This window comes from Pseudomonas sp. D8002 (genome assembly GCF_013385695.1).
GTDB lineage: Bacteria > Pseudomonadota > Gammaproteobacteria > Pseudomonadales > Pseudomonadaceae > Aquipseudomonas.
Genome location: NZ_JACAPM010000044.1, coordinates 1 through 57,671 on the forward strand (window position 1 = coordinate 1; position 57,671 = coordinate 57,671).

At 61.1% G+C, this 57,671-nt stretch carries 48 protein-coding genes and 1 pseudogene (1 of these 49 running past the window's edge); 22 read left to right on the plus strand and 27 right to left on the minus strand.

The annotated features are described in order from the left end of the window. A pseudogene (locus HX807_RS25230) lies at positions 1–1,151 on the minus strand (type IV secretion protein Rhs); the annotation flags it as partial. 365 nt (positions 1,152–1,516) lie between these two features. Between HX807_RS25230 and HX807_RS25235 the strand changes: the two are divergent. The 7 genes from HX807_RS25235 (at position 1,517) to HX807_RS25265 (ending at position 8,960) form a co-directional block, all read left to right on the plus strand. Next, entirely contained in the window at positions 1,517–2,920 is a 1,404-nt protein-coding gene (locus HX807_RS25235; RefSeq protein ID WP_043224881.1) for an amidase, read from the plus strand. A gap of 212 nt (positions 2,921–3,132) precedes the next feature. Continuing rightward, on the plus strand, positions 3,133–3,891 hold the full coding sequence (locus HX807_RS25240) for a DeoR/GlpR family DNA-binding transcription regulator (RefSeq protein ID WP_177051426.1): 759 nt from the start codon (positions 3,133–3,135) through the stop codon (positions 3,889–3,891). Beyond that, a complete protein-coding gene (locus HX807_RS25245; RefSeq protein WP_177051428.1) occupies positions 3,869–5,149 on the plus strand; it encodes a Zn-dependent hydrolase in 1,281 nt (426 codons plus the stop codon). Before HX807_RS25240 ends, HX807_RS25245 begins: the two co-directional genes overlap by 23 nt. Positions 5,150–5,157: 8 nt before the next feature. Continuing rightward, a complete protein-coding gene (locus tag HX807_RS25250; RefSeq protein WP_177051430.1) occupies positions 5,158–6,114 on the plus strand; it encodes an aminoglycoside phosphotransferase family protein in 957 nt (318 codons plus the stop codon). Beyond that, on the plus strand, positions 6,111–7,046 hold the full coding sequence (locus HX807_RS25255; RefSeq protein ID WP_003218516.1) for a choline kinase family protein: 936 nt from the start codon (positions 6,111–6,113) through the stop codon (positions 7,044–7,046). Before HX807_RS25250 ends, HX807_RS25255 begins: the two co-directional genes overlap by 4 nt. Before the next feature lie 130 nt (positions 7,047–7,176). Continuing rightward, positions 7,177–7,431 (plus strand): hypothetical protein, encoded by a 255-nt coding sequence (locus tag HX807_RS25260; protein ID WP_003218518.1) that lies wholly within the window; start codon positions 7,177–7,179, stop codon positions 7,429–7,431. Further along, positions 7,428–8,960: a sodium:solute symporter gene (locus HX807_RS25265; protein WP_177051432.1), complete on the plus strand. Its 1,533-nt coding sequence runs from the start codon at positions 7,428–7,430 to the stop codon at positions 8,958–8,960. The genes HX807_RS25260 and HX807_RS25265 overlap by 4 nt, the downstream gene beginning before the upstream one ends. Before the next feature lie 134 nt (positions 8,961–9,094). On the opposite strand, the gene HX807_RS25270 is transcribed toward HX807_RS25265, so the two are convergent. Further along, positions 9,095–10,921 carry a sigma-54-dependent Fis family transcriptional regulator gene (locus HX807_RS25270; RefSeq protein WP_008433053.1) on the minus strand — a complete coding sequence of 609 codons (1,827 nt, stop codon included), beginning with the start codon at positions 10,919–10,921 and terminating at the stop codon, positions 9,095–9,097. A gap of 259 nt (positions 10,922–11,180) precedes the next feature. Here HX807_RS25270 and HX807_RS25275 point away from each other — a divergent pair, with 259 nt between their 5' ends. Genes HX807_RS25275 through HX807_RS25300 form a run of 6 tightly spaced genes read left to right on the plus strand, consistent with a single transcriptional unit; the run spans position 11,181 to position 17,107 of the window. Then, positions 11,181–12,275, plus strand: coding sequence for an ABC transporter ATP-binding protein (locus HX807_RS25275; RefSeq protein WP_003218524.1), 1,095 nt, complete (start codon positions 11,181–11,183; stop codon positions 12,273–12,275). Further along, positions 12,275–13,372 carry an ABC transporter ATP-binding protein gene (locus HX807_RS25280; protein ID WP_102369282.1) on the plus strand — a complete coding sequence of 366 codons (1,098 nt, stop codon included), beginning with the start codon at positions 12,275–12,277 and terminating at the stop codon, positions 13,370–13,372. The genes HX807_RS25275 and HX807_RS25280 overlap by 1 nt, the downstream gene beginning before the upstream one ends. Further along, positions 13,369–14,235 carry a carbohydrate ABC transporter permease gene (locus tag HX807_RS25285; protein ID WP_003218527.1) on the plus strand — a complete coding sequence of 289 codons (867 nt, stop codon included), beginning with the start codon at positions 13,369–13,371 and terminating at the stop codon, positions 14,233–14,235. Before HX807_RS25280 ends, HX807_RS25285 begins: the two co-directional genes overlap by 4 nt. Positions 14,236–14,245: 10 nt before the next feature. Further along, the gene (locus HX807_RS25290; protein WP_008433050.1) at positions 14,246–15,046 is read left to right on the plus strand and encodes a carbohydrate ABC transporter permease; all 801 of its coding nucleotides are present in this window, start codon (positions 14,246–14,248) and stop codon (positions 15,044–15,046) included. Between the two features lie 10 nt (positions 15,047–15,056). Next, positions 15,057–15,329 (plus strand): DUF2160 domain-containing protein, encoded by a 273-nt coding sequence (locus tag HX807_RS25295; RefSeq protein WP_003218532.1) that lies wholly within the window; start codon positions 15,057–15,059, stop codon positions 15,327–15,329. 35 nt (positions 15,330–15,364) lie between these two features. After that, positions 15,365–17,107 (plus strand): ABC transporter substrate-binding protein, encoded by a 1,743-nt coding sequence (locus tag HX807_RS25300; RefSeq protein ID WP_003218534.1) that lies wholly within the window; start codon positions 15,365–15,367, stop codon positions 17,105–17,107. 139 nt (positions 17,108–17,246) lie between these two features. On the opposite strand, the gene HX807_RS25305 is transcribed toward HX807_RS25300, so the two are convergent. The 9 genes from HX807_RS25305 to HX807_RS25345 all read right to left on the minus strand — a co-directional run bounded on the left by HX807_RS25305 (position 17,247) and on the right by HX807_RS25345 (position 27,788). Further along, complete coding sequence (locus HX807_RS25305) at positions 17,247–18,887, minus strand: BatD family protein (protein ID WP_177051435.1); 1,641 nt, start codon at positions 18,885–18,887, stop codon at positions 17,247–17,249. Then, positions 18,884–20,626 carry a tetratricopeptide repeat protein gene (locus tag HX807_RS25310; RefSeq protein WP_177008209.1) on the minus strand — a complete coding sequence of 581 codons (1,743 nt, stop codon included), beginning with the start codon at positions 20,624–20,626 and terminating at the stop codon, positions 18,884–18,886. Before HX807_RS25310 ends, HX807_RS25305 begins: the two co-directional genes overlap by 4 nt. After that, positions 20,623–21,711: a VWA domain-containing protein gene (locus tag HX807_RS25315; RefSeq protein WP_008433043.1), complete on the minus strand. Its 1,089-nt coding sequence runs from the start codon at positions 21,709–21,711 to the stop codon at positions 20,623–20,625. The genes HX807_RS25310 and HX807_RS25315 overlap by 4 nt, the downstream gene beginning before the upstream one ends. Continuing rightward, positions 21,704–22,198: a DUF4381 domain-containing protein gene (locus HX807_RS25320; protein WP_003218539.1), complete on the minus strand. Its 495-nt coding sequence runs from the start codon at positions 22,196–22,198 to the stop codon at positions 21,704–21,706. The genes HX807_RS25315 and HX807_RS25320 overlap by 8 nt, the downstream gene beginning before the upstream one ends. Beyond that, the gene (locus HX807_RS25325) at positions 22,195–23,127 is read right to left on the minus strand and encodes a DUF58 domain-containing protein (protein ID WP_003218540.1); all 933 of its coding nucleotides are present in this window, start codon (positions 23,125–23,127) and stop codon (positions 22,195–22,197) included. The genes HX807_RS25320 and HX807_RS25325 overlap by 4 nt, the downstream gene beginning before the upstream one ends. A 5-nt stretch (positions 23,128–23,132) precedes the next feature. Then, positions 23,133–24,092 (minus strand): MoxR family ATPase, encoded by a 960-nt coding sequence (locus HX807_RS25330; protein ID WP_003218556.1) that lies wholly within the window; start codon positions 24,090–24,092, stop codon positions 23,133–23,135. A 310-nt stretch (positions 24,093–24,402) separates the two neighbouring features. Then, entirely contained in the window at positions 24,403–24,759 is a 357-nt protein-coding gene (locus HX807_RS25335; protein ID WP_003212949.1) for a hypothetical protein, read from the minus strand. A gap of 83 nt (positions 24,760–24,842) precedes the next feature. After that, on the minus strand, positions 24,843–26,561 hold the full coding sequence (locus HX807_RS25340) for an ATP-binding cassette domain-containing protein (RefSeq protein ID WP_256349585.1): 1,719 nt from the start codon (positions 26,559–26,561) through the stop codon (positions 24,843–24,845). 36 nt (positions 26,562–26,597) lie between these two features. Next, complete coding sequence (locus HX807_RS25345; RefSeq protein ID WP_256344656.1) at positions 26,598–27,788, minus strand: YcaO-like family protein; 1,191 nt, start codon at positions 27,786–27,788, stop codon at positions 26,598–26,600. A gap of 1,020 nt (positions 27,789–28,808) precedes the next feature. On the opposite strand from HX807_RS25345, the gene HX807_RS25350 reads away from it, so the two are divergent. Next, positions 28,809–33,668, plus strand: coding sequence for an NAD-glutamate dehydrogenase (locus tag HX807_RS25350; RefSeq protein WP_003212956.1), 4,860 nt, complete (start codon positions 28,809–28,811; stop codon positions 33,666–33,668). Positions 33,669–33,864: 196 nt separating this feature from the next. On the opposite strand, the gene HX807_RS25355 is transcribed toward HX807_RS25350, so the two are convergent. The 3 genes from HX807_RS25355 to HX807_RS25365 all read right to left on the minus strand — a co-directional run bounded on the left by HX807_RS25355 (position 33,865) and on the right by HX807_RS25365 (position 36,729). Next, positions 33,865–34,551 carry a GntR family transcriptional regulator gene (locus tag HX807_RS25355; protein WP_102369279.1) on the minus strand — a complete coding sequence of 229 codons (687 nt, stop codon included), beginning with the start codon at positions 34,549–34,551 and terminating at the stop codon, positions 33,865–33,867. 17 nt (positions 34,552–34,568) lie between these two features. Next, a complete protein-coding gene (locus tag HX807_RS25360) occupies positions 34,569–35,273 on the minus strand; it encodes a FadR/GntR family transcriptional regulator (protein ID WP_003212959.1) in 705 nt (234 codons plus the stop codon). 145 nt (positions 35,274–35,418) lie between these two features. Continuing rightward, on the minus strand, positions 35,419–36,729 hold the full coding sequence (locus HX807_RS25365; RefSeq protein WP_008433031.1) for a C4-dicarboxylate transporter DctA: 1,311 nt from the start codon (positions 36,727–36,729) through the stop codon (positions 35,419–35,421). A 232-nt stretch (positions 36,730–36,961) separates the two neighbouring features. On the opposite strand from HX807_RS25365, the gene HX807_RS25370 reads away from it, so the two are divergent. Further along, positions 36,962–37,591, plus strand: a complete 630-nt coding sequence (locus HX807_RS25370; RefSeq protein ID WP_177051447.1) for a DNA-3-methyladenine glycosylase I — start codon at positions 36,962–36,964, stop codon at positions 37,589–37,591. 134 nt (positions 37,592–37,725) lie between these two features. Here the strand turns inward: HX807_RS25370 and HX807_RS25375 are convergent, their stop codons facing one another. The 6 genes from HX807_RS25375 to HX807_RS25400 form a co-directional block, all read right to left on the minus strand. Continuing rightward, a complete protein-coding gene (locus HX807_RS25375) occupies positions 37,726–38,127 on the minus strand; it encodes a cupin domain-containing protein (RefSeq protein ID WP_003210770.1) in 402 nt (133 codons plus the stop codon). Between the two features lie 83 nt (positions 38,128–38,210). Further along, entirely contained in the window at positions 38,211–39,644 is a 1,434-nt protein-coding gene (locus tag HX807_RS25380; protein ID WP_003210772.1) for a PLP-dependent aminotransferase family protein, read from the minus strand. A 59-nt stretch (positions 39,645–39,703) separates the two neighbouring features. Beyond that, a complete protein-coding gene (locus HX807_RS25385; protein ID WP_003210776.1) occupies positions 39,704–40,471 on the minus strand; it encodes an SDR family oxidoreductase in 768 nt (255 codons plus the stop codon). Between the two features lie 19 nt (positions 40,472–40,490). Next, positions 40,491–41,558 (minus strand): phosphotransferase family protein, encoded by a 1,068-nt coding sequence (locus HX807_RS25390; protein WP_177051449.1) that lies wholly within the window; start codon positions 41,556–41,558, stop codon positions 40,491–40,493. A 130-nt stretch (positions 41,559–41,688) separates the two neighbouring features. Then, entirely contained in the window at positions 41,689–43,545 is a 1,857-nt protein-coding gene (locus HX807_RS25395) for a pilus assembly protein TadG-related protein (RefSeq protein ID WP_102604665.1), read from the minus strand. A 90-nt stretch (positions 43,546–43,635) separates the two neighbouring features. Further along, a complete protein-coding gene (locus HX807_RS25400) occupies positions 43,636–44,586 on the minus strand; it encodes a 2-hydroxyacid dehydrogenase (protein WP_087692887.1) in 951 nt (316 codons plus the stop codon). Positions 44,587–44,615: 29 nt separating this feature from the next. On the opposite strand from HX807_RS25400, the gene HX807_RS25405 reads away from it, so the two are divergent. After that, a complete protein-coding gene (locus HX807_RS25405) occupies positions 44,616–45,101 on the plus strand; it encodes a hypothetical protein (protein WP_157222831.1) in 486 nt (161 codons plus the stop codon). Beyond that, positions 45,098–45,424, plus strand: coding sequence for a hypothetical protein (locus HX807_RS25410; RefSeq protein WP_177040642.1), 327 nt, complete (start codon positions 45,098–45,100; stop codon positions 45,422–45,424). Before HX807_RS25405 ends, HX807_RS25410 begins: the two co-directional genes overlap by 4 nt. 15 nt (positions 45,425–45,439) lie before the next feature. On the opposite strand, the gene HX807_RS25415 is transcribed toward HX807_RS25410, so the two are convergent. From HX807_RS25415 to HX807_RS25425, 3 genes are all read right to left on the minus strand, one after another. Further along, the gene (locus tag HX807_RS25415) at positions 45,440–45,976 is read right to left on the minus strand and encodes a cysteine hydrolase family protein (RefSeq protein WP_177051451.1); all 537 of its coding nucleotides are present in this window, start codon (positions 45,974–45,976) and stop codon (positions 45,440–45,442) included. Positions 45,977–46,193: 217 nt separating this feature from the next. Then, the gene (locus HX807_RS25420) at positions 46,194–46,790 is read right to left on the minus strand and encodes a TetR/AcrR family transcriptional regulator (RefSeq protein ID WP_102369272.1); all 597 of its coding nucleotides are present in this window, start codon (positions 46,788–46,790) and stop codon (positions 46,194–46,196) included. A 52-nt stretch (positions 46,791–46,842) separates the two neighbouring features. Next, positions 46,843–47,226, minus strand: a complete 384-nt coding sequence (locus tag HX807_RS25425) for a tautomerase family protein (protein WP_003210790.1) — start codon at positions 47,224–47,226, stop codon at positions 46,843–46,845. 252 nt (positions 47,227–47,478) lie between these two features. Here HX807_RS25425 and HX807_RS25430 point away from each other — a divergent pair, with 252 nt between their 5' ends. Next, positions 47,479–48,756: a serine/threonine transporter gene (locus HX807_RS25430; protein ID WP_102604662.1), complete on the plus strand. Its 1,278-nt coding sequence runs from the start codon at positions 47,479–47,481 to the stop codon at positions 48,754–48,756. Positions 48,757–48,836: 80 nt separating this feature from the next. Next, positions 48,837–50,483 (plus strand): SulP family inorganic anion transporter, encoded by a 1,647-nt coding sequence (locus HX807_RS25435; RefSeq protein ID WP_177051453.1) that lies wholly within the window; start codon positions 48,837–48,839, stop codon positions 50,481–50,483. A gap of 8 nt (positions 50,484–50,491) precedes the next feature. Here the strand turns inward: HX807_RS25435 and HX807_RS25440 are convergent, their stop codons facing one another. Continuing rightward, entirely contained in the window at positions 50,492–51,991 is a 1,500-nt protein-coding gene (locus tag HX807_RS25440; RefSeq protein WP_008433008.1) for an FAD-dependent oxidoreductase, read from the minus strand. A gap of 52 nt (positions 51,992–52,043) precedes the next feature. Here HX807_RS25440 and HX807_RS25445 point away from each other — a divergent pair, with 52 nt between their 5' ends. Further along, positions 52,044–52,544: a MarR family winged helix-turn-helix transcriptional regulator gene (locus tag HX807_RS25445; RefSeq protein WP_032899084.1), complete on the plus strand. Its 501-nt coding sequence runs from the start codon at positions 52,044–52,046 to the stop codon at positions 52,542–52,544. A gap of 58 nt (positions 52,545–52,602) precedes the next feature. Here HX807_RS25445 and HX807_RS25450 read toward each other — a convergent pair whose 3' ends face one another. Further along, positions 52,603–53,097 carry a DUF934 domain-containing protein gene (locus HX807_RS25450; protein WP_003210798.1) on the minus strand — a complete coding sequence of 165 codons (495 nt, stop codon included), beginning with the start codon at positions 53,095–53,097 and terminating at the stop codon, positions 52,603–52,605. Then, positions 53,081–54,739 carry a nitrite/sulfite reductase gene (locus HX807_RS25455; RefSeq protein ID WP_003210800.1) on the minus strand — a complete coding sequence of 553 codons (1,659 nt, stop codon included), beginning with the start codon at positions 54,737–54,739 and terminating at the stop codon, positions 53,081–53,083. The genes HX807_RS25450 and HX807_RS25455 overlap by 17 nt, the downstream gene beginning before the upstream one ends. Before the next feature lie 449 nt (positions 54,740–55,188). Between HX807_RS25455 and HX807_RS25460 the strand changes: the two genes are divergently transcribed. Next, a complete protein-coding gene (locus HX807_RS25460; RefSeq protein WP_177051455.1) occupies positions 55,189–56,268 on the plus strand; it encodes an ABC transporter substrate-binding protein in 1,080 nt (359 codons plus the stop codon). A 6-nt stretch (positions 56,269–56,274) separates the two neighbouring features. Here the strand turns inward: HX807_RS25460 and HX807_RS25465 are convergent, their stop codons facing one another. Next, on the minus strand, positions 56,275–56,490 hold the full coding sequence (locus HX807_RS25465) for a DUF2970 domain-containing protein (RefSeq protein ID WP_008432997.1): 216 nt from the start codon (positions 56,488–56,490) through the stop codon (positions 56,275–56,277). Between the two features lie 141 nt (positions 56,491–56,631). On the opposite strand from HX807_RS25465, the gene HX807_RS25470 reads away from it, so the two are divergent. Further along, positions 56,632–57,671, plus strand: partial view of an NEL-type E3 ubiquitin ligase domain-containing protein gene (locus HX807_RS25470; RefSeq protein ID WP_256349586.1) — the beginning only. It continues 5,593 nt past the right edge of the window; 1,040 of the gene's 6,633 nt are visible here — the first part of the coding sequence; the start codon lies at positions 56,632–56,634; its stop codon lies beyond the right edge, outside the window.

Consider the following 57,671-nt stretch of genomic DNA (forward strand, 5'->3'; position numbering starts at 1 on the left):
TTCACCAGCGCCGTGCGCGCCGCTTTAGGCTTTCGGACCAGCGCTGCCGGATTCGAAACCTCGTTTACACCGGCCTTCAACGGCACGGCCGCTGCCTTGATCGACACTGGATCATTTTTAAGCGACACCGGCTTAAGCACACTGGGGTGCCAGTCCAGCCGTGGTGCCTCGCCCAACTTGGCCATCTGCTCGAGTAACACCCGTGCCCGGCCGGACCTGACCTTGCCCAGCACCTGCGGGCCCAAACGCACCGCCACACCCATGCCGCCGGTGGCCAACAGCAACAGCAGGTTGAGCAGTACCTCGGAAGTCATTTCCCCCAGCAGCTCGTTCATGTCCGGCGGCGGAAGCAATTGCGCCCAACTGAACATCGCCGACAGATAGATGAACAGCAGCGGTTCATCGCTCAGCACCAGAAGACCGTTGGCAATGGCCTCATTGCTGAGCTTCAACAGCTCTTCAAGCTCGCCTTGGGAGAGGTACTGCAGCAACTTTTCGCTATTGGGTTTGATGTCCGCCAGCCAGTCGTACAGGTTTGGAATACCGTCCCAAAGGCTGTACAGCGTGTTCGTAATCCCTCGCACAAACGCGGCGTCCATCAACTTGCGACGGTCGAGGGCGCTGGCGTTTGAGTACTGTTTCCACTGCTCTTCGAAGGTGCTCGTCCATTCACTGCGCAAGCTGCTTTCCAGCGAGCTGATCACCGACTGATAGGAGGCGTAGAGCGCCTTGACGTGATCCTTGGAAACATCGGGGTAGAAGCTGACCCGATACTGCTGGTCGCGCGTGCAGTCGGTGATTTCGAGGATGCCGCTGGGGCCGATGGTTTTATGAATGGGGGGACCGATCAGGCTGCCGTCCTCGGCGATGGCCTGGAGCATGACCGGCGTGTTGCCGATCGGCACAAACCGCTTGCTCTCAAACATATGCACCAGGGTCAGCGCACCATTGGGTTTGCACATTGCAACGGTGGTACTGGGGGCTTTAGAGGAAACAGGCGCGACCAGCGCGACCTCATCCCCAACCTTGAACACCTGCTCGACTTCCAGCGACGAAAAGCTCCAGAAGCTCTCAGCCCAATCGTCAAACGAGTTAAGGCACTCCCTGAAATTACGAAAGACCGCTTCAACGTCCTTCGTCTCCACATCCATGGGAGCCAGGGCCAACCTGCCTAGGGCGGGATTCAAGAGGCAGCCCCATCGGGCAGAGCATTAATCAAAAAAAACATCGGCGTTCCCTCGCGCTGTGTGATCAGGCGAGGGACTTTGCAGAGGTTTGTAAGAGAAAGAAGTCAGAGCTATCCACTGCTACTGATAGGACGTTTCGCCAAATCCCCGGCTAAACCGACCCGTTTTCGTAAGCCAAATCTCCGACAAAAATAAATCCCACAAAACCCACATACGCAACAAATCCAACTTGACAGCTTCCATTCCCTTGGCGTCTATTGACGTACCCGCTGGATCATTTCGCAGATGTCCCAGGATGCTCAATGAAGACTGATACCTCACTGACCCACATGCCCAGCGTCCTGCACGCAGCCGAAAGCATCCGCCAAGGCACACTGACCCCTGTGCAACTGGTCGAGCAAAGCCTCGAAGCCATCAAAACCCACAATCCCACACTGAATGCCTTCGGCGACGTCTACACCGAATCCGCGCGGGAGCAGGCTGAAATCCTGACCGCAGAAGCGCAGGCCAACCAATTTCGTGGCCCGCTCCACGGCATCCCCTTCGGCATCAAAGACCTGTTCTCCACCGCCAATCTGCGCACCACCCGCGGTTCGCTGACCGGCCTGGACAACGTCCCCACCCAGGACGCCCCGATCATCCGCCGCCTCAAGGAGGCCGGCGCGATCATCCTCGGCAAGACCGCCACCACCGAATTCGGCTGGACCGGCGCCAGCACCTCCCGGGTTTTCGGCAATGGCCGCAACCCCTGGAACCCCCAGCTCACCAGCGGAGGATCCAGTTCCGGCTCGGCCATTGCGGTGGCAGCACGCATGGTCCCGGCCACGCTGGGTTCCGACGGCGGCGGTTCGGTGCGCATTCCCGGCGCCTTTTGCGGTGCATTCGCTCTTAAAGGCTCTCTGGGGCGCATCCCCACCTGGCCCTGGTCCGCCACTGAAATGCTCAGCCACGCCGGCCCGATCACCCGTACCGTGCGCGACAGCGCGTTGCTCTTCGATATCCTCTCCGGGCCCGATCCGCTGGATCACCAGGCCTTGCCCGCGCCCACCGAGTCCTACCTGGCGCGCTGCGACCAACCGCTGGGCCCTGTGCGTGTGGCGTATTGCCCGACCTTGTTCGATACGCCGGTGGACCCGGTCATCGCCGCCACCGTCGAAGCGGCGGTGCATTACCTTGCGGATGAGCTGCCGGTCACCGTCACCACCCTGGCCCTGGACTGGCAAGACCCGCTGGCCACCTTCGAAACCCTGTGGGTCGGCGGGCGCGGTATCGCCTATGGCAAATCCCTGGCCGATCGCCTCGACCAACTGGACCCGGGTTTCGCTGCGCTGATCAAGCGCTCCGCCGATTACGATCTGGCGGCCTACCTCAAGGCTGTGCAGCAACGTGCACTGTTCGCCAATCAGGTACACGCGCTGTTTAATGACTACGACGTACTGCTGATGCCGACGATGCCGATCCTGCCGTTCGCCGCCGACCGGGTTGCCCCCGAGGGCTGGCCGGGCGAGGAGGGCGCGGTGCCCTGGGCCCGCTGGACGCCGTTTACCTATCCGTTCAATATCACCGGCAACCCCGCTGCCAGCCTGCCCTGCGGCTTCAGCCCGAGCGGTTTGCCGATTGGCCTGCAGGTGATCGGCCCACGTTTTGCCGACGCCCAGGTGCTGCAATTCTGCGCGGCCGTCGAAGCCATCGCCCCCTGGGATCAGCACCTCCCCCCGATGCTGATGCCTTGATTGATTGCACCCGGAGTGGGCTCAAAAGAAGCCCGCCCGTGATAAACGCTTTGTGTTGTCCTGCCCTTTCACACCCTGATGAGTGAGAGGTACCCGTGACCCTGTCCATGGCTGTATTACGTTCTATGCTCCCCGCTGGACCGGCTCGCGCCGCGTTTCGCCGTGGGGCGCGCAATACCGGCCGCCTGAACCTGCCCTGGAATACCTCTTTTATGCTCAACCAGCCACGTCTCGACGAAATCATGCTCCTGCTCACTCAACACCAGCGCGTCAAGGCGTCGGACCTGGCGCAGGTACTGTTCGTCTCCGAAGAAACCATCCGTCGCGACTTCAAGTACCTGGAAGAAGCCGGCAAGCTGCGGCGCATCCACGGCGGCGCGATCCTGCCGCGACTCAACGAAGAACAGCCGCTGCAGGTGCGCAGCCGCATCAAGCCCCAGGCCAAGACGCGTATCGCGGTATGTGCAGCGAAGCTGGTGAGCGAAGGCATGGTGCTGTTCCTCGACACCGGCACCTCGACCCTGGCCCTGGCCCAGCAACTGACCGCGTTCAGCCAGTTGCGCATCATCACCAACTCCCTGGACATCGCCCGCCTGATCACCGAGCAAAGCGCCAACCAGGTGCTGGTGGTGCCCGGCGATGTGCGCCGCAACGACAACGCGCTGATTGGCGCCCACACCCTGGAATTCGTCCGACAGTTCCACTACGACATTGCCTTCATGGGCATCGGCGCTGTCGACCTTGAGCTGGGGTTCATGGACTACCAGGAGCCCGAGGCGCTGCTGCGCCGGGAACTGACCAAACACAGCCTGCGCAGCGTGATCCTGGCCGATGACGCCAAGTTCGGCCACCGCACCTTTATCAATACGCTGCCGTTCAGCGCCATCACGACCCTGGTCACCAATCGTGCGCCGTCCAACGACTTTGCGACCCGCCTGGAGCAAGCCCATGTCGATATCCTTTACCCCTGAGTTGCTGGTGCCCAGTGAACAGGACCTTGAAACCTTCGAGGCGCTGTTCCGCGACACCTCGGCCATCGGCGCGACCAAGGCCGGTGGGCTGCATCGCCTCGCCGCCTCGGCCGAAGACGGCGCCGTGCGCGACCTGTTCGCGGCCTGGCTGACTGAACGCGGTTTTGACGTGCGTGTGGATGCAGTGGGTAACATGTTCGGTTTGATCACCTTTAATCCAGAAGCGCCCTACGTGCTGTGTGGTTCGCATCTGGACAGCCAGCCGAGTGCCGGGCGTTTCGATGGGGTCTATGGCGTACTGGCCGGCGCAGTCGCGGTGGCCAGCCTGGCTCGCCAACTGCGCGAGCGCGGCGAAGTACCGGCGTGCAACCTGGCGGTGGTGAACTGGACCAACGAGGAGGGCGCGCGTTTCCAGCCCAGCCTGATCGGCAGCAGCGTGTTCACCGGTGACCTGCCACTGCAGGACGCCTGGGCCTGCCGCGATGGCGATGGCATCAGCCTCAAGCATGCGCTGCAGCAGATTGGTTATCTGGGGGAGGGCCGCGTCGAGCTGGACATCGCCGGTTATGTGGAAATCCACGTCGAACAAGGTGATGGCCTTGAGCGCGACGGGCTGGCCATCGGTGTGGTGCGCGACACCTGGGCCGCCCTCAAGCAACGGATTCGGTTCATCGGTGAACAGAACCACACCGGTCCTACACCCATGGCTGCACGCAAGGACGCCTTGCTGGCCGCCGCCCACGCGATCACTGCGGTGCGGGCCGAGGCCGACCTGCACGGCGTGCAACTGCACAGCTCGGTGGGGCGCCTGGAGATCTATCCCAATTCCCCCAACGTTGTGCCTTCCAGCGTGACGTTGCATGTCGAGTACCGCTCGCCCGACACCGAATTACTGGCCGCAGCCGGTGCGCGCCTGGACGCCAGCCTCAAGGCCACCGCCAGCGCCACGTCGACCGACTACAGCATCGAAAGCCGCGCCCTGCGTGAGCCGACCCACCTGCACCACGGTTTTGCCGAGTTGGCCTACGGCGTCGGCCAGCAACTGGGCTTGCCCATCGGCAACAGCGTCACCGTGTCAGGCCACGACGCCATCAGCCTGAGCCGGCATTACCCGGTGTGCCTGCTGTTTATCCCGAGCAGCAATGGCGTGTCCCACAACGAAGCGGAATTCACCAGCGAACAGGACATGCGCAACGGCCTGCACATGCTGACCGCGTTGCTGCACCGCGCCTGTTGCACCCCCAACGCCTACCGATGAGGTCTGCCATGTCGAGTCGTTTGCAAGCAAAGTCACGGCTGCTGGGCGCCCTGGAGGCCGCCGGCTTGTCCGCCCATGTGGTGGTCGAAGAGGGCACCGCCGGGATTGCCTCGCCGGTACGCCTGGCCACCGAGTGGGCCGGTTTTACCGTCAGCGCACCGTGGGGCCAGTGTTACGCCAAAGTCTTGCATGACGACATGCGCGCGTTGATCGACATTGAACGCACTGCCCGCGCCACCCAACTGGCAGCTGATTGCGACGTGACGCCGGGTGTGCGCCTGGTGGATGCCACGGCCGGCGTGTTGCTGCTGGATGCGTTGCCCACCAGCGAGTGGCGTTGGGCCCGCCTCGACGAATTGATGCAGCCCCAGCGCCTGCAAGCGCTCTGGGCCCTGAAGAAACAGTTGCACCAAGGCACCTCGCCGGGCTTCGCCCGCTCGCCGCTGCAAGACATCCAGCACCTGCGCGAATTATGCGTGCGCTACAGCGTGGCCTTGCCCATCGACCACGCCTGGATCAGCACCTGCATTGACCTGGCCTGGACCTCGCTGCAACTGAACGCCAGCGACTCGGTGCCACTGCACGGCGACGGCGTGGCGAGCAACGTGATGATCGGCCCGGACGGCGCCTTGCAACTGATCGACTTCGATTACGCCGGCAGTGGTGATCCCTGGTACGACGTGGCCATCAGCCTTAACGAGTTGTACGTCTTCGAAAACGACTGGCGCGAAGGCATCCATGCCTGGGCCGGCGACTGCCGTGAAAGCGACTATGCGCGCTGCCGCTTGTACGCCTTGATCAACGATTGGTACTGGACGCTCTGGGGCCTGTGGGTCGGCGCTACCTCGGCGCGGCCGCTGGAGTTTTCCAAGGTCGGGCAGTGGACGCTGTTGCGCTGCCGCCAAAGTCTGCAAGACCCGCGGTTTGAAGGTTGGCTACGTCAGGTACAGGAGGGGCAGGCATGAAAGCGTTAGGTGAGGCGTGTACGCCACAAGAGTGTCAGCTGGAAGCGGCGGTGCGCGGGGTTGCCAGTTGGGGCGGCACCGGCATTCGTTATGAACCGGTCAGCGGCGGGATTTCCAACACCAACTGGCGGGTGGAAGTGGCCGGGATCGACACTGCGTATTTCTTCAAGGTGCCGGGCGTGGGCACCGAGATGTTCATCGACCGCCGCACGGCCCACGACGCCAGCCTCAAGGCGGCGCAAACCGGCTATGGCGCGCCGGTGTTCGCATTCCTTGAAGAGTTCGGCGTGGAAGTCTTCGAGTTCATGGAGGGCTGGCGCGCCTCCTCCAACCACGACTTCCTCGACCGCGACGTGCGCCACAACGCGCTGCACGCCCTCAAGGCGTTCAACGACCAGCCGCCACTGGTGCAGACCAAGACCGTGTTCGACATGATTGCCGAGCACCAGCGGCAGGTGGAGCAACTCAACGGCTGCAAGCCCGCCGACGACGCCTGGCTGCGCCGCCAATGCGACCGCGCCCGGGGCGTGCTGCAAGCTTCCGGCATCGACCTGGCTCCCTGCATGAATGACACCCTGGCGGGTAATTTCATGCTCAACGACCGTCGGCAAATTCGTCTGGTGGACTTCGAATACGCTTCCAACAACGACCGGCATTACGAACTGGCGCTGTGGTTCGGCGAGATGTTTTTCACTGATGAAATGGAACTGGCCCTGATCGAGGATTACTTCGGCCAGGTCACCCCGCAGAACCTCGCGCGCATCAAGTTGCACAAGGCCCTGGCGGACATCAAATGGTCGACCTGGGCGATGGTGCAGCACGCGGTGTCGCAGCTGGATTTCGACTTCTACAAATACGGCACCTGGAAGCACATGCGTGCCCGCAGCATCATCAACGATTCGCAATGGGAAACCTGGCTAAGACAGGCTTGAGCCTGCGCCAGACAACAATAATGCATTGAATGAAGTCACTTGGGCGCTGATTGGTGCCTGCGTTTTCACTGCTTGATTTTTGTTTGATCACACAAAAAAACGATCCACAAATTCAAGGAGCACCCGACTCATGAAATCTGATAGTGCACCACCCGGACGCCTGAAAAGCCAACTCTTTGGCGTGTACTTTTTCCTGTTGCTGATGCTCGCCTTATTCCCGCCGTTCTATTTGAGCGTGAGCGGCAGTACCGCGTTGGTACTGGGCATACCGTTGCCGATCTTCTACTGGATCGCCATTGCCGTCCTCGCAGGCCTGGGCCTGTGGGCGTTGTACGTCGCCGAATTGAAGGCCGGCGAAATACCCGAAGAGGGGGATGCGCAATGATCAGCACCGCCAGCGATGCCAACCTCTTTATCACCTTCGGCATCATCGGCCTGTTCCTGGCCGGGATGATCGCCGTGCTGTACGCCACCAACCGCGAGAGCACGAGTTTTTCCGATTACGCCGTAGGCGGGCGCTCCTATGGGCCGTGGTACATCGCCATGTGTTACACCAACTCGTGGTGGCCGGGCTCGACCTTTACCGCGTTTTTCGCCCTGACCATCGGCGGCGCCCTGGGCTTCTACGGCATGGTCTACGCCACCCTTGGCGTGACGGCAATGTACCTGATGGCCCGCCGCGCGTGGACCTGGGGCCAGCGTTTCAACCTGCGCACCCAGCCGGACTTGCTCGGCATGCGCTTCAACAGCCCGGTGGTCAAGCGCGTGGCCTCGATCATCGGCATCATCTCGGTATTCCCGTGGGTGGTGATGGGCATCCAGGCGTTGGCGATGTTGTTCCAGTTCGCCAGCTTCGGCCGCTGGGGCGTCACCACCTGCCTGGTCGCCGGCGTGGTGGTGGTTCTGGTGCGCCAGTACTGGACCGTGAGCATGGGCATGCGCGGGCTGATCATGACCGACATGTTCCAGGGCCTGATCGCCTATGTCGTGTGTGCGGCGCTGTGTGTGTTCCTGCTGTTCGGTGACCAGGCGTCGTTCTCCAACCTGGCGCACCTGCCGGCGAAAATGTTGCTGATTCCCGGCGCCAGCGGCACCGGTTACGGCCCGCTGTACATGTTCAGCCTGATCTTCACCGGCGTGATCGGCTCGATGTGCTGGCCCATGAGCTTCCAGCGCATCTACACCGCCAGCGGCGTCAAGGCGGTGAAGAAAGGCACGCTGTACACGATCCTGTTGGTGGGTGGTTTCTACGGGATTCTGATGCTGTTTGCCGCGGCCATCAGCCAGGACCCGAACGTCATCGCGCACCCGCAACAAGGCTGGTTCCTCTCGCTGTTCGACATCGGCGGGCCGTGGATGCTGGCGCTGGCTATCGTCATCGTACTGGCGGCGAGCATCGGCCACGTCGACGGCTGCGTGCAGGTCTGCGGCACCCAGTTCGCCAACGACCTGGCTACCTGGAACACCCCGCGTACCGATCGGCAACTGACGCTGTTGGCCAAGTCCGGGATGGTGGTGTTTATCGTTGCCGCCTCGGTGCTGGCGTACCTGACCTTTGATTACGCGCGACTGCAATTGCTGGCGCAGATTTCCTACCAGGGGATTATCCAGTTGGCGGTGCCGCTGTTCTTCGGGATCTTCAGCCGCCGCGGCAACAAGGAAGGCGCGATTGCCGGGATGCTGGCGGGGATTGTGGTGGCGATTGTGCTGACGACGATGTATCCGGACGACATTCCCGGGCTGGGGTCGTTGACCAGCGGGATTGTGGGGCTGGTGGTCAATGCGGGGATTTTTGTGGCGTGTGCATTGGTGATCAAGCCGAGTGCGCAGGAGAGTGCTCGGGTGGAGCAGTTGTTTGAGATGGCGGCGCCGGGGCGCAAAGTGCCAATGGGGGCGACGCCGGTCCTGAACTGAGCCCACCTCTCAAACCCAATGTAGTTCCAATGTGGGAGCGGGCTTGCTCGCGAATGCAGGCTGTCAGTTAAAGCATCAGCGACTGATACAGCGCATTCGCGAGCAAGCCCGCTCCCACATTTTTGATTGTGTTTCTACACAGAATTCCCGTTTTGTCGCAGGCGTTTGTAGAGGGTATTGCGGCTGACGCCAAGTTCTCTGGCCAGGTGAGAGATATTCCCGCCCACCGCCTTCAGTCGCTCATTCAGGTCCAGACTGTCATCCACTGCATCACACACCGGCACCACCCCATTCAAATCCACAAAAAAATCATCCGGCAAATGTTCCGCCCGAATCGGCTGCTCTTCCGCCATGGCCAGTGCCACCTGCAACACGCTGCTCACCTGGCGTAGATTGCCCGGCCACGGATGCTGTTCAAACAAGGCCAGCACCTCGTTACTCAACCCGGCCCACTGCGTCGGCTCGCGATGCTGTTGCCACAGCTGCTTGAACAGCGCCTGTTTATCCGTGCGCTCCCGTAGCGGGGGGAGCTCCAGGGTCAGGCCGCCGATGCGGTAATACAGGTCTTCGCGAAAACGCCCGAGCTGTACCTGTTCGCGCAGCGAGCGGTTGGTGGCGGAGATGATCCGCAAATCCACCGGGTACAACTCGCTGCTGCCTACAGGCTGCACACAGCGTTCCTGCAATACCCGCAACAGCCGGGCCTGGGTCGGCAGGGGCATGTCGCCGATCTCGTCGAGGAACAGCGTGCCTTTGTCTGCCTTGCGGATCAGCCCGATGCTGCCTTTCTGGTTGGCGCCGGTGAACGCGCCTTTTTCATAGCCGAACAGTTCCGACTCCACCAGTTCGGCGGGGATCGCTGCGCAGTTGACCGCGATAAACGCTTGTTGGCTGCGGGAACTGGCCTGGTGCAGGGCTTTGACGAACACTTCCTTGCCGACACCGGTTTCACCGTGGATCAGCAACGGAATATCCTTTTCCAGCAGGCGCTCGGCCTGACGCACGGCCTTTTCCACGCGGGCATCGCCGAAGTGCAGGGTCTTGAGACTGATGGCCGTGGGGCCAGGTTCGCGGGGCTTTTTCGTTTCCACAAACACGCGAGCCTGCACTGGCGCCTGTTTCGGCCGTTTCAGCAGGCACTGGAAACGGTTGCGTCCGGCGGCTTGCAGCGAGAAGGGCAGGCCTTCGGGCTGGTTGAGCAGTTCCAGCAACGAGACCTTGAACAGGCTGTCGATCAATACCCGCGACAGGCTGATGCCCAGCAGGTTGTCCGCCCGGCGATTGGCTGACAGTACCTGGCCGCTTTCATCAAAAATCAGCAGCCCGGCCCACTGGCTGTCGAGGTTGTTCAGCCCGGTGTTGAACGTCAGCTGGAAATGCTCACCGCGAAACAGGTTGAGGATCAGCCGGTTCTCGACGGTCTGGCTCATCATCTTGACCATGCCGAGGGTGTGGGAGGGCGGCAGGTAGCTGTCGCTGGACACATCCAGCACCGCGATGATTTCCCGCTGCGCATCGAAGATCGGCGCTGCCGAGCCGGTCATGAAACGGTTGGCCTTGAGGAAGTGTTCGTCATGTTCGATATGCACTGCCTGGGCACAGGCCAGGGCGGTGCCGATGGCGTTGGTGCCGCTGGAGCGCTCCATCCAGCTGGCGCCGGCGCTGAAACCACGGGCCAGCTTGGGGTCGATAAAGCGTTGGGTGCCCCACGAAGTCAGCACCTGGCCCTGGTTGTCGGCAAGCATGATCAGGCAGTTGGAATTGCTGAGGATGTTTTCGTAGTAGGGCAGCACTTCCTGGTGGGTGGTCTGCACAAGGGAATGCTGGCTTTCCAGCAACTGGCTGACGCCGTCTGCGGGCAGTTGGTCGAAGCTCGGTGTGCTCTGGTGATCCAGGCCATAGGCCCGGCAGCGGCGCCAGGAGTCCTGGATGATGGCATCGTGCGCCAGCGGTGTGCTCATGGCGGTGACCCTGTCTTATTGTTGTTCTGGGCTCTATCTCTATGCAGGAGCGAGCTTGCTCGCTCCTGCAAAGTGTTGTTCAGAACTGTTCATTGTCAACCCGCCGATTGTTCAGTTGTTCAGCCTGACCTGTTCATTTCTGTTCAGAGGCGAATCGCTGTTTTGCCTAACTCGTTGACCGGCCTGAGGTTTGGGTTGTTGGCACGGAACTCGCTCTGTGCTCCTGCCAGAACCATTCCAATAATAAAAAGGTCGTGTCATGTCATTGACCCTGGAGCACGTCACTCGCGTTGTCGAAGGCCAAACCTGGATCGACGACGCCAACCTGCGTTTCGAAGCCGGTTCCTTCAATGTATTGCTGGGCCGCACGCTCTCCGGCAAGACCAGCCTGATGCGCCTGATGGCCGGCCTGGACAAGCCTGACAGCGGGCGCATCCTGATGAATGGCGTGGACGTCACCCAGAAGCCGGTGCGCCTGCGCAATGTGTCGATGGTCTATCAGCAGTTCATCAACTACCCGACCATGACCGTGTTCGAGAACATCGCCTCGCCGCTGCGCCAGGCCGGAGTCTCTGCCGAGCAGATCCAGAGCAAAGTCCTCGAAACCGCGAAAATGCTGCGTATCGAGAAATTCCTCCAGCGTCACCCCCTGGAACTCTCCGGCGGCCAGCAGCAACGCACCGCCATGGCCCGGGCGCTGGTCAAGGATGCCGAGCTGATTCTGTTCGATGAGCCCCTGGTGAACCTGGACTACAAACTGCGCGAAGAACTGCGCCAGGAAATGCGCGAGCTGTTCAAGGCACGCCATACCATCGCGATCTACGCCACCACCGAACCCAACGAAGCCCTGGCCCTGGGCGGCACCACCACGATTCTCCACGAGGGCCGGGTGATCCAGAGCGGCAAGGCCGCCGAGGTCTATCACCAGCCACAGACCGTGCTGGCGGCCGAGCTGTTTTCCGAGCCGCCGATCAACCTGATGCCCGGGCGCATCAGTGGCAATGAAGTGAGCTTCGCCAACTTCGTGCACTTCCCGCTGAACGTCGACCTGCGGCCCATCGGTGAGGGCGAGTTTCGCTTTGGCGTGCGTCCCAGCCATATCAGCCTGGTGCCGAGCAACGACGATGACCTGGAATTGGCCGTGACCGTGGAGGTCGCCGAGATCAGTGGCTCGGAAACCTTCCTGCATGTGCGCAGCGAACACTTCCTGCTGGTGCTGCATTTGCCCGGCGTGCATGAGTACGACGTCGACGCGCCGATCCGCATCTATATCCCCACCCACAAACTGTTTGTGTTCGATGGCCAGGGACGGCTGGTCCAGGCCCCCGGCCGACGTGTCGCGAGGGTTGCCTGATGGCCGAGATCCATTTGCAGAACCTGGCCCACAGCTACAGCTCAAAGCCAAACGGCCCCGAGGACTACGCGATTCGCGAGATGAACCACGTCTGGGAGCAGGGCGGCGCCTACGCGTTGCTGGGGCCGTCGGGCTGCGGCAAGTCGACCTTGCTCAACATCATCTCCGGCCTGCTCAGCCCATCCGAAGGCCAGGTGCTGTTCGACGCCAAGGTGGTCAACGAACTGACCCCGGAAAAACGCAACATCGCCCAGGTGTTCCAGTTTCCGGTGGTGTACGACACCATGACCGTGTTCGATAACCTGGCTTTTCCCCTGCGAAACCAGGGCATGGCCGAGGCGAAAATTCACAGCAAGGTGCAGGAAATTGCCGAGGTGCTCGACCTGCAAAACCTGCTGGACAAAAAGGCCCGCAACCTCACTGCCGATGAAAAGCAGAAAGTCTCCATGGGCCGCGGCCTGGTGCGGGATGACGTGTCGGCGATCCTGTTCGACGAACCGCTGACGGTGATCGACCCGCACCTGAAATGGAAGCTGCGGCGCAAGCTCAAGCAGATCCACGAGCAGTTCAACATCACCATGGTCTACGTGACCCACGACCAACTGGAAGCCTCGACCTTCGCCGACAAGATCGCGGTGATGTATGGCGGGCAGATCGTGCAGTTCGGCACGCCCCGGGAGTTGTTCGAGCGGCCCAGCCACACCTTTGTCGGCTATTTCATCGGCAGCCCTGGGATGAATCTGATTGAGGTGCAGGCAGAGGCGGGCGGTGTGCGCTTTGCCGGGACACATCTGGCGTTGCCCGAGGCGTTGCAGCAGCGCATTGGCGAAACGCCTTACAAAAGGCTGCAGGTCGGCATCCGCCCGGAATTTATCCATGTGTGGGATGAGCACAATCCCGACGCGCTACAGGCGCAAGTCACCCATGTGGAAGACCTCGGCACCTACAAGATCATGACCCTCAACCTCGATGGTGCACCGTTGAAAGTGCGCCTGGCCGAAGACAAACCGGTGCCCGAGGGCCAGGCGTCCATCAGCTTTCCGGGGCAGTGGCTGATGGTGTATGCCGATGACTACTTGCTGGAGGTGCAGCCATGAACAAGGTGCAGAACAACAAGGCCTGGTGGCTGGTATTGCCGGTGTTCCTGCTGGTGGCCTTCAGCGCGGTGATCCCGATGATGACCGTGGTCAACTACTCGGTGCAGGACATCTTCGACCAATCCAGCCGCTACTTCGTCGGCGCCGACTGGTACAAACAGGTGCTGCTGGACCCGCGCCTGCATGACTCGCTGCTGCGTCAGTTCATCTACTCGGCGTGTGTGCTGTTGATCGAGATTCCGCTGGGCATCGCGATTGCCCTGACGATGCCCACCAAGGGCCGCTGGTCGTCGCTGGTGTTGATCGTGATGGCGATTCCGCTGCTGATTCCGTGGAACGTGGTCGGCACCATCTGGCAGATCTTTGGCCGTGCCGACATTGGCCTGATGGGTTCCACGCTCAATGCGATGGGCATCAGCTACAACTACGCCGCCAACACCATGGACGCCTGGGTCACGGTGCTGGTGATGGACGTGTGGCACTGGACGTCCCTGGTGGCGCTGCTGTGTTTCTCGGGGCTGCGGGCGATCCCGGATGTGTACTACCAGGCGGCGCGGATTGATCGGGCGTCCAGCTGGGCGGTGTTCCGACATATCCAGCTGCCAAAACTGAAGAGCGTGCTGTTGATCGCGGTGATGCTGCGCTTCATGGACAGTTTCATGATCTACACCGAACCGTTTGTGCTGACGGGCGGCGGGCCAGGGAACGCCACCACCTTCCTCAGCCAGACGCTTACCCAGATGGCCGTAGGCCAATTCGACCTGGGCCCGGCGGCGGCGTTTTCGCTGGTGTACTTCCTGATCATCCTGTTGGTGTCCTGGCTGTTCTACACCGCCATGACCCACTCCGACGCCAACCGCTGAGGCCGCCAACATGAGCAAGCGCAAGGTAATCCCGCTGCTGGTCTACATCCTGTTCCTGCTGGTGCCGATCTACTGGCTGCTGAACATGTCCTTCAAGAGCAACACCGAAATCCTCGGCGGCCTGACCCTGTTTCCGCAGGACTTCACCTTCGCCAACTACAAGGTGATCTTCACCGACCCGAGCTGGTACACCGGCTACCTCAACTCGCTCTACTACGTCAGCCTCAACACCGTGATTTCCCTGAGCGTGGCGCTGCCGGCGGCCTACGCGTTCTCGCGCTACCGCTTCCTCGGCGACAAGCACTTGTTCTTCTGGTTGCTGACCAACCGCATGGCGCCGCCGGCGGTGTTTTTGCTGCCGTTCTTCCAGCTGTATTCGTCCATTGGCTTGTTCGATACGCATATCGCGGTGGCCTTGGCCCATTGCCTGTTCAACGTGCCGCTGGCGGTGTGGATTCTCGAAGGTTTCATGTCGGGCGTGCCCAAGGAAATCGACGAAACGGCCTACATCGACGGGTACAGCTTCCCCAAGTTTTTCGTGAAGATTTTCATCCCGCTGATTGGCTCGGGGATCGGCGTCACGGCGTTTTTCTGCTTCATGTTTTCCTGGGTCGAGCTCCTGCTGGCACGCACGCTGACGTCGGTGAACGCCAAACCCATCGCCGCAGTGATGACCCGTACGGTTTCGGCCTCCGGCATCGACTGGGGCGTGCTGGCGGCGGCGGGGGTGTTGACCATTTTGCCGGGCATGCTGGTGATCTGGTTCGTTCGCAACCATGTGGCCAAGGGCTTTGCCCTGGGCCGGGTCTGAGGAGTCGATGATGGAATGGATGGCCTGGACCACCCCGACTGCACTGTTCTTTGCCGCGATCGGCCTGCTGCTGGTGGGTATGACGACCTGGGAATTGCGCTCGCCGAGTATCCCCCGGCGCGGCTTTTTACCGATCAGCACCACCCGTGGTGATCGCTTGTTTATCGGTCTTCTCGGCAGCGCCTACCTGCATTTGTTGGTGATCGGCGTAACCGGCTGGAGCATCTGGGTGGCGTCCGCGCTGTCTCTGGTGTGGCTGTTGTCTGTGATGCGTTGGGGCTAGCTGCCCCTTTTGAACCCCAAAACCAGGAGGTCTCTATGTTCGATAAAAACAATAAGCTGCGACATAGCATTTCATTGGCGGCCGTGCTGGCGCTCAGCGGGCTCAGTGCTGCGGCCTGGGCGGATGCTTATGAAGACGCTGCAAAAAAATGGATCGGCAGTGAGTTCAAACCGTCGACCCTCACCGAAGCCCAGCAGCTTGAAGAGCTGAAGTGGTTTATCAAGGCCGCGGAGCCGTTTCGCGGGATGAAGATCAACGTGGTGTCGGAAACCCTCACCACCCACGAGTATGAATCCAAGGTGCTGGCCAAGGCCTTCAGCGAAATCACCGGGATCAAGCTGACCCACGACTTGCTGCAGGAAGGCGACGTGGTGGAAAAGCTGCAAACCCAGATGCAGTCCGACAAGAATATCTATGACGGCTGGGTCAACGATTCCGACTTGATCGGTACGCACTTTCGCTATGGCAAGACAGAATCCATCACCGACCTGATGGCCAACGAAGGCAAGAACTTCACTTCACCCACCCTGGACATCAAGGACTTCATCGGTATTTCGTTCACCACTGCGCCCGACGGCAAGATCTACCAATTGCCCGACCAGCAGTTCGCCAACCTGTACTGGTTCCGCGCCGACTGGTTCGAACGGGCAGACCTGAAAGCCAAGTTCAAGGAAAAGTACGGCTATGAACTCGGCGTGCCGGTGAACTGGTCGGCCTACGAAGACATCGCCAAATTCTTCAGCGAAGACGTCAAGGAAATCGACGGCAAGCGCGTCTACGGGCACATGGACTACGGCAAGAAAGACCCGTCCCTGGGCTGGCGCTTCACCGATGCCTGGTTCTCCATGGCCGGTGGCGGCGACAAGGGCCTGCCCAACGGTTTGCCGGTGGACGAGTGGGGCATTCGCGTGGAGGACTGCCACCCGGTGGGCTCCAGCGTCACCCGTGGTGGCGACACCAACGGCCCGGCGGCGGTGTATGCCACGCAGAAATACGTGGACTGGATGAAAGCCTATGCACCACCGGAAGCGGCGGGCATGACCTTCTCCGAATCCGGTCCGGTGCCGTCCCAGGGCAACATCGCCCAGCAGATCTTCTGGTACACCGCGTTTACCGCCGACATGACCAAGCCGGGCCTGCCGGTGGTCAACGCCGACGGCACGCCGAAATGGCGCATGGCGCCATCGCCCGTCGGGCCTTACTGGGAAAAGGGCATGAAGAAGGGCTATCAGGACGTAGGTTCCTGGACGTTCCTCAAGTCGACGCCCGAGAAGCAGAAACTGGCGGCCTGGCTGTACGCGCAGTTCGTGACCTCGAAAACCGTATCGCTGAAAAAGACCATCGTTGGCCTGACGCCGATTCGTGAGTCCGACATCAACTCCCAGGCCATGACCGACCTGGCGCCGAAACTCGGCGGGTTGGTGGAGTTCTACCGCAGCCCGGCCCGGGTGGAGTGGACCCCGACCGGCACCAACGTGCCGGACTATCCACGGTTGGCGCAATTGTGGTGGAGCCATATTTCGGAGGCGGCCAGCGGAGAGAAGACGCCGCAGCAGGCGCTGGATGGGTTGGCCAAGGATCAGGACGCGATCATGACGCGCCTGGAACGCTCCAAGGTGCAGCCGATTTGCGGGCCGAAAATGAACGAGGAACGGGACGCGCAATACTGGTTTGACCAGCCGGGTGCGCCGAAACCGAAGCTGGCAAATGAGAAGCCGCAGGGTGAGACGGTCAGTTATAACGAGTTGCTGAAGTCGTGGGAGGCGGCGCGCAAGTAACCCAGACGCCGCAGATCAAAATGTGGGAGCGGGCTTGCTCGCGAAGGCGGTAGATCAGTCAGCAGATATGTGACTGACAGACCGCTTTCGCGAGCAAGCCCGCTCCCACATTGGGTTTGCGGTGTTTCTGCAAGGGGGGCTATTTGGGATACAGCGGCGGCAAGCTGGTGCTGTCCCCCGCAGGGTCCTGCTCGCGCTCCGCCATCGGAATCGCCTTCACCGCCCGCCACAATTCCTCTCCCTGCCAATACTGCCCACTCTCGCTGTACAGCGCGCCGTTCAACCCATCCAGCGCATCCGACAACGGCACAAACCGCGCCGCCATATCCGCCAGGGTCTCCGGCTGCTGTCGCGCCCAGGCATCCAGCGCCTGACGCGTAGCCTGCGGGTCATTCGCCTGGCTCGCCCGCTTGAGGTCGTCCAGCAAGGTACGCGGGCTCGGGCCGGTTTGCGCGGCACGCAAAATCGCCGGCTGCCAGCGTGCACGCCACCACAAACCGAAGCCCAGCAGGGTGGTGCAGGCCAGGATCAGGCTGGTCAGTTGCCAGATCCACAGGCTGTCGTTGTCCGGCGCGGTGATCACGGTCGGGCTGGCCGGCGTGTCCACGATCAGGCTCGGGTTGGTCGCCACTTGCAGGGTGCGCGCCGGCAGGCTGGTGCGTTCCAGATGGTCTTCGTGGGTGTTCCACCACACCACTTCCACCGCCGGCAGTTCAAGCGCGCCAACGCGGTTGGGCACCAGCGCTTCGCGGTCTTCACGGCTGCCGATCAGGCCACGGTCGTTGTTCTGGTTGCTCAGCACCGGCTGGTCCGGGTAGCGGCGCAGGCCGGGGATGTCGCTCAGTGCCAGCGGTGGCAGTTGCGCGCCGGCCAGGCCTTCGGCTTTCAAGGTCAGGCTGCGGGTCAGGGAGTCGCCCACCTGTACATGATCGGGCTCGGGGTTCCAGCTTTCCGTGAGGGTCAGGCTGCGGGCCGGCAGCCAGGGAGCATCCGCCGGGTACAGCGCAGGCTTGGCCTTGACCGTCAACGACAGCTCCGGCGAACTGACGTGAATCAGCTTGCCGGGCTTGGAACCCTGGGGGTTGTTGTCCTGGGCGGGCCGTGGCTCTACCAGGGTGGCGCTGAACGTCTGCGTCGGAATGGTCAGTGTGCCGCTGTGCTGCGGGTAGATGGCATAGCGGGTTTCGATCACACCGTGGCGGATGCCGTTGATGACTTTCTCGTAGGTGCGCGACTCGCCCAACTGCTCGATGCGCGTATCGGCGACCTGCAACGGCGTGAGGCTGCTGTCGTCATACAGCGATACCGAGTGGTAGACGCGCACGGTCAGCAACGCCTGGGCCTGGACGTAGACGCTGTCCTGGTCGAGGTTGGTTTCGATGAACACAGGAGCCAGTTGGGCCTCGGTGTTCTGGCTGACGGTTTCCACCACTTGCAGGGTAATCGGCTGGGTCTTGAGTTCGCCGATCTGCAACGGTGGAATCACCACGGTGCCGTTCTCCTTGGGCAGCAGGGTGATGATCCAGCGGGTGGTGGCGTGGTTGTCGCCGCCCAGGGTGGTGAGCTGGTTGATCTGGCGTGTGCCGCTCACTTCAAACCGAGGGTCCAGCGGCGCCAGGTCCGGTTTGCCGAACAGCGTGACGTCGTTGGATTCCACCGTCAGTTCCACCGTCTCCCCGGAATTGATGCGGCTGCGGTCGACACTGGCCACCAGGCCGGCGGCCTGGGCCTGGCTGGCCCACAACGCGAGGGTGAGAAGAAGGGCGGTGCAGCGGTTCATCGAGTCTTGTCCTGATGTTGTTGCTGTTCGTACCAGAATTTGCGTCGCAGCAACTCGCCGGGGTTGTCCGGGATCTGCCGCAGCCATTGTTCCAGGGCCTGGCGCTGCTCGCCTTCAAGCGTGCCGTCGACCGGGCGCAGGGGCGGGGTGGTGGTTTGTTCATCACCCAACTCGCTGCCGGGTACCTCGTTGCTGCCGGCGTGGGGCGTGGCCCCGGTTTGTGTATCGGTAGCGCCGGGCTGGCCCTGGCCTTGGGACGTCTGCTCGCCACCGGTGGCGGTCTGGCTGCTGGCGCCCGGTTGCGCAGTCTGGCCGGGTTGGGTGGTTTCGTCATCCTCGTTTTTTGCAGGCTTGGCCGGCTCGGTTTTTTCCGGTTCCTGTTGCATCAGGCTTTCCACCAGCGCCTTGTTCTTCAGCGCCGGCTGCAAGTCTGGCTGGGCTTCGAGGGCTTGTTCGTAGGCATCGATCGCCGCTTCCAGCTCGCCGCTTTTGGCCAGGGCATTGCCTCGATTGTAGTGGGAGTAGGCGTCGCTGCCTTCGGCAAACCGCTTGGCGGCTTCGGCATAGTTGCCCGCTTCATACAGTGCGACGCCTTGCCATTGCGGGTCTTCGAAATGTTCGGCTGCTTCGGCCGGGCGTTTTTTCTTCAGCAGCAGTTGGCCCTGTTGGTCGGGGCGCAGCCACAGGTCCTGGAAGTCGAAGGCATAGCTGGGCTGCGGCGCGCCCAACAGCAGCAACGGCAGGAAGAACAGCCAGCCCCGGCGCCCGGCGCAGGCAGCGAGCAGCAGCAGTGGCAAGAGCAACCAATAACCCTGGTCGGCCCAGGTATCGAGGTGCAGCAGTTGGCCGTCATTGCGCAGGCTTTGCGGGCCGTCCAGCATCCCGAGGTGGCGCAGGTCCTTGTCGTCCAGGCGTGCCTGGCGGTAGAGGCCGCCCATTTCGCTGGCGAAGGCCTTGAGGGTCGGGCTGTCGAGACGCGGTACGAGGATTGCGCCTTGGGCGTCCTTGAGGAATTCGCCGCTTTCCTGGGTCACCGGCGTGCCTTCACGGCTGCCGATGCCAAGGATCGACAAGCTCGGCGCCTGGTTGCCTTGCAGCTGCAGGCGGATCCCCTGGCGTTCCTGCTTGGACAGCGACGAGCCGATCAGCAGCAGCCGGCCCTGGCCGAGGCCGCCATGCTTGAGCAGGCTCAGGGCTTTTTCCACCGCCAGGTCTGCGCGGTGGCCGGGCTCGGGCATGATCGAGGGGCGGAGGGCTTCCAGCAGGTTATGGCTGGTGGCCAGGTCGTCGGACAGCGGCACCAGCGTGTGCGCGCTGCCGGCGTAGACCACGATGGCGGTCTGCGCATCGCTGCGGGCCTGAAGCAGGTCGAACAGCTTGCGCCGTGCCTGTTCGAGGCGGCTGGGCGGGCTGTCGGTGGCGAGCATTTCCGGGGTCAGTTCCAGCAGCACCACCAGCGGGTCGGCGGGCTTCTGGCTGGACTGTTCGACGCGTTCCCAGCTCGGGCCCAGCAACGCCAGCACGGCCAGCAGCCAGGCGATGCCGAGCACCACCCATGGCGACTTGCTTTCGCGGCCACTGCCGCCACTGAGCAGCGCGGCATGGAACGCCGGCGGCAGAATCATCTGCCAGCGCCCGGCGCGTTTCTGGCGGTGCCACAACTGCCACAGCAACCAGCCGAGCAGCGGCAGCAGCAACAGCCACCAGGGACGGAACCAGTGCGGCCACAGGGCGATCATCGACGCCTCCGCAAACGCAAGCGTTTGAGGCGTTCACGCCATTCAGGATTGGGTTGCAGGAAACGGCCCTTGCTTGAGAGTTTGCTGAACAGGCGTTGCAGGGCGTTATCCGGCCAGCGTTCCTGGATCACCAGCAGCATGCTGAGGATCAGCGCCAACGCCAGCGGCGCGCTGTACAGCGCCTGGGCGGGGCGGGCCTGGGTGGGTTGCTGGGCCACGGGTTCGAGCTGGTCGAGGGTTTCCTTGATCTTCAGCAGTTCGTTGCCGTCGCGGGCGCGGAAGTAGCGGCCGCCGGTGGCCTCGGCGATGGCCTTGAGGGCCGGTTCGTCGAGGTCGAGGCTCGGGTTGACGCCGAGGATGCCCAGGGAGCCGGTTTGCTCGGGGTCTGCGCCGATGCCGATCGGGTAGATTTTCACGCCTTCTTCGGCGGCCAGGCGGGCGGCGGTCAGCGGGTCGATTTCGCCGGCATTGTTGGCGCCGTCGGTGACCAGGATCAGCACCCGGCTTTGCGCCGGACGCTGGCGCAGGCGCTTGAGGGCCAGGCCGATGGCGTCGCCAATCGCGGTGTTTTTACCGGCGATGCCAATCCGTGCCTCATCCAGCCAGGTGCGCACGGTGCGCCGGTCAAAGGTCAGCGGCGCTTGCAGATAGGCCTGGCTGCCGAACAGGATTAATCCCACGCGATCACCTTCGCGGCCCTCCAGGAAATCTCCCAGCAGGTGCTTGACCAGGCTCAGGCGGCTGACGTCTTCGTCTTGCCATTGCATGTCGGGGAAGTCCATCGAGCCGGAAACGTCCACCGCCACCAGCAAGTCGCGGCCGCTGGCTGCAATCGGCAAGGGTTCGCCGAGCCATTCCGGGCGGGCGGCGGCGGTCAACAGCAGCAGCCACAGGAACACAAACGGTGCTTGCTGGCGCCATCCCGGCAGGTTGACCCGCGCGCGGCGGCGGGCCAGGCCTTCGAGGTCGCTGAGGAAGCTGACTTTCAGCGCCGGTTCGCCGCTGTCGGCCACCGGCAGGATGAGGCGCAGCAACCAGGGCAATGGCAACAGGGCAAAGATCCACGGCCAGGCGAACTCAAACATGTTTGCGAATCCAGGTGTCGACGGCCTGGGTCAGCCCGGCGATGGCCTTGTCGTCGAGTTTGCATTCGGGCTTGTAGGCGCCTTCCACCAGCACCATCCAGCGGGTCAGGCCGGCGGCGGGGCAGCGGTTGTCGAGGAACGCCAGCCACTTGCGGCCATTGAGGGTGTGGCTCTGGCTGTAGGGGTAGTCGTTGCGGCACAGGCGCTTGAGCAGGCCGTTGAGCTGTTGCAGCCAGGCACCGGCCGGTGCGCCGTCGTAGGGTTTGGGCATCAGCGCCAGTTCGGCGAGGGCGGCGATGCGCAGCGGATCCAGGGGTTGTTCGGCACGGGCCAATGGGCGCTTGGCTGGCAGGAAACGGCGCAGCCACCACAGGCCCCAGCCCGCCAACGGGATGATCAGAAGCAACAGCCACCAACCCGGCGCCGGCGGCCAGAAGCCGATCACCGGCGGGGCGATCAGGGGTTGCAGTTGGTCGAGGCTGCTCATTGCTTTTTAACCGGGCGTTGCGGGTTCAGGTATTCGCGCAGTTGCTCGACCATTTCACCCTGGGTACTCAAGGGCATCAACAGCACCCGCAGCTTTTGCGCGAGCAGTTCCCAGCGTGCGCTGCGGGCTTCGGCCTGGGCCTTGTAGGCCTGGCGCAGATCAAAATTCAGAGTGTCCAGTTCCAGCTGTGCGCCGCGCTCGGCGAAGCGCAGCAGGCCGGCGGCGGGCAGGGCGTGGTCCAGCGGGTCGGAAACCGGCAACAGCAGCAGGTCGCAATGCCGTGACAGCAGGCTCAGCTGTTGCTCGGCGCCTTCGGTCAGGGCGCGCTCGTCACAGATCACAATCACCAGGCTGCCCGGGCGCAATACTTCCCGGGCTCGGCGCAAGGCCATGCCGAGGGCGTCGGCTTCGGGGCGGCGTTCGGTGTTGAGGCTCTGGTTGACCCGTACCAACCGGTTGAGCAATTGCAGCAGGCTTTGCTTGCTGCGCCGGGGTTTGATTTCGTAGTGCTCGCTGTCACCGAACACCAGCCCGCCGACCCGGTCGTTATGGCCCAGCGCCGCCCAGCCGATCAGGCTCGCCGCCTGAGCCGCCAGCACCGATTTGAACATCTGCCCCGAGCCGAAAAACAAGCGGCAGCTTTGCTCCACCATGATGAAGATCGGCCGTTCGCGCTCTTCATGAAACAGCTTGGTGTGGGGCTCCTGGGTGCGTGCAGTGACGCGCCAGTCGATGGTGCGCACATCGTCGCCGGCCTGATACACCCGCACCTGGTCGAAGTCGACCCCGCGCCCGCGCAGTTTCGAGTGGTGCAGGCCGATCAGCGGGCTGCGCTGGCTCGGCGTGGAAAACAACTGCACTTCCCGCACGCGATGACGCATCTCGATCAATTCGCTCAGGGTGACACGGGTTCCATCGCCAGCGTTCATAGGCGTCAAGCGACGGCAACGACGTCGAGAATGCGTTGCACCACGCGGTCCTGGTCGATGCCGGCCGCTTCGGCCTCGAACGACAGAATGATGCGGTGGCGCAGCACGTCGAACAGCACCGCCTGGATGTCTTCCGGGCTGACGAAATCGCGGCCGGCCAGCCAGGCGTGGGCCCGGGCGCAGCGGTCCAGGGCAATCGAGCCACGAGGGCTGGCGCCATAGGCAATCCATTCGGCCATTTCCGGATCGAACTTGGCCGGGGTGCGAGTGGCCATGACCAGTTGCACCAGGTATTCCTCCACCGCATCGGCCATGTACAGGCCGAGGATTTCCTTGCGCGCGGCGAAGATCGCCTGCTGGCTGACGCGTCGCTCGGGCTTGGTTTCACCGTTGAGGGCTTCGCCACGGGCCTGCTGCAGGATGCGGCGCTCGACGGCGGCATCGGGGAAGCCGATTTTCACGTGCATCAGGAAACGGTCGAGCTGGGCTTCGGGCAGCGGGTAGGTGCCTTCCTGCTCGATCGGGTTTTGCGTGGCCATCACCAGGAACAATGGCGACAACTCGTAAGTGCTGCGCCCCACGCTGACCTGGCGCTCGGCCATGGCTTCGAGCAATGCCGACTGCACCTTGGCCGGGGCACGGTTGATTTCGTCCGCCAGCACCAGGTTGTGGAAGATCGGGCCTTGCTGGAACACGAAACTGCCGGTTTCCGGGCGATAGATCTCGGTGCCGGTGATGTCGGCGGGCAGCAGGTCGGGGGTGAACTGGATGCGATGGAACTGTGCCTCGATCCCTTCGGCAAGCTCCTTGATAGCCTTGGTCTTGGCCAGGCCGGGAGCGCCTTCAACCAGCATATGGCCATCGGCGAGCAGGGCAATGAGCAAGCGCTCGATGAGTTTTTCCTGGCCGAGAATCTGCGTTGAAAGAAAGGTTCGCAGCGCAAGCAGCGCTTCACGATGTTCCATCGATGACGGTTCCTGGAGAGGTGAGACTGGGCATTGCGAAAAATGCCAGGCCTGGGGGCGTTACTTTAATGCATCGGAGGGGGTGGAGACTAACGGCGCGGGGGGTATTTTTCGGGAAATGTGGGAAATGTCTGAGGTTTTTTCCGATAGGCGCCTGCCTTTGTGGCGAGGGAGCTTGCTCCCGGTGGGTTGCGCAGCAGCCCCAGCAAGGCTGCCGAGTTTTTCCAGGCAGAACGCAGTTGGCTGGATTGGGGCCGCTTCGCAGCCCAGCGGGAGCAAGCGCCCTCGCCACATTGTGCGGATTTGGCAACTAGGCCCGGATATAGGTCCCGGTGCCCTTGAGAATGTTCTGCAGGGTTTCCTCCACTTCGGCCAGATCCGACTCGGCGGTGCCGTGGGTGATTGCCAATTGATCGTGGCCGCCCAATGCATCGGCATCCGCCGCGCCAATCTCCACCAACAGTGTCGTGGCACTCAGGGTGATCTTCAGCCCGTCCAGGGTCGACGGCTCGTAATCCCAGGTGACTTCCACCTCGTCCTCGTCCGGATAACGGGTCACCATGAACATCTCGCCCTTGTCGCCGTGGCAGCAGAGCATGGCCATGTTGTCTTCTTCGTCATCGCACGGGTTGACGATCAGGTGGGCGGTGGTGAGTTGCAATGGCATGGTTAATCCTGTCTGGGGGAGGGCGAAGCAGGGCAATTGTGCCATTGCGGCGAATTTTGTGCTGCATCGTGTATGAGGGGCTCCTAGCTGTTGCCGGTTTGGTTTTCCAGATCAAAGTCACTTAACAGCGTCAAGATCGACGTTTTGTTAGCCAACTCGCTCCAAGGGCCTTGATCAATGATTGCTCCGTTTGACATGACAATAACCTGATCAAAACGGTGCAGGTGGCGGATATCATGTGTGACGCATATCAATCCGCGTTTGCCGAAGATATCGAACAGCAGATCCCACACAGGCGTGGCCAGTTTTTGTTCAATGGACGCGCTGGGTTCATCGAATAAATTGAATTCCCCGGGCCTGTTGACGAGGCGCAGCAGGGACAGACGCTTTGCTTCGCCTCCTGAAATATTGGACGCGTTTTCGCTGAGGCTGCGGTTTAAAACGATTTCTTCCAGGTTCAGTTGCTCAATTGCGTGGTTCAAGTGTGGGGAGGGGGGGATTCCAAACAGTACGGAGTGATCAAAGTAGCCTTCCAGGAACTGGGGCGACTGGGGGCAATACCTCAGGTACCTCAAATGCGCTTGGGCACTCAGTTCGCAAATGGGCTTGTCGTCGATAAGCAACCTGCTTGTCAGTGAGGGGTTCAAGCCTGCCAGCACTTCCAGCAAGGTAGATTTCCCCGCTCCACTTGGCCCAGTGATGGCAACTGACTGACTTTGGGTAAATTCGATGGCTGTCTTGATGGTCAAGCGGATGGAGCTGGTGTCAGTCACGATGCAGGGATTAAGTATTAACGTTGATTTGGGCTTTAGCGGTATTTCGAGTTGGCCGTTGTCGTCGCCAAAATTTGGTAACGACAGTAGGTGCAGGAGTCGGCGCTGGTCTGCGAGAAATTGATCCAGTACCCGGTAGCCTTCTGTAAGCGCAGTAATGTTGATTAAGAAGCTGCCAGCGATTGAGAATGTCGCAACTAATTGCCCAAGACTAATAACGGGTTGTCCTGAAAGCTGATCCAATACCCCCCAGCCAAGTAGCCCTCCGGTGGCAAGGCTGATGAATAGGATCTTTATACCGTTTAAAAAACCGCCGGAGCTTGTAACTGTTACCGCGGCATTGGCGTATTGGGTGAAAGCTTCATTCAAAGGGTGTGTGGCAGTATGTTCTGCTCCTTCCAGTTTTATAGACTTCCCCGATTTTAAAGTGTTGAACAGAATGGCACCCAGCTCATCTTCTTGTTCGTTGATCCTGTCAATGTGCTTTCTCCGCCATCTTATGATTTTGTGGGCTGTAAAAAGATAGATAGCACTCAGGCCGATCACAGCGAGGAACACTCCGCTACCACCCATATACAAAAAGGCTCCCCCAACAATTAGCAACTCCAGGCACATAGGAAATGCGACAGTGACGAAAAACGTAAGCAATTTTTCGTGAGCCGTGATTCCGCGTTCCACAGACTTTATGAAGTGGCCAATGCGCCATGAGCTAAAGTGATGAAAGTCTTTGTGCAGTAATTGCCCAATCCAATTGATCGAAGCATCTCTTACGATTTGTTGGATTAGCTTGGATAATAGGAATATTTGCGCAGGGTTTACTAAGGCCTGAATGCATCCGGCCAGAATGAAGCCTGCAATCAGTATGAATAAGGTGTTCATTGCTGGCTGGTTGTTGCTAAGTGCGTCTACGACTTCTCCTAGCAGTAAAGGTGGCGCGAGCGCTATAACTTTAAGCCCTATTGTGGTAAGGACGGTAGACGTAAGCAGAGCTGTATGCTGTTTGCATGCTATTTTAACAAGTGTTTGCATTTGGTCGCCTATAGGCATTCTTCGCTGCATTCATACTTATAGTGTAGGGGTGGGGCAGCTGAGTAGAGTGTGCTGGGGCGCTACCAAGTTTCCACTTCTAATAATGTTGAAGCGCTCAAGGCTGGGGATGTAGATTTGTATAACGCTACAGCCGTTGGCAAACTTGGTGAGTGTTCTGAAGAATATTTTCTTTCCGTCATTGGAAAGGCTGTTTTGTAATATTTGCAGCTGATGCGGAACGCTTGCTGAGAATTGTTTGTGTTGATGTTTAATGAGGGGCAGTCTCAAGTTCTTTATTGAGGAGAACTCAATGAGAGGTTTGAGCTTTTCTGAGCTAGACAGCAGCTCCAGGGTTTTCTTGTCCAGCTCCTCTCCTGCAGAGTCATACAGTTCGTTTGCTTGGAATTGCTCCGTCACCGCTCGCTGCAAAGCTACGTTAACGTCCAGCGAGCAACCTGAGCCAACAGATGCAATATGTAGATCGCCTGCGCCCGCTCTGGGGAAAGCTGCTGCAAAATAAACGCCTAAAAAATCTTTAATGACCACGATCTGGAGACGTTGGGCAGATTTTATTGCATACGGATTGTTATGTAGTGCCATCGCAAGGAGGGATGTGGACGGGGAGTATAAATTTATGGGTGGGCCGATTTTGCAAATTGCCATATAAAAAAGCGATAGAATGTGTCGCTCAATGACTTCGAGAATGCCGTGCAAGAGGGCCTCGTCTTCCGTACATCCGAATGCCATACCTGAATTGGATGAGTAGCGGGCTAGAAAATTTAAGTGAGAGTTTCCTTTGGGATGTTTGTTTTTGGCGATGGCTGGGCAGAGGAGCGCGTGTGGGACTAATAATTTTTCCTTTTTATCAAGGGTTGTGAGCGTTAAGCATTCAAGAGGCTCCTTGATTTGAGAGCAGTTGAAGAGTAAGCCATCGATTTTTGCTGGCGCTTGTGCAGCAACTGCCTTGCAGTGACACGTCGTAATACCAAGGGCGATTGGTTGGCCCGCGATAAGGTGTTCTAAGCTTTCAGCGAGTGCTCCAATAAGTGATTCGGGCCCTTTGCCTGCGCCCGATGCGACTAGTTGGCTATTTGCGTCGTACAGTTCCGTTGTCGCTACTAGGTTTTCTTTGTTTGCATACTGCGTAATCGCAGTTAGGCCAAGGCTATGAATGGTCTCTTTTATTTTTGATAGAGCATTGGTTGGGCTTAGTTCTCGCTCTGACATGCTTGCCTCGTTATTTTTGAATGCCGAAAGGATTTCCTTTCGGCATTTTTTAGCGGGTGCTTCATTTGTATGGAATGTCAGTTTGTGAGTGTGGCGAAGAAGTGGACCTCGGTCGCTAGTAAGCTTTCGGATGCGCCTGCGTTTTGCGGAAAGCCAGTCGGGATGGTTATTTCGGAGCGTTTATTACCCATTTCAATCACCTCGTTTCTATTTTGAATGAGAGGCACTCGATAGTGAGTTCCCCACTTGCGCGTAATTTCGCAAGTGATCAATTAATAGCAGTGGCCCTACCTCGATTCAATTGGTGTGAAGGCGCGAGCGTCCTGTGTTTGTGTAGGAATTATCTCGTCGGGGCGTGGGATGATAGTTGTCTATGTTTGATTTTTTGGCTTAGCTGCGGTTGTACGCAGCTGTTTCAATGGTTTGTGATGTTTATGGTTTTGTGAGAGGTAGGCAAACTAAGAGCGGTTCGACAAATCACTCATTTAGCTTTTGATGTGATTGGGAGTTCAGCCTCTCTATTGGGAAGGGGGCGACCACCGAGAATTTACCCTGATGATTCACTTTCTCAGGAGGCGTGCGGCATGCTGGCGAAAATGCGGCGAATTTTGTGCTGCATCGTGTGTCAGACCTTGTGGCATGACCTGGCGGGCAATATCAGTCATTTCCGGTACTCGGCGCCCCGGGATTTCTCCGAAAACACCCGGTTGCCCAAGTCGCAACCCGCCGGCAGCGTGCCGATGACCGAATATGTCGCAGCGTCGCAAGCAGCTTGCTTCCTACACTCGTTAAGCTGCGCAACGGATGTGCCTCGCCAGGAGTCTGACCTGCCCGTCGTACCGTCACCTGGCAAGGTGCGCATCTTATGGAAGTTGAATGTGACCTCATTGTCTTGTCCAGCTTCACCCACCTGTCACTCTGAATTCGTTACTGTAGACCGCGAACAGAGCTGACGGTCTCCCCGCAAGGGGATAACACGCGACGCTTCCATCAATAACAAGCCCAAGCGGAGTACCACAGATGGCGTTCTTCACCGCAGCCAGCAAAGCCGACTTCCAGCACCAACTGCAAGCGGCACTGGCGCAGCACATCAGTGAACAGGCACTGCCACAAGTGGCGCTGTTCGCTGAACAATTCTTCGGCATCATTTCCCTGGATGAACTGACCCAGCGTCGCTTGTCCGACCTGGCCGGTTGCACCCTGTCTGCCTGGCGCCTGCTTGAGCGCTTTGATCACAACCAACCGCAAGTGCGGGTCTACAACCCCGATTACGAACGTCATGGCTGGCAATCGACCCACACCGCGGTCGAAGTGCTGCACCACGACCTGCCATTCCTGGTGGACTCGGTGCGTACCGAGCTGAACCGCCGTGGCTACAGCATCCACACTCTGCAAACCACCGTTCTCAGCGTGCGTCGTGGCAAGAAGGGCGAACTGCTGGAAATCCTGCCCAAAGGCACCCAGGGCGAAGACGTTCAGCAAGAATCGCTGATGTACCTGGAAATCGACCGTTGCGCCAACGCCGCCGAGCTGAGTGTCCTGAGCAAGGAACTTGAGCAGGTACTGGGCGAAGTGCGCGTTGCAGTCGCCGATTTCGAACCGATGAAAGCCAAGGTCCAGGAGCTGCTGGCCGGTATCGACGCCAGCCCGTACGTGATCGACGGCGAAGAAAAAGCCGAGATCAAGAGCTTCCTGGAATGGCTGGTGGGCAACCACTTCACCTTCCTCGGCTATGAAGAGTTTGTGGTACGTGACGAGGCGGACGGCGGTCATATCGAATATGACGCCAACTCGTTCCTCGGTCTGACCAAACTGCTGCGCCCGGGCCTGACGGCCGACGAGCTGCGCATCGAAGACTACGCGGTGAACTATCTGCGTGAGCCGGCCGTGCTGTCGTTCGCCAAGGCTGCACACCCAAGCCGCGTGCACCGCCCGGCCTACCCGGACTACGTGTCGATCCGCCAGATCGACGCCGACGGCAAGGTCATCAAGGAATGCCGCTTCATGGGCCTCTACACCTCCTCGGTGTACGGCGAAAGCGTGCGGGTGATTCCTTACATCCGTCGCAAGGTGACGGAAATCGAGCGTCGCTCGGGCTTCCAGGCCAAGGCGCACTTGGGCAAGGAACTGGCCCAGGTGGTCGAGGTGCTGCCCCGTGATGACCTGTTCCAGACCCCGGTGGACGAGCTGTTCAGCACCGTGATGTCGATCGTGCAGATCCAGGAACGCAACAAGATCCGCGTGTTTCTGCGCAAGGACCCGTACGGCCGTTTCTGCTACTGCCTGGCCTACGTGCCGCGCGACATCTATTCCACCGAAGTGCGCCAGAAGATCCAGCAAGTGCTGATGGATCGCCTGAAAGCCTCGGACTGCGAGTTCTGGACGTTCTTCTCCGAGTCCGTACTGGCTCGCGTGCAGTTGATCCTGCGGGTGGACCCGAAGAACCGCCTGGACATCGACCCGCTGCAACTGGAAAAAGAAGTGGTGCAGGCCTGCCGCAGCTGGCAGGACGACTACTCCAGCCTGGTGGTGGAAAGCTTCGGCGAAGCCCACGGCACCAACGTGCTGGCTGATTTCCCGAAAGGTTTCCCGGCCGGCTACCGCGAGCGTTTCGCCGCGCATTCGGCCGTGGTCGACATGCAGCACTTGCTCAGCCTGACCGAAGCCAACCCGCTGGTGATGAGTTTCTACCAGCCGCTGGGCCAGGTTTCCGGCCAGCGCGAGCTGCATTGCAAGCTGTATCACGCCGATACGCCGCTGGCGCTGTCCGATGTGCTGCCGATCCTGGAAAACCTCGGCCTGCGTGTACTGGGTGAATTCCCGTACCGCCTGCGTCATGCCAATGGCCGCGAGTTCTGGATTCACGATTTCGCGTTCATCGCCGCCGAAGGTGTGAACCTCGATATCCAGCAATTGAACGACACCCTGCAGGACGCATTCGTGCATATCGTGCACGGCGATGCCGAAAACGATGCGTTCAACCGCCTGGTGCTGACGGCCGGCCTGCCATGGCGCGACGTGGCGCTGCTGCGTGCCTACGCCCGTTACCTGAAGCAGATTCGCCTGGGCTTCGACCTGGGTTACATCGCCAGCACCCTGAACAACCACACCGACATCGCCCGCGAGTTGACCCGGTTGTTCAAGACCCGTTTCTACCTGGCGCGCAAGCTCACCGCCGAAGACCTCGAAGACAAGCAGCAACGCCTGGAACAAGCGATCCTCACGGCCCTGGACGACGTTCAGGTGCTCAACGAAGACCGTATCCTGCGTCGCTACCTGGACCTGATCAAGGCCACCCTGCGGACCAACTTCTACCAGGCTGACGCCAACGGCCAGAACAAGTCGTACTTCAGCTTCAAGTTCAACCCGCACGCGATTCCTGAGCTGCCCAAGCCGGTGCCGAAGTTTGAAATCTTCGTCTACTCGCCTCGGGTTGAAGGCGTGCACCTGCGCTTTGGCAACGTCGCTCGCGGCGGCCTGCGCTGGTCCGACCGTGAAGAAGACTTCCGCACTGAAGTGCTGGGCCTGGTAAAAGCCCAGCAAGTGAAGAACTCGGTGATCGTGCCGGTGGGCGCCAAGGGCGGTTTCCTGCCGCGTCGCCTGCCGTTGGGCGGCAGCCGGGACGAGATCGCGGCCGAGGGCATCGCCTGCTACCGCATCTTCATTTCCGGCCTGTTGGACATTACCGACAACCTGAAAGACGGCGCCCTGGTGCCACCGTTGAACGTGGTGCGCCACGACAACGATGACCCGTACCTGGTAGTAGCAGCGGACAAGGGCACTGCGACCTTCTCCGACATCGCCAACGGCATCGCCATCGACTACGGCTTCTGGCTGGGTGATGCGTTCGCTTCCGGTGGTTCTGCCGGTTACGATCACAAGAAAATGGGCATCACCGCCAAGGGCGCGTGGGTGGGGGTGCAGCGTCACTTCCGTGAGCGCGGCATCAACGTCCAGCAAGACAGCATCACCGTGGTGGGCGTGGGCGACATGGCCGGCGACGTGTTCGGCAACGGCCTGTTGATGTCCGACAAGCTGCAACTGGTCGCCGCCTTCAACCACCTGCACATCTTCATCGATCCAAACCCGAACCCGGCCAACAGCTTCGCTGAACGTCAGCGCCTGTTCGACCTGCCGCGCTCGGCCTGGACCGACTACGACACCAGCATCATGTCCGAAGGCGGCGGTATCTTCTCGCGCAGCGCGAAGAGCATTGCCATCTCGCCGCAGATGAAAGAACGCTTCGACATCCAGGCCGACAAGCTGACCCCGACCGAACTGCTGAATGCCTTGCTCAAGGCGCCGGTGGACCTGTTGTGGAACGGCGGTATCGGCACCTACGTCAAGGCCAGCACCGAGAGCCACGCCGATGTGGGCGACAAGGCCAACGACGCCCTGCGCGTCAATGGCAACGAGCTGCGCTGCAAGGTGGTGGGCGAGGGCGGTAACCTCGGCATGACGCAGCTGGGTCGTGTGGAATTCGGCCTCAATGGCGGCGGTTCCAACACTGACTTCATCGACAACGCCGGTGGTGTGGACTGCTCCGACCACGAAGTGAACATCAAGATCCTGCTCAACGAAGTGGTGCAGGCCGGTGACATGACCGACAAGCAGCGCAACCAGTTGCTGGCGAGCATGACCGACGAAGTCGGCAGCCTGGTGTTGGGCAACAACTACAAGCAAACCCAGGCCCTGTCCCTGGCTGCCCGCAAAGCCTTCGAGCGCGTGGCCGAGTACAAGCGCCTGATGAGCGACCTGGAAGGCCGTGGCAAGCTGGACCGTGCCATCGAGTACCTGCCGACCGAGGAGCAGCTCAACGAGCGCGCCGCTGCGGGCAAGGGCCTGACCCGTCCGGAGCTGTCGGTACTGATCTCCTACAGCAAGATCGACCTCAAGGAAGCGTTGCTCAAATCCCTGGTGCCGGATGACGACTACCTGACCCGTGACATGGAGACCGCTTTCCCGCCGAGCCTGGTGGCGAAGTTCTCCGAAGCCATGCGTCGCCACCGTCTGAAGCGCGAGATCGTCAGCACCCAGATCGCCAACGACCTGGTCAACCACATGGGCATCACCTTCGTTCAGCGCCTCAAAGAGTCCACCGGCATGAGCCCGGCGAACGTGGCGGGCGCCTACGTGATCGTGCGTGACATCTTCCACCTCCCGCACTGGTTCCGTCAGATCGAAGCCCTGGACCACCAGGTCTCGGCCGACGTGCAACTGGAGCTGATGGACGAGCTGATGCGCCTGGGCCGCCGTGCCACGCGCTGGTTCCTGCGCAGCCGTCGCAACGAACAGGATGCCGGGCGTGATGTTGCGCACTTCGGTCCGCACCTTGCCGCGCTGGGCCTCAAGCTCGACGAACTGCTGGAAGGCCCGACCCGCGAAGGTTGGCAGAACCGTTACCAGGCTTACGTCGAAGCCGGTGTGCCGGAGTTGTTGGCGCGCATGGTTGCAGGCACTACCCACCTGTACACCCTCCTGCCAATCATCGAAGCCGCCGACGTGACAGGCCAAAGTGCGGCAGACGTCGCGAAGGCTTACTTCGCCGTCGGCAGCGCCCTGGACTTGCCGTGGTACCTGCAGCAGATCAGCAGCCTGCCCGTGGGCAACAACTGGCAGGCCCAGGCCCGCGAAGCCTTCCGCGATGACGTGGATTGGCAGCAACGGGCGATCACCATTTCCGTACTGCAAATGGCCGATGCGCCAGAAGACATGGAAGCCCGCGTGGCCCTGTGGCTTGAGCAGCACCAGGACATGGCTGATCGCTGGCGCACCATGATGGTGGAGATTCGTGCTGCAGTCGGCACGGACTACGCCATGTACGCGGTGGCCAACCGTGAGTTGCTGGACCTGGCGATGAGCGGTCAATCGGTGCTGTAACTGGCTTGATTGAGCGGTAAAACCAAAAGCCCGGTATCGAAAGATATCGGGCTTTTTTGCATTTGATTATCGGCGTGTTATCTCAACTTGTGGCGAGGGAGCTTGCTCCCGCTGGGCTGCGCAGCAGTCCCGTTTTTGGGGCCGCTGCGCGTCCCAGCGGGAGCAAGCTCCCTCGCCACAGGTTAAAACAGTGTGATCAATTGCTGCGTAGTAGCTTGGCTTCCAGATGATCCAGATGCCGGGTCATCAAGTTGACGGCTTTGCCGGCATCGCCATGCTCCACCGCATCCACAATCGCCCTATGTTCCTGCCATGCGCAATACGTGCAAGCCTTGGCCTCAAACTGCGCAATCGCCAATGAGGTCAGCGGCACCAGGCTGTTGAGAAACTGTGCCAACGGTGCATTCCCGGCGATGGCTGCCAGTTGCAGGTGAAACTCCCCGGAGAGCCGAATCGCCGGCCCGCGCTCGTCACGCTCGATGCAGTCGCGCTCCCGTGCGATCAACTCCCGCAGTTGGCGGATCTGCGCCGGTTTCGCCTGGGCACACGCCAACTGCACCACGGTGATTTCCGTCAGGCGCCGCGCCTCGAGAATCTGCTGGGTCTGTTGTGCATCAGGTGCCGCCACCTGGGCCCGATGGTTGGGCCGCAGGATGATCACTTGCTGGTGCGACAGCCGCGCCAGCACTCGGCGAATCACGCTGCGGCTGACGCCAAAACTTTGCCCGAGGCTCTCCTCGGTAAAACGGCTGGCGGGCGCGATGCGTTGCTCGAGAATGGCGTCGAACAGTGCCGGGTAGATGTCGTCCACCGAGAGTTTCGGCTTGCCCACCAGGCGCAACGGCGTAAAGGGGAAAGGGGTGTGCAGGGCGTGAGCGGTCATGCGCGGTCTCCTGGAAGTCAGCTACCCAGATGGTCATCCGGGATGTTCAAGCGAATGCCCATGCGCAAGCCTTCCTGCAGGATATGCCGGCGCATTTCGGCGCTGGCAAGGGCGCTGTTCTTGTTGCGGATCGCCCGCACCACGGCGTCGTTTTCCTGCAAGCGTTCCGCCAGGTGTTCGGGGGAGTTGCGCAGCACCTGGGCGCTTTGCTTGAGGGCGTTGCTGGTCTGTTGCACCACGTTCTGGAAGATCGGGTTGGAGGTCAGGGCGAACAGTTCTTCGTGGAACGCGATGTAGGCGTTCATCCCGGCTTCGCTGTCGCCGGCGTCGAGGGCTTCGCGCATGTCCATCAGGGTCAGGCGCAGTTGCCCGACTTCCTTGCTGCTGATGGATTGCGCCACTAAACCTACGATAAAGGGCTCGAGGGTGTAGCGCAGTTGCAGGATGTCTTCGAGGCTGGCGTCCGCCACGCCGCTGTCCTGGGCCTGGGATTCGCTGAGGGTGGTTTCCAGCACCACCACGCCCTTGCCGGGCATGGAGCGCACCAGGCCTAGGGTTTCCAGCACGATCACCGCTTCGCGCAGGCTCGGGCGGCTGATGCCCATTTGCTCGGCCAGTTCACGCTGGCCGGGCAGCATCTCGCCGCGCCGCCACTGACCCCTCGCCAGGGCGGCGCGCAGTTTTTCTACCACTGAATTGACGACGGTTGACGAGGTGATCACGTGTGGCTCCCTTTAAATTGAACTGTCTGCTTTGTGTGGCGAGGGAGCTTGCTCCCGCTGGACTGCGCAGCAGGCCCATTTTTTGGGGCCGCTTCGCGCCCCAGCGGGAGCAAGCTCCCTCGCCACAGGGGGTGAGTCTGTCTCATCAGAACTCTTGGTGGGCGGGCAGCACCGGTTTCTTGGCCTGGAAGGCATACCCTTGTTGACCGTCCAGCACCTTGTTGGCGCGCTGGATATCGATGTCTTTTTCCCAGCGGGCGATGGCCACGGTGGCGACGCAGTTGCCGATCAGGTTGGTCAGCGCCCGGCCAATGCCCATGAACCAGTCCACCGCCAGCACCAGCACCAGGCCCACCACCGGAATCGCCGGGATTGCGGTGAGTGTCGCCGCCAGAATCACCAGTGCCGAACCCGGAATCCCGTGGGCGCCCTTGGAGGTGATCAGCGACACCAGCAGGATGGTCAGCAGGTCGGTCATCGACAGCGGTGTGCCGGTGGCATTGGCGATAAACACGATGGCCAGGGTCAGGTAGATCGAGAAACCATCGAGGTTGAACGAGTACCCGGTCGGAATCACCAGGCCCACGGTGGAGCTGCCAATGCCAAGGTGTTCCAGTTTACGCATGATCTGTGGCAACACGGCATCGGAGGACGCGGTGCCCATCACGATCAACAGTTCTTCCCGCAGGTACTTGAGCAGCGGCATCATCCGCAGGCCCGACAGGCGCATCACCAGCCCCAGAATCACCGCGACGAACAGGAAGCACGTAAGGTAGAACAGGCCCACCAGGCTGCCCAGGTGTTGCAGGGAATCCAGGCCGTAGGTGCTGGTGGTGAAGGCGATGGCGCCGAACACGCCGATGGGCGCCAGGCGCACGATCATGCCCATGATGCGGAAGATCACGTGGCTCAGCTCGTTGATCAACCGAGAGATGCCGGAAGCGGCTTCGCCCACCAGGTTCAGTGCGCTGCCGAACAACACCGAGAACAACAGCACTTGCAGCACGTTGTTGTCCGCGAAGGCGCCGATCACCGAGTTGGGGATCAGGTCCATCAGGAACTGGCTGGTGCCCTTGATGTGTTGGCCGCGGTCTGCCAGTTCATTCAGGCCGGCAGACGACAGTTGCTCCAGGTGGATATTGGCGCCGGTGCCGATCCCGGTGCTGAAGGCCATGATCAGGCCGATCACCAGGGCCACGGTGGTCAGTGCTTCGAAGTAGATCACCGACTTGAGGCCGATGCGCCCGACTTTCTTCAAGTCGCCGGCACCGGAAATACCGCTGACCACCACGCAGAATACGATCAGGCCAATCAGCATTTTGATCAGCTTGATGAAGCCGTCACCCAGGGGTTTGAGTTGCGAGGAGAATTCAGGGAGGGCGAGGCCGCAGATTATGCCGATCACCAGGCCAATCACGACTTGCAGGAAAATCGAACGCGAGCACCATCTGAGCATGGGAAGGATCTCTATTCGGTGCCCTGGTGGGTCCAGGGCTTAATTGTTGTGGTCTGACCGGTATGTCCAGTGCGGGGCCAGTCTACGCTCGGTTTTTTTCAAGTCGCAAGTAAATATTACGCGGATGGCAGGTCCCGGTCTGACCAGTTGGTCCGCAAGGTTCGTACTTGAGCGGTTGGCGGCCCGGAATTTTTTTCGCTTATCATCCCGGGCTTGGTTCACAGGGTGAGTTATGGATATTCCAGGATTGATCACGGACGCGGCGGGCGTCACCAGCTGTAGGTGGCGCACGGCGGCGCCGGAGTACCCGGATTACCACGACCACGAATGGGGCGTGCCGGTGGCCGATGACATTGCGCTGTACGAGAAGATTTGCCTGGAAGGTTTTCAGGCCGGCATGGCGTGGATCACCATCCTGCGCAAGCGCGAGGCGTTTCGCCGGGCGTTCGAGGGCTTTGATTTTCGCCGAGTGGCGCAGTACACCGAGCAGGACATCGAGCGATTGATGGCCGACCCGGGCATCGTGCGCAATCGCGCCAAGATCGTGTCCACCATCAACAACGCCCGGCGCGCCTGTGAGCTGGTGGATGAGACCGGCTCGCTGGCGGCGTGGTTGTGGTCGTTTGAACCGGCCGCCGATGAGCGCCCGGCGGTGGTGGACATGGCGTACTGGACGGCCAACCCCACGTCAGCCGCGTCAACACGTTTGTCCAAGGCCCTGAAGAAACGTGGCTGGAGCTATGTGGGCCCGACCACGATGTATGCGTTCATGCAGGCGATGGGCATGGTCAACGACCACCTTGAAGGCTGTACCTGCCGGCCTCGAATCGAACACCTGCGCCACCACTTCAAACGACCCTGAGCCACTGACTGTGCGCGGTTAAAACTGTGGGAGCTGGCTTGCCGGCGATGGCGGTGGATCAGCAAACACAACTGTGTCTGATGCACCGCCATCGCAGGCAAGCCAGCTCCCACAGGAGGGTGCGGTGGCGCGGGTTAGTGGGGCAGCGGCGTGAGCACGTCGGCCTTGTCATCCATCACCATCACTACCAGCAGTTTCGCCGGTTGGGTCTGGCTGGCATTGCTGGATTCAAAGTGCCGCGAGCCGGCAGGTTCATAGAACGACTGGCCGACCTTGTAGGTGATCGCCTTTTCATCGTTGACCCGCGAGGTGATTGCACCTTCCAGCACATAGGCCACGGCCGTGCCGGTGTGGCTATGGGGCACGGTGGCCTGGCCCGGGGCGTAGTCCACGGTGAGCATCACGGTTTTCTTGCCGGGGACGTTGGCCAGGGCGTGTTCCTGCAACACGTTGATCTTTTCCTGGTTGTACACCGGGTCGTGGGCAAAGGCGCTTAACGAGGCCAGCAGCAGGGTGGTGCCGAGCAGTACTTTCATGGTGAGGCTCCGAGTGAGTCGAGACCCGTTCACCCTAGGCCCCGATCCGGATTTGACCAATAGCCAATCCGGCGGAAATTCCCTCAGCCAATCTGTCGCAGGATATCCCGCACCACGTCCAGTGCCGGGTCAATGTCCAGGGTTTCGATCGCGCCAAACCCGATCTTCAGTCCCTCGCGTACCGGTGTGTCGTGGAAAAACACGCTCAGCGGATAGAGCCCCACGTCAGCCTCCCGTGCCAATTGGGTAAGCTGCGGAATATTCACCGGCACCTTGCACAGTGCGGCCAGATGGAACCCGGCCACGGTGGGCACCACGTCGAACCACGGCGAGAGGTCCCCCGCCAGGCGCTGCAGAATCCGTTCCCGGCGCCCGGCATATACCCCATGGCAGCGCCGAATGTGCTTGAGCAGGTAGCCTTCGCTGATGAACTTGGCCAGGGCCCATTGCGGCAGGGTGGAGCTGTGCTGGTCGGTGAGTTGCTTGGCCTTGAGCACCGCGCCGAAAATCGCCGGCGGCAACACCGTGTAGCCCAGGCGCAACTCCGGCAGCAGGGTTTTCGAGAAGGTCCCGACGTAGGCGACCACGCCGCGGGTGTCCATGCTTTGCAGGGAGTCGGTGGGGCGGCCCTCGTAGCGGAATTCGCTGTCGTAGTCATCCTCGATCACGATGGCGCCCAACGCCAGCGCACGTGCCAGCAACGCCTCACGGCGCGGCACGCTCATGGGCATGCCCAGCGGGAACTGATGCGACGGTGTCACGTAGATCAGCCGCGTGCCGTCGGGAATCAAGTCGACCCGCAGGCCGTGTTCGTCCACCGGCACGCCCACCACGGTCGCCCCCATGGCGTCGAACATCAGTCGTACCGGGGTGTAGCCGGGGTCTTCCATGGCGACGACGGTGCCCGGTTCCAGCACCACGCGGGCGATCAGGTCAAGCGCCTGCTGGGCGCCGTTGGTGACTACGATGTCGTCTTCGCTGCACCTGACCCCACGGGAAAATGCGATATGCCCGGCGATTGCATTGCGCAGGGCCGGCAAGCCTTCCGGCCGGCTGTAGAAGCCGCTGTCCTGTGAGATACGGCGCAAGGCATCGAGGGTGCAGCGCCGCCATTCATCCTGGGGGAACTGGCTGCGGGCGGTGGCGCCGCCGATAAAGTCCCGGCTCGGGCGGGTTTCACGGTTGGGGTGACCCATGGGCGCGGGAAGGGCTTGCCACTTGGCCAGGTTGGCGGCGCAGGCAAGGTCGGCGGCACTTTGCAGGTGTTCGCGGCGCGTGGCCCAGGCGTTGACGAACGTGCCACGGCCGATCCTGCCGACCAACAACCCTTCGTAGGTCAGCGCCGCGTAGGTGTCTGAGACTGTCTTGCGCGACACGCCCAGTTGCAGGGCCAGCAAGCGGCTGGGAGGCAATTGCGACCCGGCCACCAGTTGTCCCGACTCAATGGCCGTGCGCAGTTGCTGGTAAAGCTGTTCGGCCAGGTCCTTGCGGCCCTTGATAACGACGTGCAGTTCCATGTTTCATCCAGAGGCAAGCAATCACCCGCAAGATTACCGCAAGTCACCCGCCAGCCGAATCAGGACAGGAAACCACCGTCTACATTCAGCGATACACCGGTGGTGTAGCTCGACGCGTCGCTGGCCAGGTACAGCACCGCGCCGGCCATCTCGCTCGGGTCGGCCACGCGCTTGAGGGGGATCTGCGCCAGGGCCATTTTCAGGATCGAGTCGTTCTTCACCAGCGCGGAGGCGAACTTGGTGTCGGTCAGGCCCGGCAGCAGCGCGTTGCAGCGAATGCCGAACGGCGCGCATTCCTTGGCGAAGACTTTGGTCATGTTGATCACGGCGGCCTTGGTCACCGAGTAGATGCCCTGGAATACGCCCGGCGAAATCCCGTTGATCGAGGCCACGTTGATGATGCTGCCGCCACCGTTCTCGCGCATCAGCTTGCCGGCTTCCACCGACATGAAGAAGTAGCCGCGGATGTTCACGTCGACGGTCTTCTGGAATGCGCCCAGGTCGGTGTCCAGCACGTTGCAGAACTGCGGGTTGGTGGCGGCGTTGTTGACCAGGATGTCCAGGCGGCCGAACTGTTCGCGGATCGCGGCAAACACATTCGTGATCTGTTCCATTTCGCCGATATGGCAAGCAATGGCGGTGGCCTTGCCGCCGTCGGCGATGATCGCGTCGGCCACGTGCTGGCAGCCGTCGATCTTGCGGCTCGACACGATCACGTGGGCGCCTTGCTGGGCCAGCAACTTGGCGATGGCCTCACCGATACCGCGGCTGGCGCCGGAAACGAAAGCGATCTTTCCGTCGAGGTCGAACAGTTGGGTCTTGGACATGGTTTTTCCTTGAAGAGGGTCAGAGGGAAGACTGTTTGATGACATTCAGGCTCATCTGCTCAAGCAGCTTGTTCATGTGAATGAACTGCGCAAAGCGTTTGTCCTGGGTCTGGCCATGGAAGAAGCGGTAGTAGATCTGCTGCACGATGCCGGCCAGGCGGAACAGGCCGTAGGTGTAGTAGAAGTCGAAATTGTCGATCTGGATCCCGGAGCGTTCGGCGTAGTAGTCGACGAACTGGCGGCGGGTAAGCATGCCGGGGGCGTTGCTCGGCTGGCGGCGCATCAGTTGCACCGGGGCCGGGTCGGCCGCTTCGATCCAGTAGGCGAGGGTGTTGCCCAGGTCCATCAGCGGGTCGCCGAGGGTGGTCAGTTCCCAGTCCAGCACGCCGATGATCTGCATCGGGTTATGCGGGTCGAGGATCACGTTGTCGAAGCGGTAGTCGTTGTGGACGATGCTCGAGGTGGGGTGGTCGGCCGGCATCTTGCCGTTGAGCCAGGCACGTACCGCTTCCCAGCTAGGGGCGTCGGGGGTCAGGGCTTTTTCGTAGCGGTCGCTCCAGCCGCGAATCTGCCGCTCCACATAACCTTCGGGCTTGCCCAGGTCGGCCAGGCCGCAGGCGCTGTAGTCGACCTGGTGCAGCTCGACGAACTTGTCGATAAAGCTTTTGCACAAGGCTTCGGTTTTCGCCGCGTCCAGGCCCAGTTCCGGCGGCAGGTCCGAGCGCAGGATGATCCCGTTGACCCGCTCCATCACGTAGAACTCGGCGCCGATCACCGACTCGTCGGTGCAGTGCACGTAGGCCTTGGGGCAATACGGGAAACCATCCTTGAGCTGGTTGAGAATCCGGTATTCGCGGCCCATGTCGTGGGCGGACTTGGCCTTGTGGCCAAAGGGCGGGCGGCGCAGCACGAATTCCTGGCCGGGGTATTCCAGCAGGTACGTCAGGTTGGAGGCACCCCCGGGGAACTGGCTGATTTTGACGCTGCCGCTCAAGCCCGGGATATGGGCCTTGAGGTAGGGATCGATGAGGCTGGCATCAAGTTCTTCGCCGGGGCGAATCTGGGTCGATTGGTCATTAAGCGCCATGCTTATCCCTTCTGCTTATTCTTAAGGCCTTGGACTATTGGCTAATCTAATGCGCGCGGCCGCCAAGCCACAAGGTTGGGGCGGCTTAATAGGTTAGCGTGTTGGCCGATGATCAGCGGGCTTGATGTGCTCAGATCACCAGAACTGCGCGCCCGCCGGGGTTGCAGGACAGGTTGGCACCGATTTCGACTTTCGCCAGGTCGATGCCCAGGCCGGCGAGCAGGTTATTGACCAGCGGGTCGAGGAGCGGGCTGAGCAGTCCGGAGATGATGCCGCTGAGCAGATTCAGTACGCCGGTGACCAGGCCGACCACCAGGTTCAGCACCAGCCCAATCAGTCCGCCCTGTGTCGGTGGATGGTTGATCAACTGGATGCCATTGAGGGTGTTGCTCAAGCTGCCCACCACGTTGTTGGAACTGAAACTGAAGTAATCCGGGGGGCTTTTCACCTCGGGCGGCGACAGGTAAGTGTGGTTCCGGACTGTCTTGGCCACGCTGCTGTCGATCTTCAGGCTGATGCCACCCACGCCATACGGTTGCCGGGGATCGCAGACACCGTTGCTACAGGTCTTCACCCCAAGGTCGAGTAATGGGAATTCGTCAACGTTCAGTGGTGCTGTGGAGGAAAACAGGTTTTTTGGGTCGATCTGGCCCACCATCAGCCTAACCGCCGAGGTGGTACCGAGCACCGACAAGGCTTTGTCCGCAGGCCCGTTGCAGCGATATCCGGTGACCGTGCTGCTGCCGCTGGCGGCTTCCAGTGCTACATCGATTTGCTGGCCGATTTTGGGGTCAAAGGAGCTGCCTAACAAGATGCCCACCAGCGCCGTTACCCCGCCCAGTAAATCGTTCACCGCGCCGATTGCCGGCAGTTTCACCGAGATCAACGTCCTGACTTGCGCGGTCCTGACGTAGATCGGCTGGGTGGCGATCAGCTTGGGGTTACCTATGGCGGAAACCTGTGCCGGTTCAATGACCTTGGTCTTGACCGTGATATTCAGCAGTCCCAGCACATCCACCGGTAGCTCCACCGCGACCGCGTTGTACTTGTTCGACAGTTGCACAAACCCCTGGATCAGGTTGAACAGTTGCAGGTTAACGTCCAGGGCGCTCTTGTCGGTGCCGTTCTGGATGGTCAGCAGGTCGCCCAGGTGCAGGATCTTGGTGCCGGGCGCAATCAGCTTGATCGCTTCCAGGTTATTGATCACCACCTTGACCGCATCGCCCCCCAGCTTGAGTACATCTATCGCGGCCTGGATCAGATCGCCGACGCTGGCGTCGGTCTTGAGCAACTCGTCGTAGTTGCCGGCGCTGACCTTCAATTGAATCGCCAGCGCGTCCAGGTAACTGAGCAGGTTGATATCGGTATTGATCAGGCCCTTCCAGCCCACCGCGTCGAGTTGCAATTTGCCCCCCAGCAGTCCGCCGATCAACGCATTGAGTGCGGCGGACTTGGTGCTGTCCACGGTCAGCAAGGTGCTGCGGATGGTCAGTACGGCCACCGGTGGCGCGGGCACGGCGGCCACGGCCACTGCCTGCAACCGGATGGTCGGCTCGAAAGGGCCGGTGGAGAGCAGCATGAACAGGCGGTTGGCGATACTGGTGACGACGCGGTGGGTGGCGATGACCTGGATCGCATCGGACCTTGAGGGATTGGGGCTGAAGGCGCGCATGAAGTCAGCCCCGGTGACCAGGGTGCCACAGGTGGTCGCCAGGGTACGGTCTGCGTTGAGCGGGAAATCATTGCGGGCTGCGCTTTGGATCGCGAATTGCGCGGCGTTGGTATTCGGCGTCACGCAGGCGCCGCCGCGGGTGACCACTTCCAGCGCCGCGGTGTCGGCAACCCGTTGCAGCTTGCGCTTTTCCAGGTACAGCCGGCCGCTGTCGACCACCAGCAACAGGAACAACAGTGCGACCCCCAGGGTCATCGCACCCATCAGTCCTATTGCACCGCGTTGGCGGGCCGAGCCGGGTCCTTGGCAAACCATCCTGAGTTCCTTCGCCGATCCAGTACCGGCATCCTGAATATCCCCTCAGGCAGTGTAGTCAGGTTTTGGAGAATTTATGGCTATTGGCCATTATTTTCGCGGAGGCAGTGCCACGGGCGTCAGCACAGGGCGGCCGGCAAAGTATTCCAGCAGGTTGTCCGCCACGCGCTGCACGGTGTCATGGGCGGCTTCCGGCGACAGGCCGGCGACGTGGGGCGTGAGCACGGTATTGCTGAGGCGCTTGAGCGCGTCGGGCACGTTGGGTTCATCGTCGAACACGTCCAGTGCCGCGCCGCCGATGCGCCGTTGCTCCAGGGCGGTAATCAGGTCGGCGGTGACCACCACGCTGCCACGGCCGATGTTCACCAGGAAACCGTTGGGCCCCAGTGCGTCGAGGGCCTGGCGGTCGATCAAATGTCGCGTGCTGGCGCCGCCCGGGGTGGCCAGGATCAGGAAGTCCGAGGCCCGCGCCAGTTCCACGGCGGTGGCGCAGTAGGTGTAGTCCACATCTTCGCGGGGCTGGCGGTTGTGATAACTCACCTCCATGCCAAAACCCAGGGCGGCCCGCTTGGCGATTTCCAGGCCCACGGCGCCCAGGCCGAGAATGCCCAACTGTTTGCCGGCCAGGGAAGGGCGCATTATCTTGGGCCATTCGCTGCGCCGTACTGCTGCGTCCGCCCGGGGAATGTCCCGCACCAGGCACAGCAACAACGCCATGGCGTGGTCGGCCACCGACGGCGCATTCACCCCGGCGCCATTGGTGACCACGATTCCACGGTTGCTGGCGGCTTGCAGGTCCACGTGTTCATACCCGGCGCCGATCACGCAGATGATCTCCAGCAGCGGCAGCGCGGCGATTTCCTCGGCGTACAGGCCCAGCGGGCCACGGGTAAGCACCGCCTGGACCTGCCCGCCGTGGGTCTTGATGGCCTTGGCGCGTTCGGCCGGGGTGGGCGCAAGAATCACGTGAAAGCCATTGCCTTCGATGATCGGCAGGTAGTCGTTGATGGTTTCAACCAGGACCAGAACGGTGACGGGCATCGGAAGGTTCTTCCTGAAGGATTAGAGGCTTGGATTATGCGGGATTTGTAGTCCCGATCGTTTCTTTACCGCAGAAAAATTTCATTTCTCACCAGCCTAATCTGATTTTCCAGACCGCTCGTCCCAGTCCTTTTTACTGCCGCAGACTTCGACGACTTTCCTTAGCAGAGACGTCATGGATGCATGTTCCTGCCACCCCCGAAATCGTCGAGTGGACCCCTTATGGCTACAAGCACAGCCCATCAAAAAACCTAGCTTGGGAAGATATTGTCAGCAGCACCCGATACGGCCCGGCCAAATACAAGCCCGGTATAAATATTGAAAAGCTTGAGCGAGAAGCCTATAAAAATGGAGTGCCAAGCACTCATGCAAAACCCTGGAAACTCAGGGAGTACCCGCAAGTCATAGGTGCCAGTGATGGCAAGCCCAGTTACTGGGTTCGAATTGAGTCAAGCGCGGGCGTCATACATGGTCATCCGATTTCCGAGCAGGAATTCAGGAGGTTAACAAGTTGATCTCACTAGGCTTTATTGACGGAAACGTCACCCATGATGATCTCTCCATCTTGCAGGATGGGGCGATGGAGAGTCAGGTTCACCTGTTGAAAGAGGACATGCTTCAGGTTGAATACGCCGGTGGGCTTATATTGGATGTCGGCTGGTACCCCTCCTTCGATATCCATGGTGGGTTCCGCATCAATGTAATAAGAAATTACGACTGGGACCGCCCAGTGATTGCGTTAACGGCGCACGCAGCCGGTGATCTGGTGGAGCAACTGGCTGTTGCGCAGAGCGCGATCAATGGCGAACTGCGCAACGTATTGAGAACCTCGGCTTAGGTAAAGCTCCAGGCTTTAGAAGTAGATATCGTCAGCTTTCACACGCTGCACAAATGCCCCGGCCAAGGTTGCGTTATGGTGCTCGATAATCGATGCGGCCGATAACGCCGGGGTGTCCATACAAGTATGGGCATCCTCCGGCAGCAGCACCGAGAACCCCAGCTCTACGGCCACTCGGCACGTCGTGTCGATGCAGTGTTGGGTTTTCATCCCGACGATCACCAGTTCATTCACCTGTGCCGCCGCCAGTTGCTGCGACAGCTCGGTGCCGAGAAAACAGCTGGGCCGGGTTTTATTGAAAACCGTGTCGCGAGCTTCATCAACCTCCAGTGCTGGCCATAGTTGCCAAAACGGGCTGCCCACCTCGATGGGCGAACCCGCAGGGCCGGTGTGACGTGCAGCGAAAACCGGCACGCCAGCGTGTCGGGCGCGCTGAATCAGCTGGTTGATGTTGTCGAGTACGCGCTGGCGTTCGTAGGGTTTTTCCGGGCCGTCGTACAGGCCGACCTGCATGTCGATGACCAGCAGGGCGGGGCGCTTGATGTCAGGCATGGTACTGCTCCTTGTGGTTGCCGAATGGGCGGAGCAATAAAAAGGCCCCGTCCATTGCTGGCGGGGCCTTGGGTAAATCCGGGTGGCTTAGTTTGCGCGCCACTCACCGCTACCACACGACCCGCCGGAAGCGGTCGTGGTGGTGGTGCGGGTGAGGGCCAGCTGAATAAGGTTCATGGGCCGATCATGCTGGCGCTGGCGTTTGGCTGTCAACTCGTCAGCCGAGGTTTTTTTCCGGGATCAGCAGATTCCTGGCGGCAGCGAGGAATTCATCAGACAGGCCGTTGCCTTTGGTCGCACGGGCCAGGGTGAGGGCGCCGACCATCGTCGCGTACTGGGCAATGGCGGCCTGCCGGTCACCTTCGGGGGTTCCGGTGGCCTGGGTAGCGGCCAGGATGCCCATGGACGCTTCAAAGCCCCGGATAAAGCTGCGTTGCAACGCGCTGTCGGCGGCTTCATGGCACATCTCCCCGGCAAAAGCCGCAACCGGGCAACTGTCCCCGGGGTTGTCACGATTGGCGGCCGACAGATACGGATCAATCAACGCCAGGCGAGCAGCCTCGGGATCAGGGCTTTGCTCGACCCTGGCCTGCCAGCGCTCGCTCGATTGTTCGAATGCCCGGTTGCAGGCTTCCGTGGCCAGCGCCTCACGGGACTCGAAGTGCCCGTAGAAACCGCCATGGGTCAGCCCGGCGGCGGCCATCACGTCCGACACGCTGATGCCATGGATGCCCCGTTCACGAAACAGCCGCGTGGCGGCCTCGACGATGATTTCGCGGTTGAGTTCGGCTTGTTTGCGGGACACGCGTGGCATCGAGGGCTCTCTGGATCAGGTGGTGGCAGGGATGGGTGGCATCATAAAACGTTTAGCTGGCGTACTGCGCGATCCCGTTGCCGAACGACCAGTTTTCCTTCTTGACCTCCACCAGGCTGATAAACACATCTTCCAGGCGCACCGCCAGTTCACGGTTCAAGCTCTCGGCGATAGTCTTGTACAACAGCTTTTTCTGCTCGGTACTGCGGCCTTCGTTCAGAGTGATCTGGATGATCACCAGGTTGTCGGTGCGCTGGATGCCCAGGTACTCCGGGTCATAGATGAAGTGGTGTTCATCGTGCTCGGTGAGGATCTGGAAGTTGTCGTGCTCAGGCACGCCGATAGCCGTGTGCATGGCGTTGTAGATCAATACGCCGACGCGCTTGGCGTAGGTGACGTCGGGGTTTTTCCGAAGGTCGATGCGCACGATTGGCATGGCAGGTAGTCCAGTGAGGGGCGTGCTTTAAAAATACATGACGTGATGAATTTATAAAATAGATTTCTTATGAAATGTAAAATTGACCCTGCCGGAAACGTCTTCAATCCTCTGCACTGCACAACCATTCCTCAGCTAAGTCTTTGCTTCTTCAAGCGAATCCCGGACAATCGCGCCCCTGTTTCGGTCGTGGCGCTGCCTGTCAGGTTTTTCTGACTCGTCTCGACTGAGTGAATGCGGAGATCCGAACGGATGAATGATCAGGCCAATAGCGTCGACGAACGCTACGCAACGACACCTGCAACCCTCACAAGCTGGAGCCGCCAGGACACCACCTGGATGCTCGGCCTGTTCGGTACGGCCATCGGCGCCGGCACCTTGTTCCTGCCGATCAACGCGGGCCTTGGCGGTTTCTGGCCGCTGGTGATCCTCGCGCTGCTGGCATTCCCGATGACGTTTTTCGCGCACCGTGGCCTGACCCGCTTTGTGCTCTCGGGCCGTGAAGGCTCGGACATCACCGACGTGGTCGAAGAACATTTCGGCCTCAAGGCCGGCGCCGCGATCACCTTGCTGTACTTCTTCGCGATCTTCCCGATCCTGCTGATCTACAGCGTGGCGCTGACCAACACCGTCGGCAGCTTCATGGAGCATCAACTGCACATCGCGCCGCCACCGCGGGCGATCCTGTCGCTGGTGCTGATCCTCGGCCTGCTGGCCGTGGTGCGGTGTGGCGAGCAGGTGATCGTCAAGGCCATGAGCCTGATGGTGTATCCGTTTATCGTCGCCTTGCTGTTCCTCGCCGTGTACCTGGTGCCGCACTGGAACGGCGGCATCCTCAGTACCGCCAGCACCGTGCCGGCCCCGTCGGCGCTGCTGCACACGCTGTGGCTGGCGATTCCGGTGATGGTGTTCTCGTTCAACCATTCGCCGATCATCTCGGCCTTTGCGGTGGACCAGAAGCGCCAGTACGGCGAACACGCCGAGGAACGCAGCTCGCAGATCCTGTCCCGGGCACACATCCTGATGGTAGTGATGGTGCTGTTCTTCGTGTTCAGTTGCGTACTGACCCTGTCGCCGGCGCAACTGGCCGAAGCCAAGGCGCAGAACCTGTCGATCCTGTCCTACCTGGCGAACCACTTCAGCAACCCGACCATCGAGTTCGCCGCGCCGCTGATCGCGTTTGTGGCGATTGCCAAGTCGTTCCTGGGCCATTACATCGGCGCCAGTGAAGGCCTCAAGGGCCTGGTGCTCAAAAGCGGCCGTCGCCCGGCTGCCAAGACCCTGGACCGCATGACGGCTGCCTTCATGCTGGTGGTGTGCTGGATCGTCGCGACCCTCAACCCTAGCATCCTCGGCATGATCGAGACCCTGGGCGGGCCGATCATTGCGTCGATCCTGTTCCTGATGCCGATGTACGCGATCCGCAAGGTGCCGGCGATGGCCAAGTACCGTGGCCAGGCGTCCAACGTGTTCGTGACGGCGGTGGGCCTGGTGGCGATTACCGCGCTGATTTATTCGCTGGTGTCCTGACAGCACCCGGTTTCAGTGCAATGATCACGGCCAATTCGCAGACAGCGGATTGGCCGTTTTTTTTGCCAGGGAATTAGGGATTGAACACCAAGCCTGAGAGCGACACCACGCCGAACCGTGCACAAGACTTGCTGGCCGGCCTGTCCATCGCCGGCCTGTTGCTGCCCGAGGCCGTGGCCTATTCCAGCATCGCCGCGTTGCCGCCCCAGGCGGGCGTGATCGCCTTGTTTGCCGGATTGTTGTGCTACGGCCTGTTTGGCACCAGCCGCTTCGCGATTGTCTCTGCCACATCGTCCTCGGCAGCGGTGCTGGCGGCGGCCACGGCAACGCTGGCGGGGGATGACCCGGCACTCAGGCTGAGCCTGGCAATGGGCCTGGTACTGGTGACGGGGGCGTTTTTCCTGTTGGCCGGGATGCTCAAGCTGGGCGGGCTGACCTCGTTTATCGCCAAGCCGGTGTTGCGTGGCTTTGCCTTTGGCCTGGCGCTGACGATCATCCTCAAGCAGTTGGCCAGCGTGGTGGGCGTGCACCTGACCGACAACAACCTGATTCGCTTCCTGCCCCAGCTCCTGGAGCAACTGCCGCGCTGGAACTGGGCCGCCGCTGCCGTCGCGGGCGTCGCGTTGCTGCTGCTCTGGCTATGCGCACGAGTTCGGCGCCTGCCGGGCGGGTTGCTGGTGGTGATCCTCGGGATTGCCGCCGGCCAGTGGCTGGATCTGCAGGCCCATGGCGTGGCGTTGATCGGCGTCATCGACCTGCGTCTGGAACTGGCGCATTTGCCGGTGTTGCCGTTCGCCGACTGGCTGCGCCTGGGAGAGTTGGCGTTTGCCATGGTGATGATTCTTTACGCCGAGTCCTACGGCTCCATCAGCTCCTTCGCCCTCAAGCATGGTGATCGCGTGTCATCCAACCGTGACCTGCTGGCGCTGGGGGCCGCCAACCTGCTGTCCGGGCTGTTCCAGGGCATGCCCACCGGCGCCGGGTATTCGGCGACATCGGCCAATGAGGCGGCGGGTGCCAACTCGCGGCTGGCGGGAGTCGTGGCGGCGCTGGTGGTGTTGGTGATCGTCTTGACTGTGCTGCCGTGGGTAGCGCTGACGCCGGAGCCGGTACTTGCCGCCATCGTCATTTATGCCTTGAGTCGTGGCCTGAGCCTGCAGCCCTTGGGCCGCTATTTCTCCTGGCGCCGCGATCGGTTGCTGGTGATCTGCGCGGTGGCAGCGGTGTTGGTGCTGGGGGTGCTGGATGGGTTGTTGGTGGCCGTCGGAATCAGCGTGGTGTTGATGTTGCGCCAGATGTCGTCGGCGGACGTGCGCGAGTTGGGGCGCATTGACGGCGGACATGATTTTGTCGACTTGCTGCATCACCCGAGCGCCGAACGGATCCCCGGTGTGCTGATCGTGCGGCCCAGTGAAGCGCTGTTCTTCGCGAATGCCGAGCGAGTGTTGGGGGCGGTGTTGAGCCTGACGCGGCACGCTACGTTACCGGTGCACACGGTAGTGCTCAGCCTGGAAGAATCCCCCGACCTGGACGGCACCAGCATCGAGGCATTGCAGGCATTTTTCGTACAGGTGCGAGGGGAGGGCAAATGCCTGGTGCTGGCCCGCGTACGGCATGAGGCGCAGGAGGTGTTGCAGACGCTGCCTGAGGCGTGTGCTCCCCAGGTATTGATCAGCGGCTTGAGTGTTGATGGCGCGGTGCAGTTGGCGTTGCAGCCAACTGCCTGAGCTCGACATTAAAACGCCTCGGCGCTGAGCCCAACTTGGGCGAGGTAGCCGTGCAGTTTCTCAACGTCTGTGAAGATCGCGCCGACGTAGCCATCGGGGCGCACCAGCACCCATTCGCCATGGTCGAGGTTGTAAGCGTCATTGAACTGTCGCTGATCATCCACCAGGTCGCCGCCCGGCCCGAAGCGATGGATATGCAGCCCGGCTGCAGGCTTCAGTGACCCGCGTTCCACCTCATAGCCCAGCAATGTCCAATGCGCGCCCTGGAACAGCTTGAATAGCCGGGACGAATGGCCGCTGGCGTCCCGCACGGTTGCATCGGGCGCCCGGTCACCGGCGAGCAAGCGGCCTTCTCGTTCTGCCGGTTGCACTGCGAGCGAGGAGTGGGGATACCCGATATCGAGTTGGTGCACCTCGCGGCCGCGGCGCATGTCGCCCTTTTTCATTCCGTCCAGCAGCCTGGTCGACAGGCCGAGCATCGAGGCTGCCACAGGCCGTCGCTCTTCCTCATAGGTGTCGAGCAACGCTTCGGGCGCATCGGCCGTCACCGCCGCCAGCTTCCAGCCCAGATTGTAGGCATCTTGCACGCTGGTATTGAGGCCCTGGCCGCCGGTGGGTGGGTGGATGTGCGCGGCATCGCCGATAAGAAATACCTGTCCTACGCGATAGTGATCGGCCAGCCGCGCATTCATCGTGTAGGCCGACGCCCAGGAGACAGAGTCGATATGAATGTCCTGCCGACCCGTGCGCTCTGCCACCATGTTCATGAGCCCCTCAGCGCTGAGGTCAACTTCTGTGTCCAGCGGAATCGGCGCCTGTATCTGAAACAGCTCGGTCCCCGCCAATGGGCAGATTGCGACCTGCATTGTCATGCACTCAGTGCTGAACCGGTGCCAGTAGTCACGCGACAGGCCGGTCATCAGCACATCGGCTACGATGGCACGGACCCCGAGGGTCTGCCCAGGAAATCCGATGTCCAGCGTGCGGCGTACCACACTGCGGCCGCCGTCTGCGCCAATGAGCCAACGTACACGCAGTGTCTGTTCGCCTTCGTTGCCGACCAAATATGCGGTCACGCCGTGGCTGTCCTGCTCGAAGCTGACTAACTCGCAGCCAAACGCCGGGCGGTGCCCCAATTCCAGAAGGCGCTCGCGCATCACCTGTTCGGTGAGGAACTGCGGCAGCATCATAGGCTGCTGATAAGGTTCGGCTGACGTTGGCGCCGAGAGCTCGATAACCTCGGCGTCGATGTGGCTGCCATCTTCGTTATATCGCCGCTCGGGCGGGTAGACGTCGCCCGCAGCGGTGATCCGGTCGAGAATGCCGAGGTCTTCGAATATTTCCAGGGTGCGGGGTTGAATACCCTTGCCCCGCGAGCCGTGGAACGGCGCGGGGGATTTTTCGATCAGCCGGAAGGAAATGCCTCGTCGCGCCAGGTCGATCGCCAGGGTCAAACCGGCCGCACCGGCACCACAAATCAGAACGTCGACTGCGCATTGCTCTTTCATCTGGACTGCCTTTATATGTAATATGCACATATATTTGAGCAAGGAAGATTCCGTGTCAACAGAAAGCGTGCAAAATACACCTATAGGTCTTCAGATTCGCGAGCTTCACGGGGCGCTGATTGAAATTGTCGGTGCCATGAACCGGCCGCAGCGCGACGAAGTGATGGTCCGGGAGGCGGGTATCGCCCTTGATCGGGCACTGTTTCCGCTGCTGGTGCTGGTGGAGCGGCTGGGGCCGATCGGCGTTGTGGAGCTGGCCGACCGCGTGGGACGCGACTACACCACGGTCAGCCGCCAGGTGGCGAAGCTGGAAAGCCTCGGTTTGGTCGACCGCCAGGAAAATGCCAAGGACCGCCGGGTTCGCGAGTCGGTGATCACCCCGCAGGGCAAGGCAATGACGGATCGGGTGGATGAGGCACGTACGCGAATGGGGATGGCCATTTTCGCCACCTGGGAACAGCAGGACATCGACGACCTGGTGCGACTGATGGGCAAGTTTGCCGCCGACCTCAACGACGATGCGCTGGTCACTCTGACGCTTGAGAATCGATAGAAAAGCCGGGCAAAAAAATACCCCTCAATGAGGGGTATTTTTAAACGACTCCCAGCGGTTACCGGCGGCGGAACAACGGCAACGGTTCATCCGTCGCGGCCTGGTACGTCACCGAGAAATCCTTGAGGCTTTCCAGCGCTTCATACGGGTCTTTGTCCGCGCGCAAGGCGAAGGCATCGAACCCGCAGCGGCGCAGGTAGAACAACTGGTCGCGCAGCACATCGCCAATCGCCCGCAGCTCGCCCTTGTAACCATAACGGTCACGCAGCAGGCGGGCGTTGGAGTAGTTGCGACCGTCGGTGAAGGCCGGGAAGTTCAGGGCGATGACCTGGAAGTGCTCCACGTCATCACCGATCTCTTCGGCTTCTTCATCGGCGTCCAGCCACACACCCAGGCCGCCGTCGCGGGCCTTGAGGGCGTGAGCGTGCTCGCGCCACAGGGCCAGTGGCACGATCAGGTCGTCGCAGTTGGAGATGCCATCGAAGCTCGCATCCTTGGGCAGCAGGTGCCAGGTTTCGTCGAGGACTTCGTTGTTCTTAATGATTCGCTGCATAGACGCGCTCCTTGAACAGGTCAATGCCGATGCGCTGGTAAGTGTCGATGAAACGCTCATCTTCGGTGCGCTGTTCAACGTACACGTCGATCAGCTTGCCGATCACGTCAGGCATGGCTTCCTGGGCGAAGGACGGGCCGAGGATCTTGCCCAGGCTCGCATCGCGGCTGGCGCTGCCACCCAGGGACACTTGGTAGAATTCTTCGCCTTTCTTGTCCACGCCCAGGATGCCGATGTGGCCGACGTGGTGGTGACCACAGGCGTTCATGCAACCGGAGATGTTCAGGTCCAGCTCGCCGATGTCGAACAGGTAGTCCAGGTCGTCGAAACGGCGCTGGATCGATTCGGCAATCGGGATCGACTTGGCGTTGGCCAGGGAGCAGAAGTCGCCGCCCGGGCAGCAGATGATGTCGGTCAGCAAGCCGATGTTCGGCGTGGCAAAACCCTGCTCGCGCAGCTCGCCCCACAGGGTGAACAGTTGAGACTGTTCAACGTCGGCGAGGATGATGTTCTGCTCGTGGGAGGTGCGCAGTTGGCCGAAGCTGTAGCGCTCGGCCAGGTCGGCGACGCCGTCCAGTTGCTTGTCGGTGATGTCACCCGGTGCAACACCGGTAGGTTTCAGCGACAGGGTAACGGCCACATAGCCCGGCTTTTTGTGGGCCAGGGTGTTGCGGGTGCGCCAGCGGGCGAAACCCGGGTGCTGCGCATCGAGCTCGGCCAACGCGGCGTCCTGATTGCTCAGGGCCTTGTAGTCCGGGTCGACGAAGTGTTTGGCAACGCGGTGCACTTCGGCGTCGGTCAGGGTGGTCTGGCCGCCGCGCAGGTGTTCCATCTCGGCGTCGACTTTCTGGGCGAACACCTCGGGGGTCAGCGCTTTTACCAGGATCTTGATCCGGGCCTTGTACTTGTTGTCACGACGGCCGTAGCGGTTGTAGACCCGCAGGATCGCGTCGAGGTAGCTCAACAGGTCCTGCCACGGCAGGAATTCGTTGATGAAGGCACCCACTACCGGCGTACGACCGAGGCCACCGCCGACGAGCACACGGAAGCCCAACTCGCCCGCCGCGTTATGCACCGGCTCCAGGCCGATATCGTGCACTTCGATGGCGGCGCGGTCCGAGGTCGAGCCATTGATGGCGATCTTGAACTTGCGCGGCAGGTAGGCGAATTCCGGGTGGAAGGTGGTCCATTGACGGACGATTTCACACCATGGGCGGGGGTCGATCAGCTCGTCAGCGGCAACGCCGGCGAACTGGTCGGTGGTCACGTTGCGCAGGCAGTTACCGCTGGTCTGAATGGCGTGCATCTGCACGGTGGCCAACTCAGCCAGGATGTCCGGCACGTCTTCCAGGGCCGGCCAGTTGAACTGAACGTTCTGGCGAGTACTGATGTGGGCATAGCCCTTGTCGAAGTCGCGGGCAATCTTGGCCATCATGCGCGTCTGACGGGAAGTCAGTTGGCCATAAGGCACGGCAACCCGCAGCATCGGCGCAAAGCGCTGAACATAAAGGCCATTTTGCAGGCGCAGAGGGCGGAACTCTTCTTCGCTCAGTTCACCTGCCAGATAGCGTCGGGTCTGATCACGGAACTGCTTGACGCGGTCCTCGATGATGCGCTGATCGTATTCGTCGTATACGTACATATAGGTCCTGTTCTCGGCAAATCTGCGCGCACGGCCGCGCACTCCCAACGGAGCCGGCGCACGATACCAGTTTGCGTTTATGCGCAAAAGTGATGTTTGAGTATATGCAAATAACCAAATGGCCTAATGAGAACGGTTATCGCGATACCCACATTTGTCATGCGGGCAATCATGAACTTTACTGTGCTCGTGTCTTTGTGCAATCACCTATAAAACCGACAAGAGGCGATGCTATGAGCAATCCGACCAAAGCCCGCAAAAGTGACAGCAGTGTCGATGCGTGGGCCATTCTGTTCTTGATTATCCTGGTGGTTTCCACTGCCGTGTTCTGGGTCAGCCATCAATAAAAGGGCGTTATCGAGCCTTGTTGTCGACAATCGGCAATTAGCCGAGATTGACCGGCCTGATGCCATTATCATGGGCCGTCATTCCGAAGGGCTCAGGCAACGATGTTGAAGGTTCTCTGCAAGTGCTTGCTGGTGCTGAGCATGCCGTTCTGGGCCATCGCCCAGGCGACGTCGGTGGTGTTTCTCAACCCTGGCAATTCGACCGAGACCTTCTGGGTCAGCTACGCGCAATTCATGCAGGCCGCCGCCAGGGACCTCGGCCTGGATTTGCGTGTGCGCTATTCCGAGCGCAATCCCGAGACCACGCTGGTGCAGGCCCGTGAAGCCCTGCTAGGCGCCGAGCGCCCGGACTACCTGGTGCTGGTAAACGAGCAGTACATCGCCCCACAGATCTTGCGCCTGGCCCAAGGCAGCGGGGTCAAGCTGCTGATCGTCAACAACGCGCTGACGGCGGACCAGACTCAACTGCTGGACGCCGGCAAATACCCTGACTGGATCGGCAGCATGGTCGCCGACGACGAACAGGCGGGCTACTTGATGCTCACCCAGTTGTTGCGCCTGCATGGGCCTGTCGCCCCCGGCCAGACCCTCGACCTGATCGCGTTCTCCGGGGCCAAGACCACTCCCGCCGCGCAACTGCGCGAGCAAGGCTTGCAGCGCGCCCTGGCGGATCATCCGCAGGTGCGCCTGCGCCAGTTGGTGTATGGCGAGTGGAGTCGCCAGCGCGCTTTCGACCAGGCCACGCAGTTATTCAAACGCTACCCGCAGACCGCGCTGGTGTGGGCGGCCAACGATGAAATGGCGCTGGGGGCAATGGATGCACTCAAAGGCAGCGGGCGCACGCCGGGCAGGGACGTGTTGTTCAGCGCGGTCAACAGTTCGCCCGAAGCGTTGCAGGCGCGCCTTGAGGGGCGCCTGAGTGTGCTGGTGGCCGGGCATTTCACCCTTGGCGGCTGGGCGATGGTGGTGCTGCATGACGATGCCCGCGGCCTGGGCATGGCGCAGTACGGTGGGCGTGAGCGCAAGCTTGGGCTCTTTCGATTGATTGATCCGCCACAAGCCTCGCGCCTTTTAGAGATGCAGGGGCGCGAGGACTACGGCGTCGACTTTCGAGCACTGTCAGCCCAGGGCAAGCCAGCCACCTATCGCTACCCGTTCAGCCTGCAACTGCTGATGCATTGACCGGCTTCAAACACCGGCCAGGTGCAGCACCAGCTTGACGATGCCAAACAGGGTCAAGGCAAACACGGCGGTAAACACAATACCCAGGATGACAAAGTGGCTGGGCTTGCCATGGGTAAAGTCGCGGGCGCGATTCTTCCCGCTCTGCACCCCGAAGGCGGCTGCCATCACGCTGTGAAGCATCTGCCAGAAAGTCGGTGGCTTGTTGTTGGAATCGTCCATAAAGGCCTCGCGGTAGGGATCAAACCCATGGATGAGGATAGCCAAGTTCCCGCAAAACACCGGCTGTAGCTATCTACCGCCCTGGCGGTTGGCCCGTTCGCTGTACTGGGACTCCTTAACAGAGTCATCAGGAACGAGCGCATGCCAACCTTACCCGCCCCGACAGAGCAGGGGCTACACACCGCATTGATCAAGAACAGCTTGCCCGGCTGGATTGCCCGCAGCGCGGCTGCGGACATCCGACGCTTGAAGCCGGGCCTGCTGCCTGGGCGCGTCCCCGAGGATGCACCACCTGCCTGGCTCAGTAACGCGCCCCAGGGGTTGCGCCAGGCATTCGCCGACAGCCAGTTGGCCAGTCGCCGCGCCCACGAGCGGCTGGCCAAGACTCTCGACGGCCTCAAGGGCATCACCGAGTTCGCCCAGCCGCTGCTGGAAGACGCCTGGCGCAAACGGTTCGGTGAGGTACCGGACGTCCACAAGCACCAGTTGCACTACCTGCGTTACCGTCAGGTGCCGCAACAGCATTCGCTGTTGCAGGCAGCATTGCTCAACTTTGAAGGCAATGAAGACTTTGCCGATATCGCCCTTGAGCAAACCAGCGCGCTGGCCCCCGAAGGGGCGTTGTTCACCGAGTACTACGGCGAAATTCTGAACGACCATTCACGCCGGGCCCGCTATCGCTACCGCGAAAAGCTCGCCGTCACCCCGGATCAGTTTGCCGCGCTCTGCCGCACGCTGGACCTGGGCCGGCAATACCAGGCGCATTTGCAACAAGTGTTCGAGGGGGCGGGCACCAAGGCCGTGGTGCGCGAGCAGATGATCGAGGCGCACAAGAAACTGCTGGCCGTCAGGCTGCACACGGCGCGGATGAAGAACGAAATCAGCGACAGTGCCTATGCCATGCTCAACGCCTTGCTGGCCGGTACCGAACGGCCGCAGTTGGATGGCAAGCCCGTTGCCTGCAGCCAATTGGCGATTCTCGGCTGCAAGGTGGGTGAAGTCGTACTGATCGGGCCGGGCGTCGGCGCGATGGCAGATGCCCGGCAGCCGTTGGGCTGGGGCACTGTGCTGGTGCCCGGCGCCTCGCTAGGGGAGTTGCTGGTGCCGGCCGCGGCTGACCAGCGGCTGGTGGCGTGGATCCCCGGTGCGCCGTTGTGCCCGCTCAAGGAATACCCGTCGAT

Bases quoted from the DNA above. Each gene is read 5' to 3' on its own strand.
- HX807_RS25295 (WP_003218532.1), top strand. From the start codon at position 15,057: ATGGAATGGATGGCCTGGACCACCCCGACTGCACTGTTCTTTGCCGCG.
- HX807_RS25380 (WP_003210772.1), bottom strand. From the start codon at position 39,644: ATGGAACTGCACGTCGTTATCAAGGGCCGCAAGGACCTGGCCGAACAG.
- HX807_RS25280 (WP_102369282.1), top strand. From the start codon at position 12,275: ATGGCCGAGATCCATTTGCAGAACCTGGCCCACAGCTACAGCTCAAAG.
- HX807_RS25260 (WP_003218518.1), top strand. From the start codon at position 7,177: ATGAAATCTGATAGTGCACCACCCGGACGCCTGAAAAGCCAACTCTTT.
- HX807_RS25415 (WP_177051451.1), bottom strand. From the start codon at position 45,976: ATGCCTGACATCAAGCGCCCCGCCCTGCTGGTCATCGACATGCAGGTC.
- HX807_RS25240 (WP_177051426.1), top strand. From the start codon at position 3,133: ATGCTCAACCAGCCACGTCTCGACGAAATCATGCTCCTGCTCACTCAA.
- HX807_RS25355 (WP_102369279.1), bottom strand. From the start codon at position 34,551: ATGACCGCTCACGCCCTGCACACCCCTTTCCCCTTTACGCCGTTGCGC.
- HX807_RS25255 (WP_003218516.1), top strand. From the start codon at position 6,111: ATGAAAGCGTTAGGTGAGGCGTGTACGCCACAAGAGTGTCAGCTGGAA.
- HX807_RS25375 (WP_003210770.1), bottom strand. From the start codon at position 38,127: ATGAAAGTACTGCTCGGCACCACCCTGCTGCTGGCCTCGTTAAGCGCC.
- HX807_RS25430 (WP_102604662.1), top strand. From the start codon at position 47,479: ATGAATGATCAGGCCAATAGCGTCGACGAACGCTACGCAACGACACCT.
- HX807_RS25320 (WP_003218539.1), bottom strand. From the start codon at position 22,198: ATGAGCAGCCTCGACCAACTGCAACCCCTGATCGCCCCGCCGGTGATC.
- HX807_RS25305 (WP_177051435.1), bottom strand. From the start codon at position 18,887: ATGAACCGCTGCACCGCCCTTCTTCTCACCCTCGCGTTGTGGGCCAGC.
- HX807_RS25465 (WP_008432997.1), bottom strand. From the start codon at position 56,490: ATGGACGATTCCAACAACAAGCCACCGACTTTCTGGCAGATGCTTCAC.
- HX807_RS25450 (WP_003210798.1), bottom strand. From the start codon at position 53,097: ATGCAGCGAATCATTAAGAACAACGAAGTCCTCGACGAAACCTGGCAC.
- HX807_RS25350 (WP_003212956.1), top strand. From the start codon at position 28,809: ATGGCGTTCTTCACCGCAGCCAGCAAAGCCGACTTCCAGCACCAACTG.
- HX807_RS25385 (WP_003210776.1), bottom strand. From the start codon at position 40,471: ATGTCCAAGACCCAACTGTTCGACCTCGACGGAAAGATCGCTTTCGTT.
- HX807_RS25250 (WP_177051430.1), top strand. From the start codon at position 5,158: ATGTCGAGTCGTTTGCAAGCAAAGTCACGGCTGCTGGGCGCCCTGGAG.
- HX807_RS25455 (WP_003210800.1), bottom strand. From the start codon at position 54,739: ATGTACGTATACGACGAATACGATCAGCGCATCATCGAGGACCGCGTC.
- HX807_RS25370 (WP_177051447.1), top strand. From the start codon at position 36,962: ATGGATATTCCAGGATTGATCACGGACGCGGCGGGCGTCACCAGCTGT.
- HX807_RS25300 (WP_003218534.1), top strand. From the start codon at position 15,365: ATGTTCGATAAAAACAATAAGCTGCGACATAGCATTTCATTGGCGGCC.
- HX807_RS25235 (WP_043224881.1), top strand. From the start codon at position 1,517: ATGCCCAGCGTCCTGCACGCAGCCGAAAGCATCCGCCAAGGCACACTG.
- HX807_RS25420 (WP_102369272.1), bottom strand. From the start codon at position 46,790: ATGCCACGCGTGTCCCGCAAACAAGCCGAACTCAACCGCGAAATCATC.
- HX807_RS25440 (WP_008433008.1), bottom strand. From the start codon at position 51,991: ATGAAAGAGCAATGCGCAGTCGACGTTCTGATTTGTGGTGCCGGTGCG.
- HX807_RS25340 (WP_256349585.1), bottom strand. From the start codon at position 26,561: ATGCAAACACTTGTTAAAATAGCATGCAAACAGCATACAGCTCTGCTT.
- HX807_RS25335 (WP_003212949.1), bottom strand. From the start codon at position 24,759: ATGCCATTGCAACTCACCACCGCCCACCTGATCGTCAACCCGTGCGAT.
- HX807_RS25400 (WP_087692887.1), bottom strand. From the start codon at position 44,586: ATGCCCGTCACCGTTCTGGTCCTGGTTGAAACCATCAACGACTACCTG.
- HX807_RS25330 (WP_003218556.1), bottom strand. From the start codon at position 24,092: ATGGAACATCGTGAAGCGCTGCTTGCGCTGCGAACCTTTCTTTCAACG.
- HX807_RS25285 (WP_003218527.1), top strand. From the start codon at position 13,369: ATGAACAAGGTGCAGAACAACAAGGCCTGGTGGCTGGTATTGCCGGTG.
- HX807_RS25265 (WP_177051432.1), top strand. From the start codon at position 7,428: ATGATCAGCACCGCCAGCGATGCCAACCTCTTTATCACCTTCGGCATC.
- HX807_RS25245 (WP_177051428.1), top strand. From the start codon at position 3,869: ATGTCGATATCCTTTACCCCTGAGTTGCTGGTGCCCAGTGAACAGGAC.
- HX807_RS25290 (WP_008433050.1), top strand. From the start codon at position 14,246: ATGAGCAAGCGCAAGGTAATCCCGCTGCTGGTCTACATCCTGTTCCTG.
- HX807_RS25345 (WP_256344656.1), bottom strand. From the start codon at position 27,788: ATGTCAGAGCGAGAACTAAGCCCAACCAATGCTCTATCAAAAATAAAA.
- HX807_RS25395 (WP_102604665.1), bottom strand. From the start codon at position 43,545: ATGGTTTGCCAAGGACCCGGCTCGGCCCGCCAACGCGGTGCAATAGGA.
- HX807_RS25315 (WP_008433043.1), bottom strand. From the start codon at position 21,711: ATGTTTGAGTTCGCCTGGCCGTGGATCTTTGCCCTGTTGCCATTGCCC.
- HX807_RS25365 (WP_008433031.1), bottom strand. From the start codon at position 36,729: ATGCTCAGATGGTGCTCGCGTTCGATTTTCCTGCAAGTCGTGATTGGC.
- HX807_RS25390 (WP_177051449.1), bottom strand. From the start codon at position 41,558: ATGGCGCTTAATGACCAATCGACCCAGATTCGCCCCGGCGAAGAACTT.
- HX807_RS25425 (WP_003210790.1), bottom strand. From the start codon at position 47,226: ATGCCAATCGTGCGCATCGACCTTCGGAAAAACCCCGACGTCACCTAC.
- HX807_RS25310 (WP_177008209.1), bottom strand. From the start codon at position 20,626: ATGATCGCCCTGTGGCCGCACTGGTTCCGTCCCTGGTGGCTGTTGCTG.
- HX807_RS25460 (WP_177051455.1), top strand. From the start codon at position 55,189: ATGTTGAAGGTTCTCTGCAAGTGCTTGCTGGTGCTGAGCATGCCGTTC.
- HX807_RS25275 (WP_003218524.1), top strand. From the start codon at position 11,181: ATGTCATTGACCCTGGAGCACGTCACTCGCGTTGTCGAAGGCCAAACC.
- HX807_RS25325 (WP_003218540.1), bottom strand. From the start codon at position 23,127: ATGAACGCTGGCGATGGAACCCGTGTCACCCTGAGCGAATTGATCGAG.
- HX807_RS25270 (WP_008433053.1), bottom strand. From the start codon at position 10,921: ATGAGCACACCGCTGGCGCACGATGCCATCATCCAGGACTCCTGGCGC.